Origin of the sequence: Burkholderia sp. Ap-955, assembly GCF_011753045.1 — a bacterium.
Lineage (GTDB): Bacteria > Pseudomonadota > Gammaproteobacteria > Burkholderiales > Burkholderiaceae > Burkholderia > Burkholderia lata_D.
Window position 1 is genome coordinate 1 of record NZ_VWWH01000059.1, and the last position, 46,678, is coordinate 46,678.

The 46,678-nt window shown below is 66.4% G+C and carries 46 protein-coding genes; 28 read left to right on the forward strand and 18 right to left on the reverse strand.

Annotated features, from left to right (window positions below; translation table 11 throughout):
* Positions 1-425: 425 nt before the first annotated feature.
* Entirely contained in the window at positions 426-1,202 is a 777-nt protein-coding gene (locus tag F3J15_RS25465; RefSeq protein WP_069247041.1) for an enoyl-CoA hydratase, read from the reverse strand.
* Positions 1,203-1,331: 129 nt separating this feature from the next.
* Here F3J15_RS25465 and paaN point away from each other — a divergent pair, with 129 nt between their 5' ends.
* The 5 genes from paaN to paaK all read left to right on the forward strand — a co-directional run bounded on the left by paaN (position 1,332) and on the right by paaK (position 6,956).
* On the forward strand, positions 1,332-3,038 hold the full coding sequence (gene paaN / locus F3J15_RS25470; protein ID WP_166894785.1) for a phenylacetic acid degradation protein PaaN: 1,707 nt from the start codon (positions 1,332-1,334) through the stop codon (positions 3,036-3,038).
* 87 nt (positions 3,039-3,125) lie between these two features.
* Complete coding sequence (gene pcaF, locus F3J15_RS25475; protein WP_166894787.1) at positions 3,126-4,328, forward strand: 3-oxoadipyl-CoA thiolase; 1,203 nt, start codon at positions 3,126-3,128, stop codon at positions 4,326-4,328.
* Between the two features lie 45 nt (positions 4,329-4,373).
* A complete protein-coding gene (gene paaG, locus F3J15_RS25480) occupies positions 4,374-5,165 on the forward strand; it encodes a 2-(1,2-epoxy-1,2-dihydrophenyl)acetyl-CoA isomerase PaaG (protein WP_166894789.1) in 792 nt (263 codons plus the stop codon).
* 1 nt (position 5,166) lies between these two features.
* Positions 5,167-5,619 (forward strand): hydroxyphenylacetyl-CoA thioesterase PaaI, encoded by a 453-nt coding sequence (paaI, locus tag F3J15_RS25485; RefSeq protein ID WP_166894791.1) that lies wholly within the window; start codon positions 5,167-5,169, stop codon positions 5,617-5,619.
* Positions 5,620-5,657: 38 nt separating this feature from the next.
* Entirely contained in the window at positions 5,658-6,956 is a 1,299-nt protein-coding gene (gene paaK / locus F3J15_RS25490) for a phenylacetate--CoA ligase PaaK (protein ID WP_069247036.1), read from the forward strand.
* A gap of 247 nt (positions 6,957-7,203) precedes the next feature.
* Here paaK and F3J15_RS25495 read toward each other — a convergent pair whose 3' ends face one another.
* Positions 7,204-8,328, reverse strand: a complete 1,125-nt coding sequence (locus F3J15_RS25495) for an MltA domain-containing protein (protein WP_226275398.1) — start codon at positions 8,326-8,328, stop codon at positions 7,204-7,206.
* Between the two features lie 28 nt (positions 8,329-8,356).
* On the opposite strand from F3J15_RS25495, the gene F3J15_RS38145 reads away from it, so the two are divergent.
* Positions 8,357-8,488: a hypothetical protein gene (locus F3J15_RS38145; protein WP_256940834.1), complete on the forward strand. Its 132-nt coding sequence runs from the start codon at positions 8,357-8,359 to the stop codon at positions 8,486-8,488.
* A gap of 22 nt (positions 8,489-8,510) precedes the next feature.
* Here F3J15_RS38145 and apaG read toward each other — a convergent pair whose 3' ends face one another.
* On the reverse strand, positions 8,511-8,885 hold the full coding sequence (apaG, locus tag F3J15_RS25500; protein ID WP_011350820.1) for a Co2+/Mg2+ efflux protein ApaG: 375 nt from the start codon (positions 8,883-8,885) through the stop codon (positions 8,511-8,513).
* A gap of 177 nt (positions 8,886-9,062) precedes the next feature.
* Between apaG and rpe the strand changes: the two genes are divergently transcribed.
* From rpe to F3J15_RS25540, 8 genes are all read left to right on the forward strand, one after another.
* Positions 9,063-9,749, forward strand: coding sequence for a ribulose-phosphate 3-epimerase (rpe, locus tag F3J15_RS25505; RefSeq protein WP_011883156.1), 687 nt, complete (start codon positions 9,063-9,065; stop codon positions 9,747-9,749).
* A 4-nt stretch (positions 9,750-9,753) separates the two neighbouring features.
* Positions 9,754-10,518: a phosphoglycolate phosphatase gene (locus tag F3J15_RS25510; RefSeq protein WP_166894793.1), complete on the forward strand. Its 765-nt coding sequence runs from the start codon at positions 9,754-9,756 to the stop codon at positions 10,516-10,518.
* Between the two features lie 357 nt (positions 10,519-10,875).
* Positions 10,876-12,369 carry an anthranilate synthase component I gene (gene trpE, locus F3J15_RS25515; protein WP_089424397.1) on the forward strand — a complete coding sequence of 498 codons (1,494 nt, stop codon included), beginning with the start codon at positions 10,876-10,878 and terminating at the stop codon, positions 12,367-12,369.
* Between the two features lie 13 nt (positions 12,370-12,382).
* The gene (locus tag F3J15_RS25520) at positions 12,383-12,973 is read left to right on the forward strand and encodes an aminodeoxychorismate/anthranilate synthase component II (RefSeq protein ID WP_046544855.1); all 591 of its coding nucleotides are present in this window, start codon (positions 12,383-12,385) and stop codon (positions 12,971-12,973) included.
* A 13-nt stretch (positions 12,974-12,986) separates the two neighbouring features.
* Positions 12,987-14,018, forward strand: a complete 1,032-nt coding sequence (trpD, locus tag F3J15_RS25525; protein ID WP_043191545.1) for an anthranilate phosphoribosyltransferase — start codon at positions 12,987-12,989, stop codon at positions 14,016-14,018.
* A 29-nt stretch (positions 14,019-14,047) separates the two neighbouring features.
* Positions 14,048-14,833, forward strand: a complete 786-nt coding sequence (trpC, locus tag F3J15_RS25530) for an indole-3-glycerol phosphate synthase TrpC (RefSeq protein WP_166894794.1) — start codon at positions 14,048-14,050, stop codon at positions 14,831-14,833.
* A complete protein-coding gene (locus F3J15_RS25535) occupies positions 14,833-15,459 on the forward strand; it encodes a CYTH domain-containing protein (protein ID WP_166894795.1) in 627 nt (208 codons plus the stop codon). The genes trpC and F3J15_RS25535 overlap by 1 nt, the downstream gene beginning before the upstream one ends.
* A gap of 12 nt (positions 15,460-15,471) precedes the next feature.
* Positions 15,472-16,377: a uracil-DNA glycosylase gene (locus tag F3J15_RS25540; protein ID WP_166894796.1), complete on the forward strand. Its 906-nt coding sequence runs from the start codon at positions 15,472-15,474 to the stop codon at positions 16,375-16,377.
* A gap of 120 nt (positions 16,378-16,497) precedes the next feature.
* Here F3J15_RS25540 and F3J15_RS25545 read toward each other — a convergent pair whose 3' ends face one another.
* The 4 genes from F3J15_RS25545 to F3J15_RS25560 all read right to left on the reverse strand — a co-directional run bounded on the left by F3J15_RS25545 (position 16,498) and on the right by F3J15_RS25560 (position 21,145).
* Positions 16,498-17,094, reverse strand: coding sequence for an NAD(P)H-dependent oxidoreductase (locus tag F3J15_RS25545; RefSeq protein WP_039362334.1), 597 nt, complete (start codon positions 17,092-17,094; stop codon positions 16,498-16,500).
* 147 nt (positions 17,095-17,241) lie between these two features.
* A complete protein-coding gene (locus F3J15_RS25550; RefSeq protein WP_166894797.1) occupies positions 17,242-19,041 on the reverse strand; it encodes a PDZ domain-containing protein in 1,800 nt (599 codons plus the stop codon).
* Between the two features lie 102 nt (positions 19,042-19,143).
* Positions 19,144-19,872, reverse strand: a complete 729-nt coding sequence (locus F3J15_RS25555; protein WP_039362328.1) for a DsbC family protein — start codon at positions 19,870-19,872, stop codon at positions 19,144-19,146.
* A 94-nt stretch (positions 19,873-19,966) separates the two neighbouring features.
* Positions 19,967-21,145, reverse strand: coding sequence for a UbiH/UbiF family hydroxylase (locus F3J15_RS25560; protein ID WP_089424390.1), 1,179 nt, complete (start codon positions 21,143-21,145; stop codon positions 19,967-19,969).
* Positions 21,146-21,391: 246 nt separating this feature from the next.
* On the opposite strand from F3J15_RS25560, the gene ychF reads away from it, so the two are divergent.
* The gene (gene ychF, locus F3J15_RS25565) at positions 21,392-22,486 is read left to right on the forward strand and encodes a redox-regulated ATPase YchF (RefSeq protein ID WP_089444877.1); all 1,095 of its coding nucleotides are present in this window, start codon (positions 21,392-21,394) and stop codon (positions 22,484-22,486) included.
* Positions 22,487-22,629: 143 nt separating this feature from the next.
* Here ychF and gabP read toward each other — a convergent pair whose 3' ends face one another.
* The 3 genes from gabP to F3J15_RS25580 form a co-directional block, all read right to left on the reverse strand.
* Positions 22,630-24,021 carry a GABA permease gene (gene gabP, locus F3J15_RS25570; RefSeq protein ID WP_166894798.1) on the reverse strand — a complete coding sequence of 464 codons (1,392 nt, stop codon included), beginning with the start codon at positions 24,019-24,021 and terminating at the stop codon, positions 22,630-22,632.
* A 418-nt stretch (positions 24,022-24,439) separates the two neighbouring features.
* Positions 24,440-24,784, reverse strand: a complete 345-nt coding sequence (locus F3J15_RS25575; protein WP_166894799.1) for an MmcQ/YjbR family DNA-binding protein — start codon at positions 24,782-24,784, stop codon at positions 24,440-24,442.
* Between the two features lie 81 nt (positions 24,785-24,865).
* Entirely contained in the window at positions 24,866-26,170 is a 1,305-nt protein-coding gene (locus F3J15_RS25580) for an MFS transporter (RefSeq protein WP_166894800.1), read from the reverse strand.
* Between the two features lie 193 nt (positions 26,171-26,363).
* Between F3J15_RS25580 and gcvA the strand changes: the two genes are divergently transcribed.
* From gcvA to ettA, 3 genes are all read left to right on the forward strand, one after another.
* Positions 26,364-27,281, forward strand: coding sequence for a transcriptional regulator GcvA (gene gcvA, locus F3J15_RS25585; protein WP_069247023.1), 918 nt, complete (start codon positions 26,364-26,366; stop codon positions 27,279-27,281).
* An 80-nt stretch (positions 27,282-27,361) separates the two neighbouring features.
* Positions 27,362-27,670 (forward strand): DUF3761 domain-containing protein, encoded by a 309-nt coding sequence (locus F3J15_RS25590; protein ID WP_069247022.1) that lies wholly within the window; start codon positions 27,362-27,364, stop codon positions 27,668-27,670.
* Positions 27,671-27,874: 204 nt separating this feature from the next.
* Positions 27,875-29,542 (forward strand): energy-dependent translational throttle protein EttA, encoded by a 1,668-nt coding sequence (ettA, locus tag F3J15_RS25595; RefSeq protein ID WP_027783420.1) that lies wholly within the window; start codon positions 27,875-27,877, stop codon positions 29,540-29,542.
* 130 nt (positions 29,543-29,672) lie between these two features.
* Here ettA and F3J15_RS25600 read toward each other — a convergent pair whose 3' ends face one another.
* From F3J15_RS25600 to F3J15_RS25615, 4 genes are read right to left on the reverse strand one after another with little or no spacing between them, the layout of a single operon-like run.
* Positions 29,673-30,296: an HAD-IA family hydrolase gene (locus tag F3J15_RS25600; protein WP_166894802.1), complete on the reverse strand. Its 624-nt coding sequence runs from the start codon at positions 30,294-30,296 to the stop codon at positions 29,673-29,675.
* Positions 30,293-30,844, reverse strand: coding sequence for a cysteine hydrolase family protein (locus F3J15_RS25605; RefSeq protein ID WP_166894804.1), 552 nt, complete (start codon positions 30,842-30,844; stop codon positions 30,293-30,295). The genes F3J15_RS25600 and F3J15_RS25605 overlap by 4 nt, the downstream gene beginning before the upstream one ends.
* Before the next feature lie 55 nt (positions 30,845-30,899).
* The gene (locus F3J15_RS25610; RefSeq protein ID WP_069249210.1) at positions 30,900-32,714 is read right to left on the reverse strand and encodes an aminopeptidase P family protein; all 1,815 of its coding nucleotides are present in this window, start codon (positions 32,712-32,714) and stop codon (positions 30,900-30,902) included.
* Between the two features lie 18 nt (positions 32,715-32,732).
* On the reverse strand, positions 32,733-32,987 hold the full coding sequence (locus F3J15_RS25615; RefSeq protein ID WP_039352130.1) for a hypothetical protein: 255 nt from the start codon (positions 32,985-32,987) through the stop codon (positions 32,733-32,735).
* Between the two features lie 171 nt (positions 32,988-33,158).
* On the opposite strand from F3J15_RS25615, the gene F3J15_RS25620 reads away from it, so the two are divergent.
* The 7 genes from F3J15_RS25620 to F3J15_RS25650 all read left to right on the forward strand — a co-directional run bounded on the left by F3J15_RS25620 (position 33,159) and on the right by F3J15_RS25650 (position 39,254).
* Positions 33,159-33,920: a response regulator transcription factor gene (locus tag F3J15_RS25620; protein ID WP_166894806.1), complete on the forward strand. Its 762-nt coding sequence runs from the start codon at positions 33,159-33,161 to the stop codon at positions 33,918-33,920.
* 26 nt (positions 33,921-33,946) lie between these two features.
* Complete coding sequence (gene hemA, locus F3J15_RS25625) at positions 33,947-35,245, forward strand: glutamyl-tRNA reductase (RefSeq protein ID WP_069247018.1); 1,299 nt, start codon at positions 33,947-33,949, stop codon at positions 35,243-35,245.
* Positions 35,246-35,327: 82 nt separating this feature from the next.
* Positions 35,328-36,410, forward strand: coding sequence for a peptide chain release factor 1 (prfA, locus tag F3J15_RS25630; RefSeq protein ID WP_039352121.1), 1,083 nt, complete (start codon positions 35,328-35,330; stop codon positions 36,408-36,410).
* Between the two features lie 7 nt (positions 36,411-36,417).
* Positions 36,418-37,260: a peptide chain release factor N(5)-glutamine methyltransferase gene (prmC, locus tag F3J15_RS25635; protein WP_166894809.1), complete on the forward strand. Its 843-nt coding sequence runs from the start codon at positions 36,418-36,420 to the stop codon at positions 37,258-37,260.
* A gap of 67 nt (positions 37,261-37,327) precedes the next feature.
* Positions 37,328-37,639, forward strand: a complete 312-nt coding sequence (gene grxD / locus F3J15_RS25640) for a Grx4 family monothiol glutaredoxin (protein WP_011350791.1) — start codon at positions 37,328-37,330, stop codon at positions 37,637-37,639.
* Between the two features lie 16 nt (positions 37,640-37,655).
* The gene (locus tag F3J15_RS25645; RefSeq protein ID WP_166894810.1) at positions 37,656-38,252 is read left to right on the forward strand and encodes a UbiX family flavin prenyltransferase; all 597 of its coding nucleotides are present in this window, start codon (positions 37,656-37,658) and stop codon (positions 38,250-38,252) included.
* Between the two features lie 210 nt (positions 38,253-38,462).
* Positions 38,463-39,254: a class III extradiol ring-cleavage dioxygenase gene (locus tag F3J15_RS25650; protein ID WP_166894812.1), complete on the forward strand. Its 792-nt coding sequence runs from the start codon at positions 38,463-38,465 to the stop codon at positions 39,252-39,254.
* Positions 39,255-39,366: 112 nt separating this feature from the next.
* On the opposite strand, the gene F3J15_RS25655 is transcribed toward F3J15_RS25650, so the two are convergent.
* Positions 39,367-40,965 carry an APC family permease gene (locus tag F3J15_RS25655; RefSeq protein WP_069247015.1) on the reverse strand — a complete coding sequence of 533 codons (1,599 nt, stop codon included), beginning with the start codon at positions 40,963-40,965 and terminating at the stop codon, positions 39,367-39,369.
* A 420-nt stretch (positions 40,966-41,385) separates the two neighbouring features.
* On the opposite strand from F3J15_RS25655, the gene F3J15_RS25665 reads away from it, so the two are divergent.
* Positions 41,386-41,589: a cold-shock protein gene (locus F3J15_RS25665; RefSeq protein ID WP_006477070.1), complete on the forward strand. Its 204-nt coding sequence runs from the start codon at positions 41,386-41,388 to the stop codon at positions 41,587-41,589.
* 99 nt (positions 41,590-41,688) lie between these two features.
* Here F3J15_RS25665 and F3J15_RS25670 read toward each other — a convergent pair whose 3' ends face one another.
* The 3 genes from F3J15_RS25670 to F3J15_RS25680 form a co-directional block, all read right to left on the reverse strand.
* Positions 41,689-42,939, reverse strand: a complete 1,251-nt coding sequence (locus F3J15_RS25670; RefSeq protein ID WP_166894814.1) for an Hsp70 family protein — start codon at positions 42,937-42,939, stop codon at positions 41,689-41,691.
* A gap of 188 nt (positions 42,940-43,127) precedes the next feature.
* Positions 43,128-43,733: a nitroreductase family protein gene (locus F3J15_RS25675; protein WP_166894816.1), complete on the reverse strand. Its 606-nt coding sequence runs from the start codon at positions 43,731-43,733 to the stop codon at positions 43,128-43,130.
* A 164-nt stretch (positions 43,734-43,897) separates the two neighbouring features.
* Positions 43,898-45,181, reverse strand: coding sequence for an MFS transporter (locus F3J15_RS25680; RefSeq protein ID WP_166894818.1), 1,284 nt, complete (start codon positions 45,179-45,181; stop codon positions 43,898-43,900).
* Positions 45,182-45,400: 219 nt separating this feature from the next.
* Here F3J15_RS25680 and F3J15_RS25685 point away from each other — a divergent pair, with 219 nt between their 5' ends.
* Both F3J15_RS25685 and F3J15_RS25690 read left to right on the forward strand, forming a co-directional pair.
* On the forward strand, positions 45,401-46,021 hold the full coding sequence (locus tag F3J15_RS25685) for a TetR/AcrR family transcriptional regulator (protein WP_166894821.1): 621 nt from the start codon (positions 45,401-45,403) through the stop codon (positions 46,019-46,021).
* 55 nt (positions 46,022-46,076) lie between these two features.
* Complete coding sequence (locus tag F3J15_RS25690; RefSeq protein ID WP_166894820.1) at positions 46,077-46,649, forward strand: DUF1415 domain-containing protein; 573 nt, start codon at positions 46,077-46,079, stop codon at positions 46,647-46,649.
* Positions 46,650-46,678: the final 29 nt, after the last annotated feature.

The window sequence follows — 46,678 nt, forward strand, 5'->3', positions numbered from 1 at the left end:
TTCCATCAAGCGCCCACACTTATCGGCTGTTAATTTTTAAAGAGCGTTTCTGCGAGGAACTTCGTGTTTCTCAGCAGCGCTGCGTTTTCAGCAGCAGAGAAGCGAGATTATGAACCGTGTTTCGCAGCTCGTCAACAACTTTTTTACACCATCGTTGCGACTGCGGGGCTCAACTTCCAGGCCAGCTGTGCGCCTCAGACTCCAGCACACCACCCGCCCTGCTTCCCTTCTCCCGCGCCGCGTTTCCGTTAGCGCGAAAGAGGCGTGATTCTAAGCACCCACCCCCATCTACGCAAGCCCTTTGTGAAAATATTTTGAAAAGCCCCCGTGCGCTGACGCGCACGGGGGCTCGGGTACGACCGACCGGGCAATCGCGCCAACAGCCGATACCGACCAGCCGCTGCCCACCTACCTGGGCAGCCCAATCAGCGGTGCTTGAATACCGGCTTCCGTTTTTCGACGAATGCCGCCATCCCTTCCTTCTGGTCTTCGGTCGCGAACAGCGAATGGAACAGCCGACGCTCGAAGTGGACGCCTTCGGCCAGCGTCGTCTCGTACGCGCGGTTCACCGACTCCTTGACCATCATGACCGCCGGCAGCGAAAACTCGGCGATCGTCGCCGCGGCGGCAAGCGCCTCGTCGAGCAGCGTGTCGGCCGGCAGCACGCGCGACACGAGCCCCGCGCGCTCCGCTTCGGCAGCATCCATGAAGCGAGCCGTCAGACACATATCCATCGCCTTCGCTTTCGACACCGCGCGCGGCAAGCGCTGCGTGCCGCCCGCGCCCGGCATGACGCCCAGCTTGATTTCCGGCTGGCCGAACTTGGCTGTGTCCGCCGCGAAGATGATGTCGCACATCATGGCCAGCTCGCAGCCACCGCCCAACGCAAAGCCCGAAACCGCGGCAATGATCGGCTTGCGGATCTCGCGGACCGTCTCCCAGTTGCGCGTGATGTAGTCGCCCCGATAGACATCCATATAGGAGTAGGTCGCCATCATGCCGATGTCCGCGCCGGCGGCGAATGCCTTCTCGCTCCCGGTCACGACGATCGCACCAATGCCATCGTCCGCATCGAACGCTTTCAGCGCGGCGCCCAGTTCATCCATCAGCGCATCGTTCAGCGCATTCAGCGCCTTCGGACGGTTCAGCGTAACCAGCCCGACACGCCCCCGGGTCTCCACCAGGATGTTCTCGTAAGCCATCTATTTCTCCTCGATCAATGAAATGAGAAACGCCTCGCACATGCGAATAGTTTGATGCTACCATTCTCCGACCAACCGGTCGGTTAATTAATCGATCCAACCCCTCTCAACGTCCATCAGGCTGCCGCCATGACCCATGCACTGTTCACGAAGCACGAAGACACGCTGAAACACGCACTCGCCGCCATCGAGAGCCGCGGGTACTGGAGCCCGTTCGCCGAAATGCCGAGCCCCAAAGTGTACGGGGAAAGCGCGAACGCAGATGGCGAAGCCACATTCAAGTCGCACCTCGACAAGACGTTCGCGCTCGACCAGCCGGCGTCCGGAGAAACGGTCGGCGCAGAGCGCTCGCCGTACGGTATTGCACTGGGCATCCGGTATCCGAAGTCGACGCCCGACGAACTAATCGCTGCCGCTGCCGCAGCACAGCGCTCGTGGCGCGAAGCCGGCCCGAGCGCCTGGATCGGCGTCAGCCTCGAAATCCTCGCGCGCCTGAATCGCGCCAGCTTCGAAATCGCCTACAGCGTGATGCACACCACGGGGCAGGCATTCATGATGGCGTTCCAGGCCGGCGGCCCGCACGCCCAAGATCGTGCGCTCGAGGCAGTCGCCTATGCATGGGACGAACTGCGCCGCATCCCGGCTGACGCGCACTGGGAAAAGCCGCAAGGCAAGAACCCGCCGCTCGCGATGCACAAGCGCTACACGATCGTCCCGCGCGGCACCGGGCTCGTGCTCGGCTGCTGCACCTTCCCGACCTGGAACGGCTATCCCGGCCTGTTCGCCGATCTCGCAACCGGCAACACCGTGATCGTCAAGCCGCATCCGGGCGCGATCCTGCCGCTCGCCATCACCGTCCGGATCGCTCGCGACGTGCTGCGCGAAGCCGGTTTCGATCCGAACGTCGTCACGCTCCTCGCGACCGAACCCAACGACGGCGCACTCGTCCAGGATCTCGCGCTGCGCCCCGAGATCAAGCTGATCGACTTCACCGGCAGCACGCAAAACGGCACGTGGCTCGAACGCCATGCCCACCAGGCACAGGTCTATACAGAGAAGGCTGGCGTCAACCAGATCGTGATCGACTCGACCGACGACCTGAAGGCCACCGCAAAGAACATCGCGTTTTCGCTGGCGCTGTACTCCGGCCAGATGTGCACGGCACCGCAGAACATCTACGTGCCGCGCGACGGCATCCGGACGGCGGACGGCCATGCGAGCTTCGACGAGGTCGCACAGGCCATCGCCATTGCCGTGCAAAAACTCACCGGCGACCCGGCACGCTCGGTCGAACTGATCGGCGCAATCCAGAACGAAGGCGTGACCGCACGCATCGACGATGCCCGCCAGCTCGGCCGCGTGCTCGCCGACAGCCTGCCCCTCCAGCACCCTGCGTTCCCTGATGCCCGAGTGCGCACGCCGCTCGTGCTGCAACTCGACGTGGCCGATCGCGAGAAATTCACGCAGGAATGGTTCGGCCCGATCTCGTTCGTGATCGCGACCGACTCGACCGCGCAGTCGCTCGACCTCGCCGGGGAAATCGCGGCGGAACATGGCGCGCTGACCCTCTCCGTCTACAGCACCGACGACGCGATCGTCGACGCCGCCCACGATGCGGCGGTGCGCGGTGGCGTCGCGCTGTCGATCAACCTGACGGGCGGTGTGTTCGTGAACCAGTCGGCAGCGTTCTCGGATTTCCACGGCACGGGCGCGAACCCGGCAGCCAACGCGGCGTTGGCCGACCCGGCGTTCGTCGCCAACCGATTCCGCGTGGTGCAAAGCCGTGTCCATGTTGCGCCGAAAGCAGCACCCATGGAAGCCGGCCAACCGGCATAACCCGAATGGCCGACGTGCAAACGCCGCCACGTTCTCTACCATGAACGAATCCGCCACCCGGCTGGTTCGTTGCTCATCGATACGCCCATGACAGACGCCTATATCTGCGACGCGATTCGCACTCCCATCGGCCGCTACGGCGGCGCCCTGAAAGATGTCCGTGCCGACGACCTCGGTGCGGTGCCGCTCAAGGCGCTCGTCGAGCGCAACCGTGACGTCGACTGGACGGCGACCGACGACGTGATCTACGGCTGCGCGAACCAGGCCGGCGAGGACAACCGCAACGTCGCGCGCATGTCGGCGCTGCTCGCCGGCCTGCCGACCGACGTGCCCGGCACGACGCTGAACCGGCTGTGCGGCTCCGGGATGGACGCGGTCGGCACAGCCGCGCGCGCGATCAAGGCGGGCGAGGCGCGCCTGATGATCGCAGGCGGCGTCGAGAGCATGACGCGTGCGCCGTTCGTGATGGGCAAGGCCACGAGCGCGTTCGCACGCCAGGCCGACATTTTCGACACGACGATCGGCTGGCGCTTCATCAATCCGCTGATGAAACAGCTCTATGGCGTCGATTCGATGCCCGAGACGGCCGAAAACGTCGCGGTCGACTACAACGTCAGCCGCGCCGACCAGGATCTGTTCGCGCTGCGCAGCCAGCAAAAAGCCGCGCGTGCGCAGCAGGACGGTACGCTCGCCGACGAAATCGTTGCTGTCACGATTCCGCAGAAGAAAGGTGATCCGGTGGTGGTTTCGCGCGACGAGCATCCGCGCGAGACATCGCTCGAAGCGCTCGCGAAGCTGAAGGGCGTCGTGCGCCCGGACGGCTCGGTGACGGCCGGCAACGCCTCGGGCGTCAACGACGGTGCGTGCGCGCTACTGCTCGCCAATGCGCAGGCAGCCGACCAGTACGGCCTGCGCCGCCGCGCACGCGTCATCGGCATGGCGACGGCCGGCGTTGCGCCGCGCGTGATGGGCATCGGGCCCGCGCCGGCCACGCAGAAACTGCTGCGCCAACTCGGCATGACCATCGACCAGTTCGACGTGATCGAGCTGAACGAGGCGTTCGCGTCCCAAGGTCTCGCGGTGCTGCGCATGCTCGGCGTCGCCGACGACGATCCGCGCGTGAACCCGAATGGCGGTGCGATCGCACTGGGGCATCCGCTCGGCGCATCGGGCGCCCGGCTCGTGACCACGGCGCTCCACCAACTCGAGCGTACGGGCGGCCGCTTTGCGCTCTGTACGATGTGCATCGGCGTCGGCCAGGGCATCGCACTCGCGATCGAACGCGTGTAACCGACGCACCGCGCGCCTATAACGAAGTCATGAAGGAGACACTGCATGTCCTATCAGGCGATTCAGCTGGAAATCGATCAGGCCTCGAGCGTAGCCACGATTACCCTCAACCGCCCCGACAAGCTGAACAGCTTTACGCGGGCGATGCATCGCGAGCTGCAGTCGGCACTCGATGATGTCGAGGCAGCCGGCGCGCGCGCGCTGATCCTGACAGGTGCGGGGCGCGGCTTCTGCGCGGGCCAGGACCTGGCCGATCTCGACTTCACGCCGGGCGCGTCCACCGATCTCGGCACGCTGATCGACGAGCACTTCAATCCACTGATCCGCCGCCTGCAGCGTCTGCCGATTCCGGTGATCGCCGCCGTCAACGGCACGGCGGCCGGCGCCGGCGCGAATCTCGCGCTCGCCTGCGATCTCGTATTCGCCGCCCGTTCGAGCAGTTTCATCCAGGCCTTCGTCAAGATCGGTCTCGTACCCGATTCGGGCGGTACGTGGTTCCTGCCGCAACGCGTCGGCATGGCACGCGCGCTGGGGCTCGCGCTGACCGGCGACAAGCTCGGGGCCGAACAGGCCGAGCAATGGGGCTTGATCTGGCGCGCCGTCGACGACGACACGCTCGCTGCATCAGCCCGCCAGCTTGCCACCCAGCTCGCACAGCAGCCGACGCTCGCGATCGCATCGATCAAGCAGTCGATGCGTGCCAGCGTCACGAACACGCTCGACCAGCAACTCGACATGGAACGCGACCTGCAGCGCACGCTCGGCCAGTCGCACGACTACGCAGAAGGCGTGAAGGCATTCATCGAGAAGCGCGCGCCGCGCTTCGAGGGGCGTTGACATGACAAACGCCACTGCCACGCTCGACTCCGATGCGCTCGCCCGCGCTACCGCGCGAGCCATGTACGACGCCGACGCATGCAGCCGTGCGTTCGGGATGGAAATCGCCGAAGTCCGCGCCGGCTACGCGCGCCTGCAGATGCGCGTGCGGCCCGAATTCCTTAACGGGCATCAGACCTGCCATGGCGGAATCATTTTCACGCTGGCCGATTCGACGTTCGCGTTCGCGTGCAACTCGTACAACGTGAATACCGTCGCGGCCGGCTGCTCGATCGAATTCCTGCGCCCCGTGCACGGCGATGACGTACTGACGGCCGAGGCGATCGAGCAGGCGCGCGCCGGCCGCCAAGGCATCTACGACATCCGCGTCACGAACCAGACCGGCGAAACCGTCGCGATGTTTCGCGGCAAATCCGCCCAGATCAAGGGCACGGTCATCCCGGAAGACCGCTGACGTCGACGGCTCGCGCATAACAAACACTGGAGACATGCATGACTACCCCGCTACCGCTCGAGCCGATCGAGACCGCCTCACGCGACGAGCTGACCGCGCTGCAGCTCGAGCGCCTCAAGTGGTCGCTCCGGCATGCGTATGACCACTCCCCCGTCTATCGTCGCAAGTTCGACGACGCGGGTGTCCATCCGGACGACCTGAAGACGCTCGCCGACCTGTCGCGCTTCCCGTTCACGACGAAGAGCGACCTGCGCGACAGTTACCCGTTCGGGATGTTCGCGGTGCCGCAGGACCAGATCTCGCGCATTCATGCGTCGTCGGGCACGACCGGCAAGCCGACGGTCGTCGGCTATACGGCCGGTGACATCGACACATGGGCGAATCTCGTCGCGCGCTCGATCCGCGCCGCCGGTGCGCGCCGCGGCGACAAGGTGCACGTCAGCTATGGCTACGGCCTGTTCACGGGCGGGCTCGGCGCGCACTACGGCGCCGAACGCGCGGGGCTGACCGTGATCCCATTCGGTGGCGGCCAGACCGAGAAGCAGGTGCAGCTGATCCAGGATTTCCGGCCCGACATCATCATGGTGACGCCGAGCTACATGCTGTCGATCGCCGACGAAATCGAGCGGCAGGGTCTCGATCCCGTGCAGAGTTCGCTGCGCATCGGCATCTTCGGCGCGGAACCCTGGACCAACGACATGCGCGTCGCGATCGAGCAGCGGATGGGCATCGATGCGGTCGACATTTATGGGCTATCCGAAGTAATGGGCCCCGGCGTCGCGTCCGAATGCGTCGAGACCAAGGACGGTCCAACCATCTGGGAAGACCACTTCTATCCGGAAATCATCGATCCCGAAACCGGCGAAGTGCTTCCGGACGGCGAACTCGGCGAGCTCGTGTTCACGTCGCTGACGAAGGAGGCGCTGCCGATCGTCCGCTACCGGACCCGCGACCTCACGCGGCTGTTGCCCGGTACTGCCCGTACGATGCGCCGGATGGAGAAGATCACCGGGCGCTCGGACGACATGATGATCGTGCGCGGCGTCAACGTGTTCCCGACGCAAATCGAGGAGCAGTTGCTCAAGCAGCGCGCGCTCGCCCCGCACTATCAGATCGTGCTGACGAAGGAAGGCCCGCTCGACGTGATGACGCTCAATGTCGAACCTTGCCCCGAGACCGCGCCCGATACGGCGGCGATCCATGCGGCAAAACAGGCGCTCGCCTACGACATCAAGTCGCTGATCGGCGTGACGGCCGTGATCAACGTGCTGCCCGTGAACGGGATCGAGCGGTCGGTCGGCAAGGCGCGACGCGTCGTCGACAAGCGCAAGGGCTGACGAAAATCGCTGCGCGTCAATTACGCGCGGCGAATCCGTGGCTGCAAATGAAACAGCCCGATCGGCCAACGCCGATCGGGCTGTTTCATGTCGGGACGCCTTTAGGCACCCGCCGACGCGACAAGCGCATCACGAAAGCTGACACCGCACGTGCGCCCTCACGATCAGAGCGACGTGCCCCACGCACATCGCCGCTTCCACGAATGCTGCAGCCCCGAGAAACCCCGAGCACCCGCACCGCGTCACATTACGAATTCGGGAACAGCAGCCACATCCGGCCGACCTGCTTCATCCGCCCGGCCTGATCGCCTGCGTCGTCACCGAGCCCCCAGAAATAGTCGGCCCGCACGCCCCCCTTGATCGCTGAGCCCGTATCCTGCGCGAACACGAGCCGGTTCATCGGCGTATTCGTCAGCGGGCGCGTGGTCTGCAGGAACACCGGCGTGCCAAGCGGGATCGACGACGGATCGACGGCGATCGAGCGCTCCGGCGTCAGCGGTACGCCCAGTGCACCGATCGGGCCGTCCGCGCCGCCGTGCGGTGCGTCTTCCTTGGTCGGCATGTCGCGGAAGAACACGAACCGCGGGTTCGTGTCGAGCAACGCGTCGACGCGGGTCGGGTTCGCCTTCGCCCACGCCTTGATGCCCTGCATCGTCGCCTGGGCGGGCGTCAGCTCGCCACGATCGAGCAGCCACTTGCCGATCGAGCGGTACGGCTGGTTGTTGGTGCCGCCGAAGCCGACCCGCATCACCGAACCGTCGTCGAGCAGCACGCGCCCCGAGCCCTGCACCTGCAGGAAGAACGCTTCGATCGGGTCGTCGACCCACACGAGTTCGTTGCCGTTCAGGATGCCGGCGCGTTCGAGCTGCGCGCGTGCCGGCAGCGCGGCGCCTGCGCGATAACCGGCCGGCCAGCGGTAGAGCGCGTACTGATACGGACCGCGACGCACGCGCGAACCGTGCAGCAGCGGCTCGTAATAGCCGGTCACGAGCCCGTCGAGCGTACCGTCGGTGTTCGCAAGCTGGAACGGCGTGAAATACGTTTCGAAGAACGTGCGTGCACTGCTGACGTCGAGTTCGTCGAGCCGGTCGGCGGCCGCGCAGGCGCGTGCCCAGGCCGGCTGGCGCGCGAGCCGCACGCAGTTCTGCCGCAACGCGGCGGTTGCGCCGAGCAGCGAATCGTCCTGCCAGCCCGGCACCTGCTGCCACGCGACCGGCGTGAGCCGCTTCGCGGCGACCTGACCCGGCACGATCGCCGCGCCGGTCGGCGGCTTCAGCGATGAAGTGCGCGTCGGCGCGCCACCGCACGCTGCAAGGAGCGCCGCTGCCGCAGCAGCCGCAACCCACCCGGCCACCCGGGGCCCAAACCACATACAATGTCCGTTCTTGATGGAAACCGCCATGTCAGATTTTCTCGACCAATATCCGATGCTCATCTTCGCGCTCGAAGCCTTCGTAGCGCTCGCCCTGCTGATCTTCATCGTCGTGTGGACGTCGTCGGGCAGAAAAAAGCACACCCGCAAGCCGCGCTAACACCCTGACGCGCTCCGCACGCTCAATGCAGCGTGCGCGGCATGTGCAGAGCGAACTCGTCGACCGGCGCCTCGAAACGCTCGCCGTCCTCCGCCACGCAGAAGTACGCGCCACGCATCGTGCCGACCGGCGTCGCGATCACGGCCCAGCTCGTGTACTCGAAGTGCTCGCCCGGCTGCAGCAGCGGCTGGTGCCCGACGACGCCAAGCCCCTTCACTTCCTGCACGTGGTTCTCGCTGTCCGTGATGATCCAGTGACGCGCGATCAGTTGCGCCGCGACCTGTCCCGTATTGCGGATCGTCAGCGTGTACGCGAATGCGTATTGACGGCGATCGGGGTCGGATTGTTCCGGCAAGTAGCTGGTTTTCACCGAAACGGTGAACTGATACTGACTCATGGTGTTTCCGCTGGAAGATGACTGCCCGTGCCGGCATGGGCAACGGGCCGCGGGCGCGCCGCATTGGTTCGGCATTCTATGCGCAATCCGGCCTCGACCGCACGGCCTGCCGCCGCGCACCGGGTCGCCGGACGGTAGAATGGCGGTTTTGCGCCGCAACGTCCCCGCTCCCCTGCCATGACCCAATTCCGCATCGCTCCCAGCATCCTGTCGGCCGATTTCGCACGGCTCGGCGAAGAAGTCCGCAACGTGGTCGCCGCCGGCGCCGACTGGATCCACTTCGACGTGATGGACAACCATTACGTGCCGAACCTGACCATCGGCCCGCTCGTCTGCGAAGCGATCCGCCCGCACGTCCAGGTGCCGATCGACGTGCACCTGATGGTACGCCCGGTCGACCGGATCGTGCCTGATTTTGCGAAAGCCGGTGCAAACCTGATCAGCTTCCACCCGGAAGGATCCGATCACATCGACCGCACGCTGTCGCTGATCCGCGACCACGGTTGCAAGGCCGGCCTCGTGTTCAACCCGGCCACGCCGCTGAACTACCTCGACCACGTGATGGATCGCCTCGACTTCGTGCTGCTGATGTCGGTCAACCCGGGCTTCGGCGGCCAGTCGTTCATTCCGGAAACGCTGAACAAGCTGCGCGAAGCACGCGCACGGATCGACGCGTACACCGAGCGCACCGGCCGCGAGATCCTGCTCGAGGTCGACGGCGGCGTGAAGACCGACAACATCGCGGAAATCGCGGCGGCCGGCGCCGACACCTTCGTCGCGGGTTCGGCGATCTTCGGCAAGCCGGACTACCGCAAGGTGATCGACGAGATGCGCGCCGCGCTCGCTACCGTCGAGCGGAGCTGACGCCGTGGCCGACTCGTCGCTCGCCGGCCAAGCGCCGGCCGGGGCCGCACCAGAGGCCGCCCCGATCCGCTTCGCCACGCCGCGCATCGACGCAGCGCTGATCGATCTCGACGGCACCATGGTCGATACGGCCGACGATTTCACGGCCGGCCTGAACGGGATGCTCGCGCAGCTCGGCGCGCCGGCCACGTCGCGCGACGAGGTGATCGGCTATGTCGGCAAGGGCTCCGAACACCTGATCCAGAGCGTGCTGAAGCCGCGCTTCGCGGCCGACGAGGCGCACGCCCGCTTCGACGACGCGCTGGCGATCTACCAGACCGAGTACGCGAAGATCAACGGCCGCCACACGCGCCTCTACCCGGACGTGGCCGCCGGTCTCGACGCGCTGCGCGCAGCCAGCATCCGGCTCGCGTGCGTGACGAACAAGCCGCATCGCTTCGCGGTCGAGCTGCTCGAGCAGTACGGGCTGGCCGATTGCTTCGGCATCGTGCTCGGCGGCGACAGCGTCGCGCGCAAGAAGCCGGATCCGCTGCCGATGCTGACGGCCTGCAACGCGCTCGGCGTCGCACCGGATGCGGCAGTCGCGATCGGCGACTCGGAAAACGATGCGCTGGCAGGCCGCGCGGCCGGGATGGCGACGCTGACGGTGCCGTACGGCTACAACCATGGCAAAGCTATACAAACGATAAATTCGGATGGTATAGTCGATTCGTTGCTGGTCGCAGCTCGCGCGATCTCCGCGCACAACGCCGGCCGGCCAACCCTCTGATTATTTCTTCCATCTGCATGTTTCTGAATAAAAAACGGAGTCTGAGCAGCATCGACCGGGGAGCCTGGCCCTGGCGTCGCTGGTCGCGCTAACCTCTTCGATGAGGTACGCTGAAGCACGTCTTCAGCGCCGTTTTTTATCTCGCTGCGCATCCGCGCGCCGATCGTCGCACCACCTCGAGTTCTACCGCGTCAGAACGCTTGCGTTCAGGCTCGGCCGCAGGCTCGCGACGTTCACGCCCGGAGTGCCGGCCGGCAACAGGCACTTCTCGATCGACCGCCCTTTCGCCGACGGCAACCCGCGCAGCGTCAAGTGATCCCTGGCGCACGCGCCGCTCGTCCCGAACAGGACCGGAACATGACCGAACTCGAATTTCAATCGCTCGCGAACGAAGGCTACAACCGCATCCCGCTGATCGCGGAAGCCCTCGCCGATCTCGAAACGCCGCTGTCCCTCTACCTGAAGCTGGCCCAGCCCGAACGCTCCGGCGCCAACTCGTTCCTGCTCGAATCGGTGGTCGGCGGCGAACGCTTCGGCCGCTATTCGTTCATCGGCCTGCCCGCCCGTACGCTCGTGCGGACCCGCAACGGCGTGTCGGAAGTCGTGCGCGACGGCGAAGTCGTCGAGACGCACGACGGCGACCCGTTCCAGTTCATCGAATCGTTCCAGGCGCGCTTCAAGGTGGCGCAGCGCCCGGGCCTGCCGCGCTTCTGCGGCGGTCTCGCCGGCTACTTCGGCTACGACGCGGTGCGCTACATCGAGAAGAAGCTCGCGAATACCGCGCCGCGCGACGACCTCGGCCTGCCCGACATCCAGTTGCTGCTGACCGAGGAAGTCGCGGTCATCGACAACCTCGCCGGCAAGCTGTACCTGATCATCTACGCGGACCCGAGCCAGGCCGAAGCCTATACGAAGGCGAAACAGCGCCTGCGCGAACTGAAGCAGCGCCTGCGCACGACCGTGCAGCCGCCGGTCACGTCGGCGAGCGTGCGCACCGAGACGTTCCGCGAATTCAAGAAGGACGACTACCTGGCCGCCGTGCGCCAGGCGAAGGAATACATCGCGGCCGGCGAGCTGATGCAGATCCAGGTCGGCCAGCGTCTGACGAAACCGTACCGCGACAATCCGCTGTCGCTGTATCGCGCGCTGCGTTCGCTGAACCCGTCGCCGTACATGTACTACTACAACTTCGGCGATTTCCACGTGGTCGGCGCATCGCCGGAAATCCTCGTGCGCCAGGAAAAGCGCGGTGAAGACCAGATCGTCACGATCCGGCCGCTCGCCGGCACGCGCCCGCGCGGCAACACGCCGGAGCGCGATGCGGAACTCGCGACCGAGCTGCTCAACGATCCGAAGGAGATCGCCGAGCACGTGATGCTGATCGACCTCGCGCGCAACGACGTCGGCCGCATCGCGGAAATCGGCTCGGTGCACGTGACCGACCAGATGGTCATCGAGAAATACTCGCACGTGCAGCACATCGTCAGCTCGGTCGAAGGCAAGCTGAAGCCCGGCATGACGAACTACGACGTGCTGCGCGCGACGTTCCCGGCCGGCACACTGTCCGGCGCGCCGAAGGTCCGCGCGATGGAACTGATCGACGAACTCGAGCCGGTCAAGCGCGGGCTGTACGGCGGCGCCGTCGGCTACCTGTCGTTCTCGGGCGAGATGGATCTCGCGATCGCGATCCGCACGGGCCTGATCCACAACGGCAACCTGTACGTGCAAGCGGCGGCCGGCGTCGTCGCGGATTCGGTGCCCGAATCCGAATGGCAAGAGACCGAAAACAAGGCGCGCGCTGTGCTGCGTGCGGCCGAACAGGTCCAGGACGGCCTCGATAGCGACTTCTGACTGGAGACTGACCATGCTGCTCATGATCGACAATTACGACTCGTTTACCTACAACCTGGTCCAGTACTTCGGCGAACTCGGCGAGGACGTGCGCACCTACCGCAACGACGAAATCACGCTCGACGAAATCGCGAGCCTGAATCCCGATGCGATCTGCCTGTCGCCCGGCCCGAGCAACCCGCAGCACGCGGGCATCACGCTCGACGTGCTGAAGGAATTCGCAGGCAAGAAGCCGATCCTCGGCGTCTGCCTCGGCCATCAGGCGATCGGCGAGGCCTTCGGCGGCCGCGTCGTGCGCGCGAAGACCATCATGCACGGCAAGGTGAGCAAGATCGAAACCGACTGCCGCGGCGTATTCGCCGACCTGCCGAAGCATTTCGACGTCACGCGCTATCACTCGCTCGCGATCGAGCGCGAATCGCTGCCCGACTGCCTCGAGGTGTCCGCCTGGACCGACGACGGCGAAATCATGGGCGTGCGCCACAAGACGCTGCCGATCGAAGGCGTGCAGTTCCACCCGGAATCGATCCTGTCCGAGCATGGCCACGCACTGCTCGAGAATTTCCTGAAGCAGGCACGCGCCGCGGCCGCGCAAGCCGCCTGACGGGAGCCTCACGATGACGATTACCCCGCAGGAAGCGCTGCAGCGCACGATCGAACACCGCGAAATCTTCCACGACGAGATGCTGCACCTGATGCGGCTCATCATGCGCGGCGACATGTCGCCCGTGATGGCGGCCGCGATCATCACCGGGCTGCGCGTGAAGAAGGAGACGATCGGCGAGATCGCCGCCGCCGCGACCGTGATGCGCGAATTCGCGAACCACGTCGAGGTGCAGGACAACTCGAACTTCGTCGACATCGTCGGCACCGGCGGCGACGGCTCGCACACGTTCAACATCTCGACCGCGTCGATGTTCGTCACGGCCGCGGCCGGCGCGAAAGTCGCGAAGCACGGCAACCGCGGCGTATCGAGCAAGTCCGGCAGCGCCGACGTGCTCGAGGCGCTCGGCGTGAACATCGACCTGCAGTCCGACCAGGTTGCCGCGTCGATCGCCGAAACGGGCATGGGCTTCATGTTCGCGCCGAACCATCACCCGGCGATGAAGAACATCGCGGCCGTGCGCCGCGAACTCGGCGTGCGCACGATCTTCAACATCCTCGGCCCGCTGACCAACCCGGCCGGCGCGCCGAACCAGCTGATGGGCGTGTTCCACCCCGACCTCGTCGGCATCCAGGTGCGCGTGATGCAGCGCCTGGGCGCGCAGCACGTGCTGGTCGTGTACGGCAAGGACGGGATGGACGAGGTATCGCTCGGCGCGGCAACGCTCGTCGGCGAGCTGCGCGACGGCAAGGTGCACGAATACGAGATCCATCCGGAAGACTTCGGCCTGCAGATGGTGTCGAACCGCACGCTGAAGGTGGAAAATGCCGACGAATCGCGCACGATGCTGCTCGGCGCGCTGGACAACCAGCCGGGCGTCGCACGCGAGATCGTCACGCTGAACGCCGGCACCGCGCTCTATGCGGCGAACGTCGCCGAGTCGATCGCGGACGGCATCCAGCTGGCCCGCGAAGCGATCGCGAGCGGCAAGGCCCGCGCGAAAGTCGACGAACTCGTTCGCTTCACGCAGCAGTTCAAGCGCTGACTCCCCTTACGAATCAAGCAGGAATCCACATGAGCGACATTCTCGACCGAATCATCGCCGTCAAGCGCGAAGAAATCGCGGCGGCCATGCGCAGCGCGCCGCTCGAGGCGCTGAAACTGGAAGCATCCGCGCGCGACCTGCGCGACTTCGTCGGCGCACTGCGTGCGAAGCATGCGGCCGGCCACGCGGCCGTGATTTCCGAAATCAAGAAAGCGAGCCCGTCGAAGGGCGTGCTGCGCGAGCATTTCGTGCCGGCCGACATCGCGCGCTCGTATGCTGCGCACGGTGCCGCGTGTCTGTCGGTGCTGACCGACGAGCAGTTCTTCCAGGGCAGCGTCCGCTATCTCGAAGAAGCGCGCGCGGCCTGCACGCTGCCGGTGCTGCGCAAGGACTTCATCGTCGACGCGTACCAGATCATGGAAGCACGCGCGATGGGCGCCGACGCGATCCTGCTGATCGCCGCCGCGCTCGACACGCCGCTGATGCAGGATCTCGAAGCGTATGCGCACTCGCTCGGTCTCGCAGTGCTGGTCGAGGTACACGACCGCAACGAGATGGAACAGGCGCTGACGCTCAAGACGCCGCTGCTCGGCATCAATAACCGCAACCTGCGCACGTTCGAGACGTCGATCCAGACCACGCTCGACATGCTCGACATGATTCCGGCGGACCGCATCGTCGTGACCGAATCGGGCATCCTTTCGCGCACCGACGTCGACACGATGCGTGCGGCAAACGTGAACACGTTCCTCGTCGGCGAGGCGTTCATGCGCGCCGAGCAGCCGGGCGAGGAACTCGCACGGATGTTCTTCTGATGGCGATCGAAAAGGAAATCAAGCTCGCGCTGCCGGCCGGCCAGGCCGACGCCGCACGACGCTTCTTCGAGACGCTGACCGGCGAACCCGGTCGCGATATCACGCTCGCGAACGTCTATTACGACACGCCCGATCTCGCGCTGGCCCGCTCGAAAAGTGCGGTGCGCGTGCGCCGCACGCCGGACGGCTGGCTGCAGACGTTCAAGACGGTCGGCAGCGCGGAAGGCGGCCTGCACAGCCGCCACGAGTGGGAGCTGCCGGTCGCCGGCGATGCGCTCGAGATCGACGCGCTCGTCGCGGCCTGCGACGTGCCGGAAGCCGCCGCCGCGCTGAATGACGCGGCCGGCACGCTGTCGGCGCTGTTTCGCACGGATTTTTCGCGTACGCTGTGGCGCATCGCAATCGGCGGCGCAACGGTCGAAGCCGCGGTGGACCTCGGCGAGATCGTCGTCCAGGCGGAACACGAAACGCGCCGCGAACCGATCAGCGAAATCGAACTCGAACTGATCGACGGCCTGGAGGCGGCGCTCGCAACGCTCGCCGCCGAATTGCAGCAAGCGCTGCCGGGCCTCGTTCCCGAAAACATCAGCAAGGCGCAGCGCGGCTACCGGCTGCGCGCGCAATAACCCGCATCACGCATGGCAACCCGCAAGACTTCCCGCGCGCCGCAACAGGCGTCGCTGTTCGACGATCCCGTGCCGGAAACGGCACCGGCCGATATTCCGTCCCCGGCGCCCGAAGCGCCCGCGGCCGGACGCAAGCCCGCAAAGAAAGCCGCGGCTCCGGCTGCGGCCCCGGCTGCACCGCAGCCCGTTGCCGCCGACGTTCCGCACCTCGCCGCGCAATTCGACGCGCTGCCGTCCGTCTGGCGCGACGTGCTGAAACCCTTTACCGACAGCGACGCGTACGCGCCGCTGTGCCGCTTCGTCGATGACGAGCGTGCCGCCGGCAAGACGGTCTACCCGACCGACGTATTCCGCGCGCTGCGCCTGACGAGCCCGGACGACGTCAAAGTCGTGATCCTCGGCCAGGATCCGTACCACGGCGACGATCGCGGCACGCCGCAGGCGCACGGGCTCGCGTTCTCGGTACCGCCGGCCGTGCGCACGCCGCCGTCGCTGCGCAACATCTTCAAGGAAATCGCCGCGAACTTCGGCCACGACACGCCGCGCCACGGCTGTCTCGACACCTGGGCGCGCCAGGGCGTGCTGCTGCTCAACACGGTGCTGACGGTCGAGCGCGGGGCCGCCGCGAGCCATGCGAAGCGCGGCTGGGAGCAGTGCACGGACACGCTGATCCGCGAACTCGCCGGCCGCCATCAGGGGCTCGTCTTCATGCTGTGGGGCGCCCATGCGCAGGCGAAGCGTGCGCTGTTCGACGCCAGCGCGCATCGCGTGCTCGAGGCGCCGCATCCGTCGCCGCTGTCCGCGCACCGCGGCTTCCTCGGCTGCCGCCATTTCGCGCTCGCGAACGACTTTCTGGTCGAGGCAGGCCGCGAACCGATCGACTGGCGCCTGCCGGAAGTGGCGGAAACGCTCGCCTGACCGCCGCGCCGCCGATTCTTTCGGCCGCGCCAGCCGGCATGCAAAAACGCCGCGCCCCTTTCGGGACGCGGCGTTTTTTTATCGGGCGATACGGCGGGTGCGGGCGCACCCGCTTCGACCTTACGCGGCGGCGATCGCTTCGCGTGCGCCGGCCAGCGCTGCGCTTTGCGCATCCGCGCCGAGGTTCAGGCCTTCCGCGAAGATGAAGTTCACGTCGGTCATGCCGACGAAGCCGAGGAACGTGCGCAGGTACGGGGTCTGGCTGTCGTTCGGCGTACCGGCATACTTGCCGCCACGGGCCGTCACCACGTGAACCTTCTTGCCCTTGATCAGGCCTTCCGGACCGTTCTCGGTGTAGCGGAACGTGACGCCTGCACGTGCGATCCAGTCGAAGTACGTCTTCAGTTGCGACGAGATGCCGAAGTTGTACATCGGTGCGCCGATCACGATGATGTCGGCGGCTTGCAGTTCGGCGATCAGTGCATCGCTCTTCGCGACGATCGCATTCTGTTCCGCGGTGCGCTTGTCGGCCGGCGTGAAGAACGCGCCGAGCACCGATTCGTCGAGGTGCGGCAGCGCATCGGCCAGCAGGTCGCGAACCACGACATTCGCGCCGGGGTTCGATTGTTGCAGCTTTGCCGTCAGTTCGTTGGCCAGCAGCGTGGATTGCGCACCTTGCGAACGCGCGGCGGAATTGATTTGCAGAATGGTCGTCATGTCAGGCTCCAGTAGGGTTGCGCTTGGGTAGCGCGAGTGACGCCATTGTGCGTGGCCGCATGACCGCGAAAAAGCGGGTTCAGGGCGACGGATTGTTGCAGCAGCAGAACAATCGTTGATCGCGCCCCGATACCCGCTTCAGACCGCTCACCCCTTCAGCCAGGCCTCCCGGGCCTTCGAGACCGCAGCCGGCTTCGCGGCCGCCGTCAGCCGGTAGCGCGTGACTTCCGGGCCGTCGAGCTTCAGTTTCGCGGTGCGCAGCTCGTCGCGCCGGAAGGCGTGAACCTCGACCTTGTCACCCGGCCGGTAGCGCGCGAGCAACGCATCGAGGTTGGTGCCCGTGACGCGCAGCCCGTCGACCGCGATCAGCGTGTCGCCGGCCGACAGCCCCGCGCGATGTGTGGCGCCGCCTTCGTAGACGGCCGCGAACGTGCAGTCCGCGCCGCCGCGCAGGCGCGCGCCGATCGTCGGCTTCGCGGTCGCGCCGTTCGCGACATCGGGCGCGAGCGTCACGCCGAATGGTGCGAGCAGTTCGGCGAGCGGCAGGTCGCGCGTGCCGTGCACGGCATCGGCGAACAGGCGGCCGAGCGCGACGCCCGTCGCCTCTTCGATCAGCGCCTCGACTTCGTTCTCCTCGACGCCCGCCTGCTTGCCGCGGTAGAAATCGCGGCCGTAGCGCTGCCACAGCAGGCGCATCACGTCGTCGAGCGACTTCCTGTTGCGCGTCTGCGCGCGGATTGCGAGATCGAAGGCGAGCGCGACGAGCGAGCCCTTCGTGTAGTAGCTGACGATCGCGTTGGTCGCATTCTCGTCCTGGCGGTAGTACTTGATCCACGCATCGAACGAGCTTTCGGCGACGCTCTGCTTCAGGCGCCCCGTGCCGCGCAGCACGCCGCCGACCGTGCGGCCGAGCGCCGCGAAATATTCGTCCTGCGACATCAGGCCGCTGCGCACCAGCATCAGGTCGTCGTAATACGACGTGAAGCCTTCGAACAGCCACAGCAGCGACGTGTAGTTTTCCTTCGACAGGTCGTACGGCACGAACGCCGCGGGCTTGATGCGCTTCACGTTCCACGTATGGAAGTACTCGTGGCTGCAGAGCCCGAGATACGTGCGATAGCCTTCCGTCGTTTCGGGCCGCCCCTTTACCGGCAGGTCGGTGCGGTTGCAGATCAGCGCGGTCGACGCGCGATGCTCGAGGCCGCCGTAGCCGTCGCTGACCGCCAGCGTCATGAACACGTAGCGGTCCATCGGCGCTTTCTTCGATTTCGGCTCGAACAGCGCGATCTGCGCTTCGCATACGCGCTTCAGGTCGCTGCGCAGGCGCTCCAGGTCGAGCTGCGTCACGCGCCCCGCGATCACGATGTCGTGCGGCACGCCGTGCGCGTCGAACGTCGCGAGCGCGAATTCGCCGATCGTCACCGGATGGTCGGAGAGCTCGTCATAGTTCGATGCGCGGTACGCACCGAACCCGTAGCGCTTGGTGCCGCGCCCCTCGGGCAGCGACGTACCGACGCGCCACGCGCGGAACGCCGCACCGGCCGGCTTCGCGATGTCGACTTCACATGGCGCGTCCTCGCGGCCCGCGACGCTCAGGAACACGGCCGTCGCGTTGAAGAAGCCGCCCGTTTCGTCGAGATACGCGGAGCGCACCGACAGGTCCCACGCATACACGTCGTAGCGCAGCGTCAGCGCACCGTTCACGGGTGCGGCCTGCCACGTGTGCTTGTCGGTCTTCGCGATCCGCACCTTGCGGCCCGCGTCGTTGAAGGCGCCGAGCGTCACGATGTTGCGCGCGAACTCGCGCACGAGGTAGCTGCCCGGAATCCATACTGGCAACGAAAAGCGCTGGCCTTCGGGATCGGGATCGGCGACCGTCACCGACACTTCGAACAGGTGCGCGGCAAGATCTTTCGGGACAATCGAATAGCGGATCGGCTGGGTCATCGTGGCAATCGGTCGAATACGGCGGCGAAAACGAAGAGAGGCGCCGGCAGATCATGCGGGCGCCCCTCGCTGGCCGGGTCATGCGGCCCGGCGTGTGATCGGTTACTTGCTCGAGGCGAGCGCCTGGTTGAGCTGGTCGGCCGACACGGCGCCCGGCAGGCGGCGGCCGTCCGGCAGGAAGATCGTCGGCGTGCCCGTGACGTTCATCCCGCGGCCGAGCGCGAGGTTCTTGTCGAGCGCGGTCGTATCGCAGGTACCGGCGCCGGACGGCGCGCGGTGGTCGAGCATCCAGCCCTCCCACGTTTTCGCGCGGTCGGTCGCACACCAGATCGCCTTCGACTTCGCGGTCGAATCCGGCGACAGAACCGGGTACAGGAACGTGTAGACGGTCACGTTGTCGACCGACTGCAGCGTCGTCTCGAGCTTCTTGCAATACGGGCAGTTCGGATCGGAGAACACCGCGATCTTGCGGGCGCCGTTGCCCTTGACGACCTTGATCGCATTCGCGAACGGCAGGCTTGCGAAATCGATCTTGTTGATTTCGGACAGGCGCGCGTCGGTCAGGTTCTTGTGCGTCTTGGTGTCGACGAGATCGCCGAGCAGCACGTAGTCGCCTGCCGCATCGCTATAGATGATCTGCGAGCCGAGGTTCACTTCGTAAAGGCCCGCGACCGGCGCTTTCGACACGCTCTTGATCGGCGCGTCGCTGCCGAGGCGGGCCTGCAGCGTCGCTTTCAGCTTGTCGGTGGTCTGGTCGGCCTGCGCGGTGCAGCCAAGCGTCGCCATCGTGACGGCCAGCGCCAGCGACGCGATGCGGATCGTTTTTTTCATTGAAATCTTCCTTCAGCTCAATCGGTGTGCACGGCACAGTGTACGCCGTAACGGAACCGTGTCCGACCGGCGAAGCGGCCGAAGGTTCGATCGATCAGCCGAGCGCGGCCGACACGAGCCAGCGCTTTACCAGCGGCTGCGCGCCGACGAAGGCCATGCCCGCATTGCGCACGGCCTTCGCGAGCGAGCCCGGCACCGCGAACAGCCGCTGCAGCCCGTCGGTCGCGACCATCAGCGCGCGGATGTCCTCGCGGCGCGAACGCTCGTAGCGGCGCAGCAGCACCGTATCGCCGAGGTTGCGGAAGCTTTCCTTGCCCGCGATCGCGTCGGCAAGCGCCGCGACGTCGCGCAAGCCGAGGTTCATCCCCTGCCCCGCGAGCGGGTGGATCAGGTGCGCGGCATCGCCGACGAGCGCGACGCGCGGTGCGATCAGCTTGTCGACCGTCTGCAGCGCCAGCGGGAAGCCGGCAGCCGGCGTCACGCAGTCGAGCGTGCCGACCTGGCCGTGCGACACGCGCTCGACCTCGGCCGCGAGCTGCGCCGGATCGAGTGCGAGCAATTCGTCAGCATGCGCGGTGTGCGCGGACCAGACGAGCGATACATGGCCGTCCGGCAGTGGCAGCAGCGCGACGATCTCGCCTTCGTGGAACCACTGGTAAGCGGTCTCGCGGTGCGGCAGCGACGCCTTGAAGTTCGCGACGACGCCGGTTTGCCGGTAGTCGCGCCGCTCGACCTTGGCCCCCATTTGCGAGCGCACCCACGAATGCGCGCCGTCCGCGCCGACGACGAGGTCCGCTTCCAGCACCTGCCCCGACGACAGCGTGAGCACGGCCGCGTCGTCGCGCACGTCGAAACCCTGTGCGCGTGCATCGAACCACGTCAGATTCGGCTGGAACCGCAGCGCGGCGTCGAGCGACGCCTCGACCAGCGACGATTCGGCGATCCATGCGAGTTGCGGCACGGACGCCTGGTACGCGGAGAAATGCAGTTCCGCGTGCGCATCGCCGTACACGCGCATGTCGTAGACCGGTGCGAGCCGGCTGTGATCGAGCGCCTGCCAGACCCGCAGCCGCTCGAGCAAGGCCTGCGAACTGGAGGACAGTGCGTAGACGCGCGTGTCGAATGCGAGATCGGCGGGGCGCGGCGTGGCCGGCTGGGCGAGCAGGGCTGTCTTGTAGCCGGACTGGGTCAGCGCGAGCGCGGCCGTCTTGCCGACGAGCCCGCCGCCGACCACGGCGACGTCGAAGGTGTGGTGGGCAGTCATGGCGGGCATTATAGCCGCGGGGCCAAACCCTTACGCGGCAGGACTTTGCGGGAAATCAGCAGAATCGCAGGCCGATGCGGCAGCGCGGCGGCCCGCCGCAGCGGCCATTCGGCGCGAGCCCGGAATCCGGGGCGTCGGCACGGTACAATAGCGCCTTTGACCGTCGGCCCGCCGCGCCTCAAGCGCCGGCCGCCCTTTTTTCCCGCGCCGCCGTGCCCTGTCCGGCCGCGCCGCCTTACCCGTCCGAAGGATTCCATGAGTCTCAAATGCGGCATCGTCGGCTTGCCCAACGTCGGCAAGTCCACCCTGTTCAATGCGCTGACCAAGGCCGGCATCGCCGCCGAGAACTACCCGTTCTGCACGATCGAGCCGAACGTCGGCATCGTCGAAGTGCCCGATACGCGCCTGAAGGCGCTCTCCGAGATCGTCAAGCCGGAGCGTGTCGTGCCGGCCGTCGTCGAATTCGTCGACATCGCGGGCCTCGTCGCGGGCGCGAGCAAGGGTGAAGGCCTCGGCAACCAGTTCCTCGCGAACATCCGCGAAACCGACGCGATCACGCACGTCGTGCGCTGCTTCGAGGACGAGAACGTCATTCACGTCGCCGGCAAGGTCAGCCCGATCGACGACATCGAAGTGATCAACACCGAACTCGCCCTCGCCGACCTCGGCACCGTCGAAAAGGCGCTCACGCGCTATTCGAAGGCTGCGAAGTCGGGCAACGACAAGGAAGCGGCGAAGCTCGTCTCGGTGCTCGAAAAGGTGCGCGCGCAGCTCGACCAGGGCAAGGCCGTGCGCGGCCTCGCGCTGTCGGATGACGAAGAGGCGCTGCTGAAGCCGTTCTGCCTGATCACCGCGAAGCCGGCGATGTACGTGGCCAACGTGAAGGACGACGGTTTCGAGAACAACCCGCACCTCGACGCGGTCCGCAAGTACGCGGAAAGCGAGAATGCGCCGGTCGTGGCCGTGTGCGCGGCAATCGAGGCGGAAATCGCCGATCTCGACGATGCGGACAAGGAAGCGTTCCTCGCCGACATGGGCATGGAAGAGCCGGGCCTCGACCGCGTGATCCGCGCGGGGTTCAAGCTACTCGGCCTGCAAACTTACTTCACCGCCGGCGTGAAGGAAGTGCGCGCGTGGACGATCCATATCGGCGACACGGCGCCGCAGGCAGCCGGCGTGATCCACACCGACTTCGAGCGCGGCTTCATCCGCGCGCAGACGATCGCGTTCGACGACTACGTCACCTACAAGGGCGAGCAAGGCGCGAAGGAAGCCGGCAAGATGCGCGCGGAAGGGAAGGAATATGTCGTGCACGACGGCGACGTGATGAACTTCCTGTTCAACGTCTGACAGCTGCATTGGCCGATGCCATGCGATATGCATGGCATCGCGCAACGCGTGCTGCGGCACGAAAAACAAATGGCCCGACCGGCAAACGCCGATCGGGCCATTTTTCGTGACGCGGGCTTTCCGCCCGCCATCACTTCACGCCATCACGTCGCCGACACGCGCCGCCCTTCACTCGCCTGTGCATCGCGACCACGCTTGTTCAGCCACGACGCCAGCAGCACGATCAGCGCCAGCACGGCCGTCGCACCCACTTCCATCCGGTGATCCTCGCTCACGAGCATCACGGTCAGCGTGCCGCAGATGAACAGGATCACCGCCCACGTGAGCCACGGGAACAACCACATCCGCAGCGTCAGGTCCGCGCCGGTCGATTCGAGCGTCTTGCGCATCCGCAGCTGCGAGATCGCGATCACGAGATACACGAGCAGCGCGATCGCGCCTGACGTCGCCAGCAGGAAGCCGAACACCTGTTCCGGCATCAGGTAGTTCGCGATCACGGTCACGAAACCGAACGCGGTCGACGCGAGCACGGCCGCGCGCGGCGTGCCGGTCGCATCGGTGCGGTGCAGGAACGCGGGCGCATCCTTGCGCTTGGACAGCGAGAACAGCATCCGCGACGCGGTGTACAGCGCCGAATTCAGGCAGCTCGCGACCGACACGAGCACGATCACGTCGATGATCGCCTTCGCGTTCGGGATGCCGATCAGCTCCATCGCGCGCTGATACGAGCCGTGCTTCGGCAGCAGCGGGTCGTTCCACGGCACGATGGCCGCGACGACGAGAATCGAGCCGAGATAGAACAAGGTGATACGCCAGATCACCGAATTCGTCGCGCGCACGATCTGGCGTTGCGGGTTGTCCGATTCGGCGGCCGCGATCGTCACGATCTCGGTGCCGAGGAACGAGAACATCGTCGTCAGCATCGCCGCGAGCACCGCGCCGGCGCCGTGCGGCATGAAGCCGTCATGCACGAACAGGTTCGACACGCCCGATACGGCCGGCGCCGGGATGATGCCCACGATCGCCGCACCGCCGATGCACAGGAACACGACGATCGCGACGACCTTGATCAGCGCGAACCAGAATTCGAATTCACCGTAGTTCTTGACCGAGAAGAGATTGGTGACCGTCAGCACCAGCGTGATGCCGAGCGCGAAGATCCAGGTTGCAACGCCGGGGAACCATGCATTGAGAATGGTCGCGGCGGCGGTCGCCTCGATCGGAATCACCAGTACCCAGAACCACCAGTACAGCCAGCCGATCGAGAAACCGGCCCAGTGGCCGATCGCGCGATCGGCATAGGTGGAGAACGACCCGCTGTCCGGATGGGCGACTGCCATCTCGCCGAGCATGCGCATCACGAGCACGACCAGCACCCCCGCGATCGCATACGCGAGGATCGACGCCGGGCCGGCTTCCGCGATGGCGTGGCCGGAGCCGACGAACAGGCCCGCGCCGATCACGCCGGCAATCGACATCATTGTCACGTGCCGCTGCTTCAGGCCAGTACCGAGGCCTGTGTTGCTTCCACTCATCTGTCTCTCTCCAAAAAACGGTTCCGGTATGGCCGGGTATCGCGTGAAGGCAGCACGGGGGATTGTGGTTCTTGAGCCGGCCCGGATGCGGCGCCTGCATGGGTGGCAGGCGCGCAGCCGGATCGGGGGCCGTTCCGGAACGGTGCGCGACGCAGTCTGCGAAGCTGCGGGTGCGATGCGGCGCGCAGGGCGCCGGCGCATCGCATGCGCCCTTTCCGTCGGCTTTCGTCAGCTGCCTTCGAAGCGAAGGAGTGTAAGCATCAAACGGTTCTTCACTAAGAACCAATTGAAGAATTTCGATGGAACCACTTGTTGCATCGACATCGATCGATGCAACGCTTGTACCGTTCGTGGCGACTCGCGAGCGCGCCGAAAGCACCCAGCGACATCGGGTCAGCCAGTCGCAACCGGCGTAGCGTCAGCGCGTGCCGTTCGCCATCTCGTCGCGCCATTTGGCGGGGACGACGGCCTGCCATTCTCGCAGAAGCAGGTTTTTCACGGCGTCCGGATGGGCCGCCGACAGCCGCACCAGCACGATCGGCCAGCCGACGCAGTGGTCCGTCACGTAATACACGTCAGGTTCCGATTCGATCAGCCACGCGCGCTCGTCGGGGCCGACACCTTTCACGACGAGCGTGTCGCCGTCCTCGCGCAGCCGCGCGAGCATCTTGCCCTTCACCTTGAGTGCGGGCGTGCCGTATGACGTGCCTTCCTCGACACCGCGCCACGCCAGCGCGATCTGCCGGACTTCATCGAATGTCACGGTGCCTCCCGGCTGCCTGCCTTCGGTTCACGATCCGGCCACCCTACCGGAATTCGCGATGGTGCGTCGGCCGAAGCGCGCCTATCCGCGCACCGCACGTGCGGCCGTCGACGCACGCCCTGTCGTCGCGACGATTGCGAACGCGATCGCATTCGCGGCGGCACTGGCCAGGATCGGCACGAGATAGCCGCCGCCCGCGTCGTAGATGAAGCCGGCCGCGGTCGGCCCGATCAGCGTGCCGAATGCGACGCTCGTATAAAGCACGCCGATGATCCCGCTCACGTTGCGGCCGCCGAAGTAGTCCATCACGACTGCCGGCAGCACCGCGACCCAGCCGCCATAGAACACGCCGAACACGAGTGCGAACGCTGCAAGCGTCGCGACGGTGCCGGCGCCGGCCCACGCGACGAGCGCGACGGCCATGCCCGCGAACATCGCGAGCAGCGATGTGCGGCGGCCGAAGCGGTCGGCGAGGCCGCCGAGGAAGAAACGGCCGGCCGTACTGCCGACGCCGATCGCGCCGAGCAGCAGCACGGCCGTCGATGACGAGACGCCATGGTCGAGCGCGTACGGCACGAGATGAACGAACGGGACGAACACGCCGAACGAGCAGATGAGGCATGCCGCGTAGAGGCTCGCGAACGAGCGCGACGTGACGGCTTCGCGCACCGTCGCGCCGGCAGCCGGCTTGCGACTCGCGGCTGCACCGGACACCGACGCCCCCGCATCGCGCACGGAAGCGTTCGCGCCACCGCCCTCGACGGGCTCATGCGCCGCCTCCCCATCCGGCAGCAGCCCTCGCCCGCGCGGATCGTTCTCGATCAGCAACGCCATCCCCGCGCCGATCACGACCGCGATCACGGCCAGCGTGATATACGCGCCGCGCCAGCCGACATGCGCGATCAGCGCGGACGCGAGCGGTGGCATCACCAGCGTACCGACGCCGATCCCGGCGACCGCGAGCCCCGACGCGAAGCCGCGCCGGCGCACGAACCAGCGCTGCACGGCACCGACGGCCGGCACGTACGCGCAGCCGACGCCGAGCCCGACACCGAGCCCGTACGCGACATAAACCTGCAACAGCGTATGCGCGACGCCGGCAGCCGCGAGCCCGATGCCCGTCAGCAGCATCCCGGCGACGGCCAGCCGCCGCGAGCCGAAGCGGTCGGCCAGCGGCCCGCTGACGATTCCGAAGCCGAAATACAGGAAGCCGGCGAGCGAAAATACGAGCGAGATCTGCCCGCGCGATGCGGCGAAATCCCGCTGCAGCGACTCGACGAACGCGCTGAACGTATAGGCGCTGCCGAAACCGACGAACGTAACGGCGAACGCGGCCGCAACCACGTACCAGCCGTAGAAAAGGCGCGATGCGCCCGGGCGGTTCATGACGATGCTCCTCTCAGGTTCCACCGGCCGCCGGGCGGCGTCCGGATTGCCTCATGGATATAGTTGAACTATGTTGATCGCATCGGCCGCCGACAGGCAGTCGCGAAGCATGCGATCCGTTACGTCAACGGTACTCGTGCACATGCATCGTCTCAAACGATATTTCGTCGGACTTTCGATTTAGAAAAACTGAATGAATCGTTCTCGCTTGCCGCCTCTCAACCCGCTGCGCGCATTCGAAGCGGCCGCCCGCCACCTGTCGGTGAAGGCGGCTGCCGAGGAGCTGTCGGTCACGCCCGGCGCGGTAAGCCAGATGATCCGCACGCTCGAGACGCATCTCGGCGTACAGCTGTTCGAGCGCGTCAACCGCGGCATCCTGCTCACGGCCGCCGGCCGCGACTACCTGCCGCCGGTGCGCAACGCGTTCCGGCAGATCGCCGATGCGTCGCAGCGTGTGTCGGGCGCCGCCGACAGCGGCGTGCTGACGGTGAGCGTCACGCCATTTTTCGCATCCGCGTGGCTCGTCCCGCGCCTCGCGCAATTCCGCGAGGCGTGCCCGGACGTCGACCTGCAGGTCGTCACGAGCCACGCACTGGCGGATTTCTCGCGCGACGGCGTCGATGTCGCGATCCGTCATGGCCTCGGGCGATACATCGGGCTGTGCAGCGAGCGCCTGCTGACGGTGGAGATCGTCGCGCTCGCGTCGCCCGAACTCGTCGCGCGGCTCGGCATGCCGGCGACGCCGGCCGAACTCGTCGGCTGGCCTCAGTTGCACGACGCCGAGCGCAAGGGCTGGCATATCTGGTTCGGCGCGCAGCGGATCGACGATTTCGGGCCGCCGCGCGGCCCCGCGTTCGACGACTCGGGCCTGTTGCTGCAGGCGATCGTCGCCGGCCAGGGCGCCGGGCTGCTGCCGGCCGCGATGGTGCGCGGCGAGCTGGCAAGCGGCCGGCTCGTGCAGCTCGCCGATGTCGCGTGGCTCGACGATTTCGCGTACTACCTCGTCTATCCGCCGCATCACGCGGAACGGCCAAAGGTTGCCGCCTTTCGCCGATGGATCCTCGACGCCGCACTGGCCGACGGCGCGGCATCGATGTCCGGCGCGGCGTAGCGCCCTCCCTCACGGCGCGCTTCTTCTGCCGATCGGCTAACATGCGGCCCGAAACCGATAACAACAGACCGAGAGAGACCATGCCTGCCCTGCTCCGCCGCGCGACACGCATCGCGACGCTGTCCGCCGCACTCGTCATTGCATGTGCCGCGTTAACGCCTTCCGCGTATGCCTACCGCGCGCCGACCGGCTACGGCAACGAAGCCGATCTCGACCGACACGACACGTATCGCAATCGCGACGGCGAAACCGTGCACGCCCCCGCGCATTCGAAATCGGGCCGCGTGCCCGACGGCGCGAGCGCGCGCTGCCGCGACGGCACGTACAGCTTCAGCCGTCACCGGCGCGGCACGTGCTCGGGGCACGGCGGCGTCGCCGCGTGGCTGTAGCCTCGACCGAATGGCCAATCCGGACCGCTGCAGCCACCCGCCGCTGTCAGCGACACTCGGCGGCGAAGTACAATAGCCGCTCGCGTCGCCGACACGCGGCGACGCCGCCGCGCCCTGCGCGGCACGCTCCGTACCGAATCACCCGACGCCGCCACGCCCGCGCGCTGCGCGGCAGTCTCAACCACTTCTGAATTTCACACCCAAATGGCCCAATACGTTTTCACGATGAACCGGGTCGGCAAGATCGTGCCGCCCAAGCGCCAGATCCTGAAGGACATCTCGCTGTCGTTCTTTCCCGGCGCGAAGATCGGCGTGCTCGGCCTGAACGGCTCGGGCAAGTCGACGCTGATCCGCATCATGGCGGGCGTCGACAAGGACATCGAAGGCGAAGCCACGCCGATGCCGAACCTGAACATCGGCTACCTGCCGCAGGAACCGCAGCTCGACCCGACGAAGACGGTGCGCGAAGCCGTCGAGGAAGGCCTCGGCGACCTGTTCCAGGCCAACAAGAAACTCGAGGAAATCTACGCGGCGTACGCGGAGCCGGACGCCGACTTCGACGCGCTTGCAGCCGAGCAGGCGAAGTACGAGGCGATCCTCGCGTCGAGCGACGGCGGCAGCCCCGAGCAGCAGCTCGAAGTGGCCGCCGACGCGCTGCGCCTGCCGGCGTGGGACGCCAAGATCGAACACCTGTCGGGCGGTGAAAAGCGCCGCGTCGCGCTGTGCAAGCTGCTGCTCGAAAAACCCGACATGCTGCTGCTCGACGAACCGACCAACCACCTCGACGCGGAATCGGTCGACTGGCTCGAGCAGTTCCTGGTGCGCTTCCCGGGCACCGTCGTCGCGGTCACCCACGATCGCTACTTCCTCGACAACGCAGCCGAGTGGATTCTCGAACTCGACCGTGGCCACGGCATTCCGTGGAAGGGCAACTACAGCAGCTGGCTCGACCAGAAGGAAGAGCGCCTGAAGCAGGAAGAAGCGTCGGAATCGGCGCGCCAGAAGGCGATCAAGAAGGAACTGGAGTGGGTGCGCCAGAACCCGAAGGGCCGCCAGGCGAAGTCGAAGGCGCGTATCGCGCGCTTCGAGGAGCTGAGCAGCCAGGAATACCAGAAGCGCAACGAAACGCAGGAAATCTTCATTCCGGCCGGCGAACGCCTCGGCAATGAAGTGATCGAGTTCAAGAACGTCAGCAAGTCGTTCGGCGACCGCCTGCTGATCGACAATCTGAGCTTCAAGATCCCGGCTGGCGCGATCGTCGGCATCATCGGCCCGAACGGCGCCGGCAAGTCGACGCTGTTCAAGATGCTGACCGGCAAGGAACAGCCGGATTCGGGCGAAGTCGTGATGGGCCCGACGGTGAAGCTCGCGTACGTCGACCAGAGCCGCGATGCGCTCGACGGGTCGAAGACGGTGTTCGAGGAAATCTCGGGCGGCGCCGACGTGCTGACGGTGGGCAAGTACGAAACGCCGTCGCGTGCGTATATCGGCCGCTTCAACTTCAAGGGCGGCGACCAGCAGAAGATCGTCGGCAACCTGTCCGGCGGTGAACGCGGCCGTCTGCACCTCGCGAAGACGCTGATCTCGGGCGGCAACGTGCTGCTGCTGGACGAACCGTCGAACGACCTCGACGTCGAAACGCTGCGCGCGCTGGAAGACGCACTGCTCGAATTCGCGGGCTCGGTGATGGTGATCTCGCACGATCGCTGGTTCCTCGACCGGATCGCGACGCACATCCTCGCGTTCGAAGGCGATTCGCAGGTCACGTTCTTCGACGGCAACTACCAGGAGTACGAAGCCGACAAGCGCGCGCGCCTCGGCGAGGAAGCCGCGAAGCCGAAGCGCCTGCGCTACAAGCCGATCAGCCGCTGACCGGCTCGGCCCGGGTGCCCGGCACCGCGATCACGCGGGGCCGGTGCCGAAGCGGGCCGCTTCCGGAACGGCACAACGAAGAAGCGGGCTCACGGCCCGCTTTTTTTATCCCGCGTTGCGTCCCCGCCGCTTACACCAGCGCGCCCAGTTCACGCAGGCGTGCTTCGGTGGCCGCCGCGCTCGTGTGATGAATGCCGTGCCAGCCGAGCGCCGTCGCGGCCGCGGCGTTCTTCGCGTTGTCGTCGATGAACACGAGTTCGTGCGGTACGATGCCCGGCAGGTGCGGCTCGATCCGAGCATGCATCTCGCGATAGATCGCCGGATCGGGCTTCACGAGCTTCACACGCCCCGACACGACGATCTCCTTGAAACGCCGCAGCACCGGGAAGTTGTCCCACGCATACGGAAACGTCTGCGCGGACCAGTTCGTCAGCCCGAACAGCGGCATCCCCTGCGCGTCGAGCCGGTCGACAAGTGCGGCGCCTTCGTCGAGCACACCGCCGATCATCTCGTGCCAGCGCGCGTAGAACGCGCGGATCAGTGTCTCGTGCTCCGGGAACTTCGCGACGAGCTCGGCCGTGCCTTCCTCGATCGTCTGCCCGCCGTCCTGGCGGACCACCCAGTCCATCGCGCAAACGTGCGTGAGAAACCAGCGACGCTCCGTGTCGTCGGGAATCAACTCCCGGTAAAGATACTCGGGGCTCCAGTCGATCAGCACGCCGCCAAAATCGAACACCACGGCCTTGATCGTCATGCGAACTCCGTCGAAAGAACGTCCGCGAGCGGACGCGGCGTCACCGGGTTGCCCGACAGCGAATTGTTTTGCCATACGAAGTGATGGTGCGCGACGATCTGCGCGGCCGACAGGTGCGTGCGCTCGTTCGTCGTGTGCAGGTCGGACACGACCGTCGTCCGATAGCCGAGCAGCGCCGCACGGCGCGCGGCCGAATCGACGCAGAACTCGGTCGCATAGCCGCAGATCAGCACCGAACGGATGCCGTGGCGGTCGAGCTGCGCCGCGAGCGGCGTGTCGTGAAACGAATCGCTCACCTGCTTGCGCACGCGCCAGTCGTCGTTCCCGACGACCAGCCCCGCATGCAGCTCCCAGCCCGGCGTGCCGGGCACGATGTCGTCGTCCGCATCGCCATCGTGCTGCACGAAGCACACGGGCGCGTTCGCCGCGCGCGCCGCCGCCGTCAGCCGGTTGATGCCCGATACCACGTCGTCGAGCCGGTAAGCGGGCTGCGCCCGCTCCACCAGCCCGCGCTGCATGTCGACCACGATCACTGCGGTGTCCGCCATTGCCTGCCCTCGGTTGTGTCGTTCGGCCGTTGTCCGGCCGTTATCGCGTGTTGTGTCAGATCGGCTGCGTGCGCATGTCGAGCCATGCCTTGGCATCGCCGCTCAGGTGCCGGCCGACACGCTCGCGCACGGTCGCGTGATACGTGTTCAGCCATGCGCGCTCGTCGTCGTGCAGCATCTCGATCAGCACGCAACGCGTGTCGATCGGGCACAGCGTCAGCGTCTCGAATGCGAGGAAATCGCCGAATTCCGTCTGCCCGGCCGCGCGGTTCACGACCAGGTTCTCGATCCGGATGCCCCACTGGCCGGGACGGTAAACGCCCGGCTCGATCGACGTGATCATGCCCTCTTCCATCGCCGTGTGCGGCTCGGCCGGCGCGTAGTGCGAGATCACCTGCGGGCCTTCGTGCACGTTCAGGAAGTAGCCGACACCATGCCCCGTGCCGTGGCCGTAGTCGAGCCCGGCCGCCCACATCGGTGCGCGCGCGATCGCGTCGAGCATCGGCGAGCGGATGCCGCGCGGGAAGCGTGCTCGCGACAGCGCCATCATCGACTTCAGCACGATCGTGAAGTCGCGCCGCTGCAGGTCGCTGACGGTGCCGACCGGCACGACGCGCGTGATGTCGGTCGTGCCCGTCACGTACTGGCCGCCCGAATCGATCAGCAGCAGGCCGTCGCCGGCGATCGTCGCGTGCGACGCCGGCGTCGCGTGGTAGTGCGGCATCGCGCCGTTCGCATTGAAGCCCGCAATCGTCGCGAAGCTCGCCGACACGTAGCCGGGGCGCCGGGCGCGGGCGGCCGTGAGCTTTTCCTCGATCGTCAGCTCGGTGATCGTCTCGCGGTTCACCGCCTGCTCGAACCACGTGAAGAATTCCGCGAGCGCGGCGCCGTCGTGTTCCATCGTCACGCGCACGTGCTCGATCTCGGCCGACGTCTTGCGCGACTTCGCGAACGTCGACGGATTCACGGCCTCGACGAGCTTCACGCCGGCCGGCACGGCCTCGAGCGTGCCGAACGTCACGCGGCGCGGGTCGATCAGCAGCGTCGCGCCGTCAGGCAGCGACGCGAGCGCGGCGCGCGCGGCGTCGTAGGCGCGAACGTCGACGCCATCCTTCGCGAGCGACGCGGCCAGCGCCGGCGACACCTTGCCGTCGGCGACGAACAGCGTCGCGCGATCGGCGCCGATCATTGCGTGCGCAACGAATACGGGATTGAAGTTGACGTCGGCGCCGCGCAGGTTGAACAGCCATGCGAGGTCGTCGAGCGTCGAGACGAAATGCCATTGCGCACCCTGCGCGCGCATCGCGCGGCGCACTTCCGCCAGCTTGCTCGCGCGCGTCGTGTCGGCCTGCGGCGCCGCGTGCTCGAACACCTTGTCGCCGGGGAGGCCCGGCCGCTCGGGCCAGATCGCGTCGAGCAGGTCGAGATCGGTGCGCAGCGCGATGCCGCGTGCATTCAGCGCCCCCGTCAGCCCGCGTGCGGCCGCGACGCCGAGCACGGCGCCGTCGACGCCGACCGTCGCCCCTGCCGCCACGTTCTGCGCGAGCCAGTCGACGTGCGGCGCGCTCTGCTGGCCGCCCGTCATCTTCATCAGTTGCACGCCCGTGCCGGCCAGTTCGGCATCGGCCTGCACCCAGTAGCGGCTGTCGACCCACAACCCCGCGAAATCCGCGGTCACGACCAGCGTGCCGACCGAGCCCGTGAAGCCGGACAGCCAGCGACGGGCCTGCCAGCGCTCCGGCAGGTACTCTGACAGATGGGGATCGGCGGACGGCACGAGATAGGCGGCCAGGTCCTCGCGGGCCATGGCGCCACGCAGCAGCGCGAGGCGGGCCGGCACCGGCGAGACTTCGGGAAGACGGGCATTCATGATTTCACCTGAGAACATTCAGCGACGGGCCGACAGCGTAACCGTCACGGCTACGACGAGGAACGCGACACCGGTGCAGACCGGCCATTCGAGCGTCTCGCCATCGTAAAACAGTCCCGAGAGATTGCCGGCCATGCGGGCCGCACCCGCGCCGACGATGCCGGCGAGCACGGCGATCCACCACGCCGGCCGGCCCGTGCGCCGCATCGGATGCAGCCATCGGCCGAACAGCCCGACGGCCGCTCCCAGGACAAGGATTCCAAACCAGTTCATTCGACGCCTTCTATAAATTCAGATTCGTCCCATAGGCGTGAACGTTGCCAGCGGCTAGCATCGATTCATCCATCGAACCCGAGACCAGCCGGGTGCCGCCAACATTCGAGTGTAGGGGCCGACTCGACGTTATGGCAAGCGCGCGCCGGCTGCCGTATTGAAGAAATTCTCATGCGAATCGCTCTGATCGATCCGGAAGCGCGCCATGCCGCGCTCCTGAACCGCCTGCTCTTCGCAGGCGGTCACGTGTGCCACGCGTTTCCGTCCAGTGCGGCGTTCTTCGAGTGGCTCGCCACCGACACCTGCGACATGCTGATCACCGGCCATTGGGCCGGCGACCAGCCGGCCGAGGAAGTCATTCCGCGCGCGCAGACCATCCTGCCCGGGCTGCCGGCCATCGCCGTGATGCAGTTGCCGCGCGAAAGCGAAATCGTGTCGTGCCTGCATGCGGGCGCCGACGATTGCCTCGTGCGCCCCGTGAGCGGGCCCGAGATGCTCGCGCGCGTCAACGCGCTGAGCCGGCGCGCCGGCGTGCGCCGGGCACCCACCCGCTCGCGCGAAATGTATGGCGAATACGCTTTCGACGCCACGCACTGCCTCGTTCGCTTCGGCGACGCAATCGTTTCACTCACGCCGAAGGAGTTCCGGTTCGCGCAGCTGCTGTTCACGAACCTGTCGCGGCCGGTGTCGCGCGCCCATATCCTCGAAACGGTGTGGGCGCGCCGCCGCGACATGAAGTCGCGCACGCTCGATACCCACGCGTCCCGGCTGCGCAGCAAACTGCAGCTGCTTCCGGAGCGCGGCTACCGGCTGCTGCCGCTTTACGGCTACGGCTATCAGCTCGACCGCGTGCCGATCGAACCCCCAAATTCCCGGCCCCGGCACGCTGATGCCCGGTATGCGGCGAGTGAGGAAATCGCTGAAACGCTATAATATGGGGCTAAACGATAGCCCTCGATATGCAACTCCTCACGATCGGAATCAATCACCACACTGCGCCTGTCGCCCTGCGCGAACGCGTGGCGTTTCCGCTCGAGCAGATCAAGCCGGCTCTCGTCACGTTCAAGAACCTGTTTCTCGGCCCCCAGGCGCCCAATACGCCCGAAGCGGCGATCCTCTCCACCTGCAATCGCACCGAACTGTATTGCGCGACCGACGATCGTGCGGCACGCGAAGGCGCGATCCGCTGGCTGTCGGAGTATCACCGGATCCCGGTCGACGAACTCGCGCCGCACGTCTATGCGCTGCCGCAGTCGGAAGCGGTCCGGCACGCATTCCGCGTCGCATCCGGCCTCGATTCGATGGTGCTGGGCGAAACCCAGATTCTGGGCCAGATGAAGGACGCCGTCCGCACCGCGACGGAAGCCGGCGCACTCGGCACCTATCTGAACCAGCTGTTCCAGCGCACCTTCGCGGTAGCGAAGGAAGTGCGCGGCACGACCGAAATCGGCACGCAGTCGGTGTCGATGGCCGCCGCCGCGGTGCGCCTCGCGCAACGGATCTTCGAAAAGGTGTCGGATCAGCGCGTGCTGTTCATCGGCGCCGGCGAGATGATCGAACTGTGTGCGACGCACTTCGCCGCGCAAGGCCCGCGCGAACTCGTCGTCGCGAACCGTACGGCCGAACGCGGCCAGCGGCTCGCCGAGCGCTTCAACGGCCGTGCGATGCCGCTCGCGGATCTGCCGACCCGCATGCACGAATTCGACATCATCGTGTCGTGCACGGCGTCGACGCTGCCGATCATCGGCCTCGGCGCAGTCGAGCGCGCGGTGAAGGCACGCCGCCACCGGCCGATCTTCATGGTCGACCTCGCGGTGCCGCGCGACATCGAGCCCGAAGTTGGCAAGTTGAAGGACGTGTTCCTCTACACCGTCGACGATCTCGGCGCGATCGTGCGAGAAGGCAATGCATCGCGTCAGGCTGCAGTCGCGCAGGCCGAAACGATCATCGAAACGCGCGTGCAGAATTTCATGCAATGGCTCGACACGCGCAGCGTCGTGCCTGTGATCCGTCACATGCATACGCAGGCCGACGCACTGCGCCGGGCCGAAGTCGACAAGGCGCAGAAGCTGCTCGCGCGCGGCGACGATCCGGCCGCCGTGCTCGAAGCGCTGTCGCAGGCGCTGACCAACAAGCTGATCCACGGCCCGACGAGCGCGCTCAACCGCGTGAACGGCGCCGATCGCGATTCGCTGATCGACCTGATGCGCGGCTTCTACCAGCACGCACCGCGCTCGAACGACCAGTCCGGCCACTAGCGCCGGCCGATCGCCCTGCCGCCGGCCGCGCGCCGACCTATCCTTTCCGAATACCCCTTGCCCGGGAGCGCCGCTCCACACCATGAAGACGAGCATGCAACGCAAGCTCGACCAGCTGTCCACACGGCTGGCCGAACTGAACGACCTGCTGAGCCGCGAAAACGTCACGGCCGACCTCGACCAGTACCGCAAGCTCACGCGTGAACATGCGGAACTCGGCCCGGTGGTCGAACAGTACGCGCTGTGGCGCCAGTCGCGCAGCGACGAGACGGCTGCACAGGAACTGCTCGGCGATCTGTCGATGCGCGACTTCGCGGAAGACGAAATCCGCAGCGCACGCGAGAGCATGGCCCGTCTCGAGACCGAGCTGCAGAAGATGCTGCTGCCGAAGGATCCGAACGACGACCGCAACATCTTCCTCGAAATCCGTGCGGGCACGGGCGGCGACGAATCGGCGCTGTTCGCGGGCGACCTGCTGCGCATGTACCTGCGCTTCGCGGAACGCCAGCGCTGGCAGGTCGAAATGATGTCGGAAAGCGCGTCGGATCTCGGCGGCTACAAGGAAGTGATCGTGCGGATCGCGGGCCAGGGCGCGTATTCGCGCCTGAAGTTCGAATCGGGCGGCCATCGCGTGCAGCGCGTGCCGGCCACCGAAACGCAGGGGCGCATCCACACGTCCGCGTGCACGGTCGCGGTGATGCCGGAAGCCGACGAAATCGGCGAGGTCGAGATCAATCCGGCCGACCTGCGGATCGACACGTTCCGCGCGTCCGGCGCGGGCGGCCAGCACATCAACAAGACCGATTCGGCGGTGCGCGTCACGCACATCCCGACCGGGATCGTCGTGGAGTGCCAGGACGACCGTTCGCAACACAAGAACAAGGATCGCGCACTGAAGGTGCTCGCCGCGCGCATCAAGGACAAGCAGTATCACGAGCAGCACGCGAAGGAAGCCGCGACGCGCAAGAGCCTGATCGGCTCCGGTGACCGTTCGGAGCGGATCCGCACGTACAACTTCCCGCAGGGCCGGATGACCGATCACCGGATCAACCTGACGCTGTACCGGCTCGAAGCGCTCATGGACGGCGACCTCGACGAACTGATCAGCGCGCTGGTCAGCGAACACCAGGCCGAACTGCTCGCGTCGCTCGGCGATGCCGACTGAGGCCGCGATGCCCGACACCACCGCCGACGAACTGCTTCGCGCGTCGCCGCTCGACGCGGTCGATGCGCGCGTGTTGCTCGCGCACGCGCTCGGCTGGACCCGCACGCAACTGATCACCCGCGGCGACGCGCCGCTCGACATGGCCGCGGTCGAACGCTACCGCGCGCTCGAGGCGCGCCGCCTGGCCGGCGAGCCCGTCGCACAGCTCGTCGGGATACGCGAATTCTTCGGCCGGCCGTTCGACGTGACGCCTGACGTGCTGATTCCGCGCCCCGAAACCGAACTGCTCGTCGAAGCCGCACTCGATGCGATCGACGGGCTGCCGCATCCGGCCGTGCTCGATCTCGGCACGGGCAGCGGCGCAATCGCCGTATCGATCGCCGCCGAACGTCCCGATGCGCGCGTGTGGGCGCTCGACCGTTCGCCGGCCGCACTCGAAGTGGCGCAACGCAACGCCGGCAAGCTGCTCGACGCGCGCCGCCCCGGCGGGCCACTGCACTGGCTGGAGAGCGACTGGTATGCGGCGCTCGATCCGGCACTCGCATTCGACGCGATCGTCAGCAACCCACCGTACATCGCGCAGCACGATCCGCACCTCGAGCAAGGCGACCTGCGTTTCGAGCCGCGCGGCGCGCTCACCGACGATGCCGACGGCCTCAGCGCGATCCGCACGATCGTCGCGGGCGCCGGCTCTTATCTGAAACCGGGCGGCACGCTCTGGATCGAGCATGGCTACGACCAGGCCGAGGCCGTGCGCGCGGTGCTCGCCTCGCACGGCTTCGTCGCGGTCGAATCGCTCGCCGATCTGGCCGCCATCGAACGCACGACAGGCGGCCGCCTGCCGGGCTGATGCCCGGCCCGCCCGGTTGAAATCCGCTATCATTTCGATCTAACGCCCCGCAAACGCAAGGTCAGTCATGGACACCCAACAACGTATCAAGCAAATCGTCGACGAAAACCAGGTCGTGCTCTTCATGAAGGGCAACGCGCAATTCCCGATGTGCGGCTTTTCGGGCCGCGCCATCCAGGTGCTGAAGGCCTGCGGCGTCGACCAGTTCAAGACGGTCAACGTCCTCGAAGACGACGAGATCCGCCAGGGCATCAAGGCATTCTCGAACTGGCCGACCATCCCGCAGCTCTACGTGAAGGGCGAATTCATCGGCGGCTCGGACATCATGATGGAGATGTACCAGTCGGGCGAACTGCAGCAACTGTTCGCCGCCGCGTAATACGCCCCTCCTTTCGATGGCATCTCCCAGCGCGCCGCCACGCCGGCTGATCGTCGCGATCACCGGCGCCACCGGCGCGATCTACGGCGTACGGCTGCTCGATCTGCTGCGCGCCGCCGGCGGCGTCGAAACGCACCTGCTGATTTCGAACGCCGGCTGGCTCAACATCCAGCACGAACTGAAGCTGTCCAAGGCGGAGGTCGAAAGCCGTGCGGACGTCGTGCATTCGGTGCGCGACGTCGGCGCGACGATCGCATCGGGGTCGTTCGCGACCGACGGGATGGTGATCGCACCCTGCTCGATGAAGACGCTCGCGAGCGTCGCACACGGGCTGTCCGACAACCTGATCACGCGCGCAGCCGACGTCACGTTGAAGGAGCGCCGCCGCCTCGTGCTGATGGTGCGCGAAACGCCGTTCAACCTCGCGCATCTGCGCAACATGACCGCCGTCACCGAAATGGGCGGCATCGTCTTCCCGCCGCTGCCCGCGTTCTACGCGATGCCGAAGACGATCGAGGAACTCGTCGACCAGACCGTCACGCGCGTACTCGACCTGTTCGCGCTCAGCGCACCGCTGACGACACCGTGGGCCGGCATCCGGCACGCGCAGTAAGCACACATTCGACGATCCATTCGTCGCGCATCTGCGCCGATTTTCACCGAAATTCATTCAATTTCACGCATACAGCATCCAGCTGCCGTGATGCGCATAGCGCCGCCCCGATTATCAACAAACAAGCGTCAATCAAATTCACGATCGCTGATTTATCAATACCCGGTGCGCGCCTATAGTCACAGGCAAATCCCTTTGCAGGCCACCACCATGAACCGCTTGCCTTCGCTCTACCTGTCCCACGGCGCTCCGACGCTGCCGATCGACCCGACGCTGCCGTCCAGCGCATTCACGCATCTCGCCGCCGAATTGCCGCGCCCGCGCGCGGTGCTGATGCTGTCCGCGCACTGGGGCACGCAGCGCCCCGTCGCCAGCATTGCCGCGCATCCGGAAACGATCCACGATTTCTACGGCTTTCCTCAGGCGCTGTACGACATCCGTTACCCGGCGCCCGGCGCGCCCGACGTCGCCGAACGCGCGGCCGGGCTGCTGAATGCGGCCGGCATCGAGACCGCGACGACCGAGCACGGCCTCGACCACGGCGCGTGGGTGCCGATGCTGCTGATGTTCCCGGAAGCCGACGTGCCGGTGGCGCAGCTGTCGATCCAGCCGCGCGCGGATGCCGCCCACCACTTCGCGCTCGGCCGCGCGCTGCGACCGCTGCGCGACGAAGGCGTGATGGTGATCGGCTCGGGCCAGATCACGCATAACCTGCGCGCCGCCGATTTCGGTGCGGCACCGGAGGATGCAGATCCGCGTGTCGCGGAATTCACCGACTGGTTCGAGGCGAAGCTGGCCGCGCGCGACCTCGACGCGCTGCTCGACTACCGCCGGCAGGCGCCGCACGCGGCGCTGATGCATCCGACCGACGAGCATCTGCTGCCGGTGTTCACGGCACTCGGCGCAGCGGACGACGACTACCAGCTCGGCATCCAGTCGCTCGGCACCTACCAGCGCGTGCTTGCGATGACGAACTACGTGTTCACCGGCACGACCGCCTGAGCGGTTGCGCGGCAGCCGCCGACCGCCCAACAAAAAACCCGCCCGAGCATCGCTCGAGCGGGTTTTTTTACGCTGCTTGCTGCCGCCGCCGAATCCGGCGGCAGGTCACGCGTCAGGCACCGACCCCTTCGAGGATCTCGTCGTGCGATTCACGCTCGTCGAGATACTGGGTCCGGTAGCCGGTATTCACGCCCCAGAAGTAGAACACCAGCGAGATCGCCGCGACGACCACCATGTCCCAGCCGTACGGCAGCACGCCGTGGCCGCCGAATTCCTTGCTGCCGATCAGCGACAGCACGGCCATCGTCGGCAGGTACGCGACCAGCCACCAAGCGGCCTTCAGGTCGGCGCCCCAGCCGGTCCAGCCCGACTTCGCCTGGAAGTAGAAATACACCGGCAGCGCGACGATCATCAGCAGGATGATCTCGCCCGTCAGCGGCCACTTCGCCCAGTACAGGATCAGCGACGCGCACACGAATGCGAACGGGGCGATCAGCTTCATCAGCGGAATCGACAGCGGACGCTCGATGTCGGTCGCCGAACGGCGCAGCGCCATCAGGCTGATCGGGCCGGTCAGGTACGAAATCACCGTCGCCACCGAGATCACTGCCGCGAGCGAGCTCCAGCCGCGGAAGAAGAACAGGAAGATGAACGAGACCAGCAGGTTGAACCACATCGCCTGGCGCGGCACGCCGTAGATCGGGTGCACGTTGCCGAACATCTTCGGCATCGTATTGTTGCGCTCCATCGCGTAGATCATGCGGGTGGTCGTCGCCATGTAGGTCGTACCGGTGCCGCTCGGGCTGATGAACGCGTCGACATACAGCAGGATCGCGAGCCAGTTCAGGTTCAGCGCGATCGCGAGTTCCGCGAACGGCGACGAGAAGTTGAAGTGCGCCCAGCCCTTCGCGACGTCGGCCGGATTCACCGAGCCGATATACGCCATTTGCAGCAGCACGTAGATCACGAGTGCGAGCAGGATCGACGTGATCACCGCGAACGGCACGCTGCGCGACGGGTTGCGCGCTTCACCAGCCAGGTTCACCGGGCTCTGGAAGCCGTTGAACGCGAACACGATGCCGCTCGTCGCGACCGCGGTCAGCACAGCCGACCAGCCGTACGGCGCGAAGCTGGCATTGGATGCAGTGCCGAGGTTCTCCGAGTGGAAGCTCGTCAGCATCAGGCCGAGGATCGTGAGGCCGGGGATCAGGAACTTGAAGATCGTGATCGCGGTGTTCGCCCGCGCGAAGGCCTTGACGCCCCAGTAGTTCAGCATGAAGTAGATGACGACCAGCACGGCCGACAACAGCAGGCCGAGCGTCTGTAATTCACCGTTCACGAACAGTGCGTGCGCCCACGGATACGGCCACGTGCTCATGTACTGGATCGACGCTTCGGCCTCGATCGGGATCACGGATACGATCGCGATCCAGTTCGCCCACGCACTGATGAAACCGACCAGCGAACCGTGCGAGTAGCGCGCGTAGCGCACCATGCCGCCCGACTCGGGGAACATCGCGCCCAATTCCGCGTAAGTCAGTGCAATTGCGAGAATCACCACAGCGCCGATGATCCATGCGCAGATCGCCGCCGGACCGGCAATCTTCGCGGCCTTCCAGGCGCCGAACAGCCAGCCCGAGCCGATAATCGAACCCAACCCTGTCAGCATCAATGCAAACGGGCCGATGTTCCGTTGAATAGAACTCTTCACATCCTCTCCTGTGTCTCAAAAAGCATGGTCGGCCCGCGGTCCGGGATCGGCTCGGACAGCACCGCGCACGCAATTTTGGGGGGACGCGTCACCCGATCGGGGCAACCCGTCCACGCGGCGCGTAGTTTAACGGTTGCACCTCAAACGTGGCGCCAAAATCGTTCGGCCCCTACAAAAAATTCGCATCGTTTGCAAGCTTTGTAAACCTGATATACGCAATAACCCTGAGTCCATGGAAATACGGTTGACCACGCGATTGATAAGCCGTATAAAGGACTTCGCAGGATTTCAAGCGGCGAGTGAATTGGTTCTTTCGTAGTTCGCCCATCAACGGTACTCCGGTTGGTCCTATTACCCCTTCCTTGATTTTCCGCACCCCATGGGCCTCGGCCCCGTTTTATTTTTTTAGGAACAAGTAACATGGCAACCGGTACCGTCAAGTGGTTCAATGACGCAAAGGGCTTCGGCTTCATCACCCCGGAAGGCGGCGGCGACGATCTGTTCGCGCACTTCTCGGAAATCCGCGTCGAAGGCTTCAAGACGCTGCAAGAAAACCAGAAGGTTGAATTCGAAGTGAAGACGGGCCCGAAGGGTCTGCAAGCTGCGAACATCCGTCCGGTCTAAGCTTGGCGCGATAATTCGTGAAAAAAAGCCCCGCTTCGGCGGGGCTTTTTGCTTTTCGGCGCCGGTCGACCGGCATGGCGGCCTTTCAGCCGCCCGCATTCAACCGAACAATCGCTGCGCGTGAATGCCCAGACCTATCGCGACACTCGCGAGGCGGTCGCCGAACACCGGTTGCGCATCAGGGAACGCTCCCGCCAGCGCGCCCGACAGGAACGCGAGCCCCGTCGAGCCGCCGGTGAAATACAGGGCGCCGACATCGCGCGGCGCCACGCCCGCCAGCCGCACCGTCTCGCGCGCGGCGTCGACGATGCGTGCGGTGTCGTCGCGGCTCGCGTCGACGAGCCGGTCGGCATCGAACGCGATCTGCAGATCCTCTTCCACGTCGTTCAGGTCGATCATCGTCTCCCCGCCCGCCGCGACACCGATCTTCGCTTCTTCCGCACGCGCCATCAGCGCATGCCCGAGCCGCTGCTCGACCACGCTCGTGAGCCGGTCGTACTGCTGCACCTCTCGGTACAGGTGCTTCATCAGCTTCAGCTCGCCGAGCCGCTTCGGCGTGTAGACCGTGTTGATCAGGTGCCAGGTGGCGAGATCGAAGTAGATCTTGTTCGGCAGCTCGCGACCTTCGGGGTCGAGCGAACGGTAGCCGAATGCGGGCAGGATCGCCGCCAGCTCGACGCGCCGGTCGTAATCGGTGCCCGCGACGTGCACGCCGTGGTGGGCCAGCACGTCGTCCTTGCGCTCGAGCCGCGCCATCCGTTCAGGCCCGACGCGCACCAGCGAGAAGTCGGACGTGCCGCCGCCGATGTCGGCGACGAGCACAAGGCGCTCCGCCTGCTGGCGCGACTCGTAGTCGAACGCGGCCGCGATCGGTTCGTACTGGAATTGCACGTCCGTGAAGCCGACCGATCGCGCGGCGGCCTCGAGCTGGTCCTGGGCGAGGCGGTCGGCGCGCGGATCGTCGTCGACGAAGAATACCGGCCGGCCGAGCACCGCACGGCCGATCGGCGCGCCCGCGCGGGCTTCGGCCTTGCGCCTCAGGTGCGTCAGGAAGCGCGCGATGATTTCGGTGTACGCGATCGCGCTGCCGTCGCCGAGATCGGTCGTCGTTTCCGCGAGCGGCGAGCCGAGGATGCTCTTCATCGAGCGCATCAGCCGGCCGTCGAAACCGTCGATATAGGAAGCCAGCGCCGCACGGCCGTATTCGACCGTCTCTTCGTCGTTGTTGAAGAAGATCGCGGTGGGCAGCGTCAGGTGGTCGCCCTCGACGGGCGCGAGGCGCATGCCGTCGCCGTCGGGCAGCGCCACGGCGGAATTGGACGTGCCGAAATCGATCGCGCAGTAAGTCATGGGAAGTTGCCGCAGCAGGGCCGGCGCGAAAACGGAAAGGACGGGCTTTTTAACATGAAGCCCGCGGGATCACAACCGGGGCCGGCCACCGGTGCCGCGCAACGGGCTTCGGCCTGACGGCGCGCGGCCTGGCGCGCCGGGGGAAACATGCGGGCGGGATGCGCGATGCAGCCCGTCCGCCAGGCAGGTCAGGCTGCCGCGTCGAAACCCTTCTTCCACGCGCCCGCATAGACGACCTCGCCGATCGCATGGCGCGTGCGCGGCGCCTTCTCGCGATCGCGCAGCACCGGATCGAGCTTGTCGACGTTGCCGTAGTGACCGAGCGAGATGATCGACGGAATCGCGACGTCGGCCGGAATCGCGAACGCATCGCGGAACGCCTTCGCGTCGAAGCCGCTCATCTGGTGGGCAGCCAGGCCCAGCGCGTGCGCCTGCAGCACCAGCGACATCGCGGCGGCGCCCGCGTCGTACAGCGCGGTGGGAGCCGGTTCACCCTTCGGCGTGAGCGTGTGCGCGGTCACCGCGATCAGCACGGGCGCCGGCGCATTCCAGCCCTGGTTGAACGGCACCAGCGTCGCGAACGCGCGTTTGAATGCGTCTTCGTCCTGCTTGCGGTCGAAAACGATGAAGCGCCACGGCTGCGCGTTGTAGGCAGACGGCGCCCAGCGGGCGGCTTCGAGCACCGCGTGCAGATCGCCGGCGCTGATGGCTTCATCCGAATACGCGCGCGGGCTCCAGCGGCCCGCGATCAGGTCGTGAATCGAAACAGTGGTGGGAGCAGGTTTGACGGACATGCGGTTCCTCGCTGACATCGATGAAGGGGCGCGAACGCCTCGCGAACCGCAAGCATACCCGCTTGAGCCGATGCGCGCCGGATCCTCCCGCGCTAAGCAAATCGCCGTGCGTGCATTGCCCGGCCATCCGCCGCGCGGCCGGCCGGGCGATCGAATGGCCGCGCTCAGGCCGCCTGCGCGGCCGCGCGGGACGGGCCGCGGTTGATCCGCAGCACGATCAGCGCGCCGATGATGCACAGCCCGCCCGAGATCATCGACGCGATCGTATAGGTGCCGAGGCTCGCGCGCAGCAGCCCCGCGCCGAGCGCCGCGAACGCCGCGCCGAGCTGGTGGCCGGCGACGATCCAGCCGAACACGACGGGCGCCGCGGCCTTGCCGAACACGTCGGTCGCGAGGCGCACGGTCGGCGGCACGGTCGCGATCCAGTCGAGCCCGTAGAACATCGCGAACAGCGGCAGCCCGAAGAAATCGATCCCGAACGCGTGCGGCAGGTAGATCAGCGACAGCCCGCGCAGCCCGTAGTACCAGAACAGCAGCACGCGGTTGTCGTAACGGTCGGACAGCCAGCCCGACAGCGTCGTGCCGAACAGGTCGAACACGCCCATCGCCGCGAGCAGCGACGCGCCCTGCACTTCCGTCATCCCGTAGTCGCTGCACATCGCGATCAGGTGCGTGCCGACGTAGCCGTTGGTGCTCGCGCCGCAGATGAAGAAGCTGAAGAACAGCAGCCAGAAATCGCGCGAACGGCTCGCCGTCAGCAACGTACGGAACGCGACCGCGAGCGGGTTCTCCTTCGACGCCTCGGGCGCGGGCGGCGCATCGGCCGGCTCGCCGTACGGGCGCAACTGCACGTCGGCCGGCCGTTCGGGCAACAGGAATGCGACCAGCGGAATCACGATCGCGGCCGCGACCGCGACGACCAGCACGACCGGCCGCCAGCCATGGCGCTGCGCGATCGCCGCGAGCATCGGCAGGAATACGAGCTGGCCGGTGGCCGTGCTCGCGGTCAGGATCCCCATCACGAGGCCGCGCCGCGCATGGAACCAGCGCGTGACGAAGGTCGCGGACAGCGTCAGCGCGACCACGCCCGTCGAGCAGCCGACCATCAGGCCCCAGATCACCACCATCTGCCAGCTCTGCGTCATCATCGACGACAGCGCGACGCCCGCGCTCATCGTCACGAGCGCGGTGAGAATGGTCGGACGCAGCCCGAAGCGCTGCATCGCGGCAGCCGCGAACGGGCCCGTCAGTCCGTACAGCGCGATATTCACCGAGATCGCCAGCGAAATCGCCGCGCGGCTCCAGCCGAGCTCGCGTTCGAGCGGCACAATCAGCACGCTCGGCGTCGCGCGCGTGCCGGCCGCCGCCAGCAGGATCAGGAATACCACCGCCGCCGCGAGCCATCCGTAGTGGAAGCGCCCGCTGATTCGTGTCACCGCCCAGTTCATCTTCGCGTTCTCCAGTTGGCGGCTCCGGTGCCTCCGCACCCGCGCCGCTCGCCCTGCCAGGCCACCTCCGCCGCACGCTGCATCGGCTGACCCGGGCCGACGCTTGGCATTTGTCTGTTGATCCGACCAGCATTGTTACCGACCGGTCACAAGTGTGTTGCGATCGTAGTGACCAATCGGTAACATGTCAAGCAATCCAATATGCAGTCGAGGGTCATCATGTCGGGCATCGAGATCGCCAAACCGCTGCCGCGCCGCACGCGCCGGCCGATCGACGGCGCCACCGCGCAGGAGCACCTGCTGCGCGCCGCCGAGGAGCTGTTTTACAAGGAAGGCGTCCGGACGGTGGGCGTCGAGGCGGTCGTGGAGCGGGCGGGCGTCAACAAGATGAGCCTGTATCGGCAGTTCTCGTCGAAGGACGAGCTGATCCTCGCGTACCTGGAGCGGATGGATGCATGTTTCTTCGACCGCTTCAACACGAGCATCGCGAAGCACCCGGGCCAGCCGAAAGCGCAACTGATCCAGTATTTCGTCGATCTCGCCGAGCGCGCGACGCAGAAGGATTACCGCGGCTGCCCGTTCGTCAACGTCGCGGCCGAATTCCCGGATGCGTCGCACCCGGCGCGCGAGCGCGTCGCGCAGAACAAGGAACAGCTGATGAAGCGGCTCGTCGCACTGTGCGAAGACGCCGGCGCGCGGCAGCCGCAGGCGCTCGCCGACTCGCTCGCGCTGGTGATCGAAGGCATCTACGCGGCAAGCCAGACCTACCGGCACGGCGAAACGCCGATCGGCGTCGCGCCCGCGCTCGTCACGCAGTTGATCGAGGCCGCCTGCGCGTGACGGCGCGCCCGCTACAATGCGGCCCTCGCCGCCCTTTCGCCCGACTGGTTTCACGATGACCGACACCCGCTCCGAATCGCACGACGACATCCTCGCCGCCACGCGGCACTGGCTCGCGCGCGCGGTGATCGGGCTCAATCTGTGCCCGTTCGCGAAAAGCGTTTATGTGAAGGAACAGGTGCGCTACGCGATCAGCGAAGCGACGTCGCTGGAAGACGCGCTCGCCGAACTCGAAACGGAGCTGCGCGCGCTCGACGCGGCGGACCCGCAGCAGGTCGACACGACGCTCTTGATCTTCCCGCATGCGTTCGCCGATTTCATCGACTACAACGATGCGCTGTTCTTTGCCGACCGGCTGGTGCGGCAACTGCGGCTCGACGGCGTGCTGCAGATCGCGAGCTTCCATCCGGACTACCGGTTCGAGGGCAGCGAGCCCGACGACATCGAGAACTACACGAACCGCGCGCCGTATCCGATCCTGCACCTGCTGCGCGAGGACAGCATCGCGCGCGCGGTCGACGCGTTCCCGGACGCGTCCGCGATCTACGAAAGGAATCAGGAAACGCTGCGGCGCCTCGGCCATGACGGCTGGCGCGAGTGGATGCGCCGGCCGGGCGACGACGTCTGACGCGACGGGCACCGGGCACCGGGCACCGG

Coding starts and splice junctions, on each gene's coding strand:
- paaK (WP_069247036.1), top strand. CDS start 5,658: ATGACTACCCCGCTACCGCTCGAGCCGATCGAGACCGCCTCACGCGAC.
- F3J15_RS25675 (WP_166894816.1), bottom strand. CDS start 43,733: ATGTCCGTCAAACCTGCTCCCACCACTGTTTCGATTCACGACCTGATC.
- F3J15_RS25560 (WP_089424390.1), bottom strand. CDS start 21,145: ATGCCCGCCATGACTGCCCACCACACCTTCGACGTCGCCGTGGTCGGC.
- F3J15_RS25670 (WP_166894814.1), bottom strand. CDS start 42,939: ATGACTTACTGCGCGATCGATTTCGGCACGTCCAATTCCGCCGTGGCG.
- paaI (WP_166894791.1), top strand. CDS start 5,167: ATGACAAACGCCACTGCCACGCTCGACTCCGATGCGCTCGCCCGCGCT.
- gabP (WP_166894798.1), bottom strand. CDS start 24,021: ATGAGTGGAAGCAACACAGGCCTCGGTACTGGCCTGAAGCAGCGGCAC.
- apaG (WP_011350820.1), bottom strand. CDS start 8,885: ATGAGTCAGTATCAGTTCACCGTTTCGGTGAAAACCAGCTACTTGCCG.
- F3J15_RS25545 (WP_039362334.1), bottom strand. CDS start 17,094: ATGACGACCATTCTGCAAATCAATTCCGCCGCGCGTTCGCAAGGTGCG.
- F3J15_RS25495 (WP_226275398.1), bottom strand. CDS start 8,328: ATGTGGTTTGGGCCCCGGGTGGCCGGGTGGGTTGCGGCTGCTGCGGCA.
- F3J15_RS25665 (WP_006477070.1), top strand. CDS start 41,386: ATGGCAACCGGTACCGTCAAGTGGTTCAATGACGCAAAGGGCTTCGGC.
- F3J15_RS25620 (WP_166894806.1), top strand. CDS start 33,159: ATGCGAATCGCTCTGATCGATCCGGAAGCGCGCCATGCCGCGCTCCTG.
- F3J15_RS25610 (WP_069249210.1), bottom strand. CDS start 32,714: ATGAATGCCCGTCTTCCCGAAGTCTCGCCGGTGCCGGCCCGCCTCGCG.
- F3J15_RS25615 (WP_039352130.1), bottom strand. CDS start 32,987: ATGAACTGGTTTGGAATCCTTGTCCTGGGAGCGGCCGTCGGGCTGTTC.
- F3J15_RS25685 (WP_166894821.1), top strand. CDS start 45,401: ATGTCGGGCATCGAGATCGCCAAACCGCTGCCGCGCCGCACGCGCCGG.
- F3J15_RS25690 (WP_166894820.1), top strand. CDS start 46,077: ATGACCGACACCCGCTCCGAATCGCACGACGACATCCTCGCCGCCACG.
- F3J15_RS25600 (WP_166894802.1), bottom strand. CDS start 30,296: ATGACGATCAAGGCCGTGGTGTTCGATTTTGGCGGCGTGCTGATCGAC.
- prmC (WP_166894809.1), top strand. CDS start 36,418: ATGCCCGACACCACCGCCGACGAACTGCTTCGCGCGTCGCCGCTCGAC.
- hemA (WP_069247018.1), top strand. CDS start 33,947: ATGCAACTCCTCACGATCGGAATCAATCACCACACTGCGCCTGTCGCC.
- F3J15_RS25580 (WP_166894800.1), bottom strand. CDS start 26,170: ATGAACCGCCCGGGCGCATCGCGCCTTTTCTACGGCTGGTACGTGGTT.
- trpC (WP_166894794.1), top strand. CDS start 14,048: ATGAGCGACATTCTCGACCGAATCATCGCCGTCAAGCGCGAAGAAATC.
- paaG (WP_166894789.1), top strand. CDS start 4,374: ATGTCCTATCAGGCGATTCAGCTGGAAATCGATCAGGCCTCGAGCGTA.
- F3J15_RS25540 (WP_166894796.1), top strand. CDS start 15,472: ATGGCAACCCGCAAGACTTCCCGCGCGCCGCAACAGGCGTCGCTGTTC.
- ettA (WP_027783420.1), top strand. CDS start 27,875: ATGGCCCAATACGTTTTCACGATGAACCGGGTCGGCAAGATCGTGCCG.
- F3J15_RS38145 (WP_256940834.1), top strand. CDS start 8,357: ATGTCAGATTTTCTCGACCAATATCCGATGCTCATCTTCGCGCTCGAA.
- ychF (WP_089444877.1), top strand. CDS start 21,392: ATGAGTCTCAAATGCGGCATCGTCGGCTTGCCCAACGTCGGCAAGTCC.
- pcaF (WP_166894787.1), top strand. CDS start 3,126: ATGACAGACGCCTATATCTGCGACGCGATTCGCACTCCCATCGGCCGC.
- paaN (WP_166894785.1), top strand. CDS start 1,332: ATGACCCATGCACTGTTCACGAAGCACGAAGACACGCTGAAACACGCA.
- gcvA (WP_069247023.1), top strand. CDS start 26,364: ATGAATCGTTCTCGCTTGCCGCCTCTCAACCCGCTGCGCGCATTCGAA.
- F3J15_RS25555 (WP_039362328.1), bottom strand. CDS start 19,872: ATGAAAAAAACGATCCGCATCGCGTCGCTGGCGCTGGCCGTCACGATG.
- prfA (WP_039352121.1), top strand. CDS start 35,328: ATGAAGACGAGCATGCAACGCAAGCTCGACCAGCTGTCCACACGGCTG.
- F3J15_RS25605 (WP_166894804.1), bottom strand. CDS start 30,844: ATGGCGGACACCGCAGTGATCGTGGTCGACATGCAGCGCGGGCTGGTG.
- F3J15_RS25650 (WP_166894812.1), top strand. CDS start 38,463: ATGAACCGCTTGCCTTCGCTCTACCTGTCCCACGGCGCTCCGACGCTG.
- F3J15_RS25590 (WP_069247022.1), top strand. CDS start 27,362: ATGCCTGCCCTGCTCCGCCGCGCGACACGCATCGCGACGCTGTCCGCC.
- rpe (WP_011883156.1), top strand. CDS start 9,063: ATGACCCAATTCCGCATCGCTCCCAGCATCCTGTCGGCCGATTTCGCA.
- F3J15_RS25465 (WP_069247041.1), bottom strand. CDS start 1,202: ATGGCTTACGAGAACATCCTGGTGGAGACCCGGGGGCGTGTCGGGCTG.
- trpE (WP_089424397.1), top strand. CDS start 10,876: ATGACCGAACTCGAATTTCAATCGCTCGCGAACGAAGGCTACAACCGC.
- F3J15_RS25550 (WP_166894797.1), bottom strand. CDS start 19,041: ATGACCCAGCCGATCCGCTATTCGATTGTCCCGAAAGATCTTGCCGCG.
- F3J15_RS25535 (WP_166894795.1), top strand. CDS start 14,833: ATGGCGATCGAAAAGGAAATCAAGCTCGCGCTGCCGGCCGGCCAGGCC.
- grxD (WP_011350791.1), top strand. CDS start 37,328: ATGGACACCCAACAACGTATCAAGCAAATCGTCGACGAAAACCAGGTC.
- trpD (WP_043191545.1), top strand. CDS start 12,987: ATGACGATTACCCCGCAGGAAGCGCTGCAGCGCACGATCGAACACCGC.
- F3J15_RS25520 (WP_046544855.1), top strand. CDS start 12,383: ATGCTGCTCATGATCGACAATTACGACTCGTTTACCTACAACCTGGTC.
- F3J15_RS25680 (WP_166894818.1), bottom strand. CDS start 45,181: ATGAACTGGGCGGTGACACGAATCAGCGGGCGCTTCCACTACGGATGG.
- F3J15_RS25645 (WP_166894810.1), top strand. CDS start 37,656: ATGGCATCTCCCAGCGCGCCGCCACGCCGGCTGATCGTCGCGATCACC.